At 60.1% G+C, this 51,424-nt stretch carries 40 protein-coding genes, 4 tRNA genes and 1 pseudogene; 4 read left to right on the top strand and 41 right to left on the bottom strand.

All coding sequences use genetic code 11. The features are described from left to right. The 14 genes from DWX39_RS11240 to DWX39_RS06925 form a co-directional block, all read right to left on the bottom strand. Window positions 1–143: dTDP-4-dehydrorhamnose 3,5-epimerase family protein (locus DWX39_RS11240; protein WP_233512209.1), on the bottom strand; the 143-nt coding region annotated here is incomplete at its 3' end. 15 nt (window positions 144–158) lie between these two features. After that, a complete protein-coding gene (gene rfbB, locus DWX39_RS06985) occupies window positions 159–1,178 on the bottom strand; it encodes a dTDP-glucose 4,6-dehydratase (protein WP_117758995.1) in 1,020 nt (339 codons plus the stop codon). A 12-nt stretch (window positions 1,179–1,190) separates the two neighbouring features. Continuing rightward, a complete protein-coding gene (gene rfbA / locus DWX39_RS06980) occupies window positions 1,191–2,090 on the bottom strand; it encodes a glucose-1-phosphate thymidylyltransferase RfbA (protein WP_117758993.1) in 900 nt (299 codons plus the stop codon). Window positions 2,091–2,117: 27 nt separating this feature from the next. Continuing rightward, window positions 2,118–3,533, bottom strand: coding sequence for a hypothetical protein (locus DWX39_RS06975; protein WP_117629452.1), 1,416 nt, complete (start codon window positions 3,531–3,533; stop codon window positions 2,118–2,120). A gap of 33 nt (window positions 3,534–3,566) precedes the next feature. Continuing rightward, window positions 3,567–4,799 carry an O-antigen ligase gene (locus DWX39_RS06970; protein ID WP_117629451.1) on the bottom strand — a complete coding sequence of 411 codons (1,233 nt, stop codon included), beginning with the start codon at window positions 4,797–4,799 and terminating at the stop codon, window positions 3,567–3,569. 9 nt (window positions 4,800–4,808) lie between these two features. Then, window positions 4,809–5,753 carry a glycosyltransferase gene (locus DWX39_RS06965; RefSeq protein WP_158561636.1) on the bottom strand — a complete coding sequence of 315 codons (945 nt, stop codon included), beginning with the start codon at window positions 5,751–5,753 and terminating at the stop codon, window positions 4,809–4,811. A 16-nt stretch (window positions 5,754–5,769) separates the two neighbouring features. Next, window positions 5,770–6,987, bottom strand: a complete 1,218-nt coding sequence (locus DWX39_RS06960) for a glycosyltransferase family 4 protein (RefSeq protein WP_117629449.1) — start codon at window positions 6,985–6,987, stop codon at window positions 5,770–5,772. Continuing rightward, window positions 6,980–8,185 carry a Coenzyme F420 hydrogenase/dehydrogenase, beta subunit C-terminal domain gene (locus DWX39_RS06955; protein ID WP_117629448.1) on the bottom strand — a complete coding sequence of 402 codons (1,206 nt, stop codon included), beginning with the start codon at window positions 8,183–8,185 and terminating at the stop codon, window positions 6,980–6,982. The genes DWX39_RS06960 and DWX39_RS06955 overlap by 8 nt, the downstream gene beginning before the upstream one ends. Window positions 8,186–8,197: 12 nt before the next feature. Next, complete coding sequence (locus DWX39_RS06950) at window positions 8,198–9,316, bottom strand: polysaccharide pyruvyl transferase family protein (protein ID WP_117629447.1); 1,119 nt, start codon at window positions 9,314–9,316, stop codon at window positions 8,198–8,200. After that, complete coding sequence (locus DWX39_RS06945; protein WP_199411460.1) at window positions 9,316–10,425, bottom strand: glycosyltransferase family 1 protein; 1,110 nt, start codon at window positions 10,423–10,425, stop codon at window positions 9,316–9,318. Before DWX39_RS06945 ends, DWX39_RS06950 begins: the two co-directional genes overlap by 1 nt. After that, complete coding sequence (locus DWX39_RS06940) at window positions 10,426–11,178, bottom strand: sugar transferase (protein ID WP_233508901.1); 753 nt, start codon at window positions 11,176–11,178, stop codon at window positions 10,426–10,428. It lies immediately after the preceding gene. Between the two features lie 85 nt (window positions 11,179–11,263). Continuing rightward, entirely contained in the window at window positions 11,264–11,854 is a 591-nt protein-coding gene (locus tag DWX39_RS06935; protein ID WP_117758989.1) for a hypothetical protein, read from the bottom strand. 326 nt (window positions 11,855–12,180) lie between these two features. Continuing rightward, on the bottom strand, window positions 12,181–13,944 hold the full coding sequence (thrS, locus tag DWX39_RS06930; protein ID WP_117758988.1) for a threonine--tRNA ligase: 1,764 nt from the start codon (window positions 13,942–13,944) through the stop codon (window positions 12,181–12,183). A gap of 218 nt (window positions 13,945–14,162) precedes the next feature. Beyond that, entirely contained in the window at window positions 14,163–14,594 is a 432-nt protein-coding gene (locus tag DWX39_RS06925) for a zinc ribbon domain-containing protein (RefSeq protein WP_055251579.1), read from the bottom strand. A gap of 486 nt (window positions 14,595–15,080) precedes the next feature. Between DWX39_RS06925 and DWX39_RS06920 the strand changes: the two genes are divergently transcribed. From DWX39_RS06920 to DWX39_RS06905, 4 genes are all read left to right on the top strand, one after another. After that, a complete protein-coding gene (locus DWX39_RS06920; RefSeq protein ID WP_199411459.1) occupies window positions 15,081–16,544 on the top strand; it encodes an NAD(P)/FAD-dependent oxidoreductase in 1,464 nt (487 codons plus the stop codon). Window position 16,545: 1 nt separating this feature from the next. After that, entirely contained in the window at window positions 16,546–17,898 is a 1,353-nt protein-coding gene (locus DWX39_RS06915) for an NAD(P)/FAD-dependent oxidoreductase (RefSeq protein WP_117758987.1), read from the top strand. 4 nt (window positions 17,899–17,902) lie between these two features. Continuing rightward, window positions 17,903–18,301, top strand: coding sequence for a DUF1667 domain-containing protein (locus tag DWX39_RS06910; protein ID WP_117758986.1), 399 nt, complete (start codon window positions 17,903–17,905; stop codon window positions 18,299–18,301). 467 nt (window positions 18,302–18,768) lie between these two features. Beyond that, window positions 18,769–19,857 carry a Xaa-Pro peptidase family protein gene (locus DWX39_RS06905; protein ID WP_117758985.1) on the top strand — a complete coding sequence of 363 codons (1,089 nt, stop codon included), beginning with the start codon at window positions 18,769–18,771 and terminating at the stop codon, window positions 19,855–19,857. A gap of 343 nt (window positions 19,858–20,200) precedes the next feature. On the opposite strand, the gene DWX39_RS06900 is transcribed toward DWX39_RS06905, so the two are convergent. The 27 genes and pseudogenes from DWX39_RS06900 to modA form a co-directional block, all read right to left on the bottom strand. Then, the gene (locus tag DWX39_RS06900; RefSeq protein ID WP_117758984.1) at window positions 20,201–21,544 is read right to left on the bottom strand and encodes a folylpolyglutamate synthase/dihydrofolate synthase family protein; all 1,344 of its coding nucleotides are present in this window, start codon (window positions 21,542–21,544) and stop codon (window positions 20,201–20,203) included. 246 nt (window positions 21,545–21,790) lie between these two features. After that, on the bottom strand, window positions 21,791–24,487 hold the full coding sequence (locus DWX39_RS06895) for a valine--tRNA ligase (RefSeq protein ID WP_117758983.1): 2,697 nt from the start codon (window positions 24,485–24,487) through the stop codon (window positions 21,791–21,793). Between the two features lie 286 nt (window positions 24,488–24,773). Continuing rightward, window positions 24,774–26,180, bottom strand: a complete 1,407-nt coding sequence (gene clpX, locus DWX39_RS06890) for an ATP-dependent Clp protease ATP-binding subunit ClpX (RefSeq protein ID WP_117758982.1) — start codon at window positions 26,178–26,180, stop codon at window positions 24,774–24,776. Between the two features lies 1 nt (window position 26,181). Further along, a complete protein-coding gene (locus tag DWX39_RS06885; RefSeq protein WP_022095182.1) occupies window positions 26,182–26,802 on the bottom strand; it encodes an ATP-dependent Clp protease proteolytic subunit in 621 nt (206 codons plus the stop codon). Between the two features lie 163 nt (window positions 26,803–26,965). Next, window positions 26,966–28,267 (bottom strand): trigger factor, encoded by a 1,302-nt coding sequence (tig, locus tag DWX39_RS06880; protein ID WP_233508902.1) that lies wholly within the window; start codon window positions 28,265–28,267, stop codon window positions 26,966–26,968. Window positions 28,268–28,355: 88 nt separating this feature from the next. After that, window positions 28,356–28,439, bottom strand: a tRNA-Leu gene (locus DWX39_RS06875). Between the two features lie 140 nt (window positions 28,440–28,579). After that, a complete protein-coding gene (locus DWX39_RS06870) occupies window positions 28,580–30,790 on the bottom strand; it encodes a xanthine dehydrogenase family protein molybdopterin-binding subunit (protein ID WP_369832166.1) in 2,211 nt (736 codons plus the stop codon). 177 nt (window positions 30,791–30,967) lie between these two features. Beyond that, window positions 30,968–31,336, bottom strand: a pseudogene (locus tag DWX39_RS11365) ((2Fe-2S)-binding protein); the annotation flags it as partial. Window positions 31,337–31,410: 74 nt separating this feature from the next. After that, window positions 31,411–32,313, bottom strand: coding sequence for a xanthine dehydrogenase family protein subunit M (locus tag DWX39_RS06865; protein ID WP_199411458.1), 903 nt, complete (start codon window positions 32,311–32,313; stop codon window positions 31,411–31,413). Between the two features lie 153 nt (window positions 32,314–32,466). Continuing rightward, window positions 32,467–33,822: an NADP-specific glutamate dehydrogenase gene (gene gdhA, locus DWX39_RS06860; RefSeq protein ID WP_117758978.1), complete on the bottom strand. Its 1,356-nt coding sequence runs from the start codon at window positions 33,820–33,822 to the stop codon at window positions 32,467–32,469. A gap of 262 nt (window positions 33,823–34,084) precedes the next feature. Beyond that, window positions 34,085–34,181 (bottom strand) — tRNA-Sec (locus tag DWX39_RS11025). Between the two features lie 62 nt (window positions 34,182–34,243). Beyond that, a complete protein-coding gene (gene selB / locus DWX39_RS06855; protein ID WP_117758977.1) occupies window positions 34,244–36,208 on the bottom strand; it encodes a selenocysteine-specific translation elongation factor in 1,965 nt (654 codons plus the stop codon). Beyond that, window positions 36,205–37,662: an L-seryl-tRNA(Sec) selenium transferase gene (gene selA / locus DWX39_RS06850; protein WP_158558628.1), complete on the bottom strand. Its 1,458-nt coding sequence runs from the start codon at window positions 37,660–37,662 to the stop codon at window positions 36,205–36,207. The genes selB and selA overlap by 4 nt, the downstream gene beginning before the upstream one ends. A gap of 184 nt (window positions 37,663–37,846) precedes the next feature. Beyond that, window positions 37,847–38,683, bottom strand: coding sequence for a formate/nitrite transporter family protein (locus DWX39_RS06845; RefSeq protein WP_117758999.1), 837 nt, complete (start codon window positions 38,681–38,683; stop codon window positions 37,847–37,849). Between the two features lie 323 nt (window positions 38,684–39,006). After that, window positions 39,007–39,080: transfer RNA gene (locus tag DWX39_RS06840), tRNA-Gly, on the bottom strand. A 6-nt stretch (window positions 39,081–39,086) separates the two neighbouring features. After that, window positions 39,087–39,163 (bottom strand) — tRNA-Pro (locus DWX39_RS06835). 91 nt (window positions 39,164–39,254) lie between these two features. Next, entirely contained in the window at window positions 39,255–40,613 is a 1,359-nt protein-coding gene (gene brnQ / locus DWX39_RS06830) for a branched-chain amino acid transport system II carrier protein (protein WP_117758975.1), read from the bottom strand. Between the two features lie 67 nt (window positions 40,614–40,680). After that, window positions 40,681–41,820 (bottom strand): aminotransferase class V-fold PLP-dependent enzyme, encoded by a 1,140-nt coding sequence (locus tag DWX39_RS06825; protein WP_117758974.1) that lies wholly within the window; start codon window positions 41,818–41,820, stop codon window positions 40,681–40,683. Beyond that, the gene (locus tag DWX39_RS06820; protein WP_117758973.1) at window positions 41,817–42,068 is read right to left on the bottom strand and encodes a DUF3343 domain-containing protein; all 252 of its coding nucleotides are present in this window, start codon (window positions 42,066–42,068) and stop codon (window positions 41,817–41,819) included. Before DWX39_RS06820 ends, DWX39_RS06825 begins: the two co-directional genes overlap by 4 nt. A 19-nt stretch (window positions 42,069–42,087) precedes the next feature. Further along, on the bottom strand, window positions 42,088–42,714 hold the full coding sequence (yedF, locus tag DWX39_RS06815; protein ID WP_117758972.1) for a sulfurtransferase-like selenium metabolism protein YedF: 627 nt from the start codon (window positions 42,712–42,714) through the stop codon (window positions 42,088–42,090). Between the two features lie 59 nt (window positions 42,715–42,773). Next, the gene (gene selD / locus DWX39_RS06810; RefSeq protein WP_117758971.1) at window positions 42,774–43,823 is read right to left on the bottom strand and encodes a selenide, water dikinase SelD; all 1,050 of its coding nucleotides are present in this window, start codon (window positions 43,821–43,823) and stop codon (window positions 42,774–42,776) included. 70 nt (window positions 43,824–43,893) lie between these two features. Beyond that, the gene (locus DWX39_RS06805) at window positions 43,894–44,658 is read right to left on the bottom strand and encodes an acyl-CoA dehydratase activase (RefSeq protein WP_117758970.1); all 765 of its coding nucleotides are present in this window, start codon (window positions 44,656–44,658) and stop codon (window positions 43,894–43,896) included. A gap of 159 nt (window positions 44,659–44,817) precedes the next feature. Further along, window positions 44,818–45,981: a double-cubane-cluster-containing anaerobic reductase gene (locus DWX39_RS06800; RefSeq protein ID WP_117758969.1), complete on the bottom strand. Its 1,164-nt coding sequence runs from the start codon at window positions 45,979–45,981 to the stop codon at window positions 44,818–44,820. Window positions 45,982–46,131: 150 nt separating this feature from the next. Further along, complete coding sequence (locus DWX39_RS06795) at window positions 46,132–47,415, bottom strand: double-cubane-cluster-containing anaerobic reductase (RefSeq protein WP_117646493.1); 1,284 nt, start codon at window positions 47,413–47,415, stop codon at window positions 46,132–46,134. 445 nt (window positions 47,416–47,860) lie between these two features. After that, entirely contained in the window at window positions 47,861–48,931 is a 1,071-nt protein-coding gene (locus DWX39_RS06790; RefSeq protein ID WP_117758968.1) for a sulfate/molybdate ABC transporter ATP-binding protein, read from the bottom strand. Between the two features lie 3 nt (window positions 48,932–48,934). After that, window positions 48,935–50,377 (bottom strand): molybdate ABC transporter permease subunit, encoded by a 1,443-nt coding sequence (modB, locus tag DWX39_RS06785; RefSeq protein ID WP_233508904.1) that lies wholly within the window; start codon window positions 50,375–50,377, stop codon window positions 48,935–48,937. A 68-nt stretch (window positions 50,378–50,445) separates the two neighbouring features. Continuing rightward, on the bottom strand, window positions 50,446–51,318 hold the full coding sequence (gene modA, locus DWX39_RS06780) for a molybdate ABC transporter substrate-binding protein (protein ID WP_117758966.1): 873 nt from the start codon (window positions 51,316–51,318) through the stop codon (window positions 50,446–50,448). Window positions 51,319–51,424: the final 106 nt, after the last annotated feature.

Here is a 51,424-nt window from a genome sequence, read left to right as displayed (position 1 = left end):
CCCAGGGCGCACATCTTGGCGCGCTGCCAGTTCTCCTTGAACCAGCCGCGCGAGTCGCCGTGGACGGCGAGGTCGACGACCTTGAGGCCCCCGATGCCGGTCTCGGCGACGGAGAGGTCCTTCTCGAATGCGATGTCTGCCATGTCTCTCTCCCCTCCTTACTGGCCCTGCGCGCGGTAGCGGGCCTCGGTGGCCTCCTTGGCCGGGCGCCACCAGGACTCGTTGGCGACGTACCAGTCGATGGTCCGCTTCAGGCCCCCGGCGAAGTCGGTGTGCGCCGGCCTCCAGCCCAGCTCGCGCTGCAGCTTGGTGGAGTCGATGGCGTAGCGGCGGTCGTGGCCGGGGCGGTCGGCGACCCAGTCGAAGTCCCCGGGGTCGCGCCCCATCGCCTCGAGGATCATGCGGAGCACGGTGATGTTGTCCCTCTCCCCATTGGCGCCGATGAGGTAGGTCTCCCCCATGCGGCCCTTGGTGAGGATGTCCCAGACGGCCGAGGAGGGGTCCTCGGTGTGGATCCAGTCGCGGACGTTCTCGCCCTTCCCGTAGAGCTTGGGGCGGACACCGTCGATGATGTTGGCGATCTGGCGCGGGATGAACTTCTCCACGTGCTGGTAGGGGCCGTAGTTGTTGGAGCAGTTGGAGATCGTGGTGCGAAGGCCGTAGGTGCGGGTCCAGGCGCGCACGAGCATGTCGGAGGACGCCTTGGTGCTCGAGTACGGGCTGCTCGGGTGATACGGCGTCTCCTCGGTGAACTTGGCGGGGTCGTCGAGCGCCAGGTCGCCGTAGACCTCGTCGGTGGAGACGTGGTGGTAGCGGACGCCGTATTTGCGGACGGCCTCCAGAAGGCGGAAGGTGCCCTCGACGTTCGTGCGCAGGAAGGGCTCGGGGTCGGCGATGGAGTTGTCGTTGTGGCTCTCGGCGGCGTAGTGCACGATGGCGTCGTGGCCCGGTACCAGCCTGTCCAGCAGCTCCGCGTCGCAGATGTCGCCCACGACGAGCTCCACGCGGTCGGAGGGCAGCCCGGCGATGTTCTCGGGGTTGCCGGCGTAGGTCAGCTTGTCCAGGACGGTGACGTGAACGTCGGGGTGGCTGTCCACCACGTAGTGCACGAAGTTGCTGCCGATGAAGCCGCAGCCGCCCGTGACGATGATGTTCTTGGGTTCGAAGATCTCGGACATGAGGGGTTCCTCCTAGTACTCGCGCGGGCTGTTGACGATCTCGCCGGCGGCGACCTTCTTCAGGTGCCGCCCGTAGACCGACTTGCCGTAGGCCTTCGCTGCCTCCTCGAGCTCGGCGGTCGTGATCCAGCCGTTCTCCCAGGCGATCTCCTCGGGGACCGAGACCGGCAGGTCCTGTGAGTGCTCCACGGCGCGAACGAACTCCGCGGCCTCGTGCAGGCTCTCCATGGTGCCGGTGTCCAGCCACGCGTAGCCGCGGCCGAGGGTGACCACGGACAGCGCCCCCTCCTCCAGGTACATCTGGTTGAGCGTGGTGATCTCCAGCTCTCCGCGGGCCGACGGCTCCACCTCGTGCGCCTTGGCGGCCACGTCGCCCGGGTAGAAGTACAGGCCGGTGACGGCGTAGGAGCTCTTGGGGCGCTCGGGCTTCTCCTCGATGGAGACGGCCCTCCCCTCGCGGTCGAACTCCACGACGCCGAAGCGCTCGGGGTCGTCCACGTGGTAGCCGAAGACCGTGGCCCTCCCCGACTCGGCGTTCTGGACGGCGCGCGTCAGGTGGCGCGACAGGCCGTTGCCGTTGAAGATGTTGTCGCCCAGCACCAGCGCGCACGGCTCGCCGGCGATGAACTCCTCGCCGATGGTGAAGGCCTGCGCCAGGCCGTCGGGGCTGGGCTGCTCGGCGTATGAGAGGTTCACGCCGTAGCGCGAGCCGTCCCCGAGCAGGCGCTCGAAGTTGGGCAGGTCCGTCGGCGTGGAGATGACCAGGATGTCCCGGATGCCCGCCAGCATGAGGGTGGACAGCGGGTAGTAGATCATGGGCTTGTCGTAGACCGGCAGCAGCTGCTTGGAGGTCACGAGTGTGAGCGGGTACAGGCGGGTACCGGACCCGCCAGCGAGGATGATACCTTTCATATTAAAATCCAATCCATTTTGATGTGACTATCGCTGCTTCTTCAGTTTGGTCAAACACGAAGCAACGCTTTTCAGCGCAGAATGATTGAGCAAGAGATAGCCAACGTAGACTAATGCATACAGAATCGCCGCAGTCCCACAAGATAAAAGCTCAGTGAACAAGACGAAAGCGACTGTAAGCAGGATCTCCTGAAACGGCCTCGTTGAACCCGGGGCGCTAAGCTGTTCGTTCAGATAGAGCTCGGACCACAACGACCTGCCAATAATGCAGATAACGGCGCCACACAGGACGGCGTCGAGCGAGTTAAGGACAAGAACACCGAATATCGAAAAAACAGCACTACAAATAACAGTGACGATATTCAACTTCAGGAGCAGCTGCTCTTTACGAAGAACCTTGAAGTAGGTCGTACAGCAAAGGCTCATCTTAGTGTTGAAGACGCATATCGGGAGTAAGAGCGCAAAGTATTTGAGGCTTACGGCATATTGAGGAAGCCATATCCCCAAAAACCAAACCATAGGGAAATAGAGTAAATAGATCGCAGGGAAAATAAGCTCGATAGAATTCCTTATGCCGATGTAAAAACGAACCCTCTCATCTTCAGAGCCTGTCCTAAGGGCAGGAAATAAAACCATACTCGCCTGTGAGACGAAGGTGATGAAGAAATTCACCAGAGAGAGGGAGAACGAAATTTTTGCAAAGGCGACGATACCCCAAAAATGATCGATAAGAAACCTAGATACCCCGAGGATCAGTGTGTCGGCGATGTTCGCAATCATCAGCTTCACGCCGACGAAGATACTGCGGATACCGTCCTTAAGCGAATTACCAAAAGACACTGATTTGGCGCGTAGGATATCCCTGCCCATCCAAGAGCAATATATGAGCGCAATAATTTTCGAAACGAGATACGCGTAGACATAGGGATGGTAGTCCGAAACCTTAAATCCAATTAAAACAAGGAGCGGTGCCAGAAACACCAGCCTGTCTAACATTGTAGAAAACGAAAAAAGCTTAGTTTCGTTCATGGCCTGAAAGACAAAGCCTAAATAACTTGTCAGGTTATAGACGACGGTGTAAAGCGCAAAAGACGCGATAACAAATACACGATTTGCGTCATCGACAAGAGGCAGCGAAACAAAAGTGATGCCGAGGCAAATCACTGCCTGGAAACAAGCACCGAAGATATACTGGGATTTGATTGAGCTCTTATCGATTTCATCACGAGAGAGACCCCCGTTAATCAGGTAGACACCATCATTCAGGCCAAGGTGAAAAAAGCCGGAATAGGTCGTATAAAACATGAACAGTTGCCAGTATCCATAATCAGCAACGCCAACGATTTTCGGCACGAGCAGCGACATGACGACACTGACCGATAGAGAAATAAACTGTGCAGCAAACGCAATCATAGTGTTGCGTGCAATAGACGAATAATTCATTCAACCTCGTTTGTTTAAACTAGCAACCTTGATTTATTCAGAAATCAAAATAGGGCCCGACTCGCACAAATCTGAATACCGAGCACTCGTTCTACCCAGAACGAGTCCACAGGAAACAAACAAGATGACCGTTGGCACCCACCAACCAAGCTCGCAATAAAACATGAGCTCCGCGCAGCATATACAGGAAACGGAAAATAGTACTTGATCGAGTTCGCAACCCGACCTGAACGAACCGATGCCAGCGGAAATTAGCAAAAATACAAAACTACAAATTCCAAGAAAACCATATTCATACAGCATTGCAAGGAAACCATTATCCACCGTTGAAAAACCGCTAATTTCAACCGTCGTGCCCAGCATAGTCATGCGACTACTGCCATAACCATTTCCAGTAAGCCAAAACAGCGGCCTGCTTAAAAAGCTATGAATAATATAGGCAATGGCTCCGGAACGCTGGCTATATGAAACATCAGTTTCAAGCTCACCAAATCGAGAAGCCACAAAGTTAAACAGTCCAAACTTGTAGAGAATGAAAACGAGTAGCAATACAGCTGGAACTAAAAGCGCAATTAAATTCCATTTAGAATACTCGGGGTTCTTTAGGCGAAAGATCAGGTAAACCGATGCTAAAGCAATGAGAATAATCCACGCGCTACGACTCTTTGTCAGAAGCAGAGCGACCAAAAGAACTACAGAGCATAAGAGACGTTTCATCCTGCACGTCTCCAATTTATAGTTAATTACCACAGCAATAACTATCATTTGGCCAAATACGATTGCATGACCGAAAAAACTACGCAGTCGATACATGGATGGATTATCAATCGTTACAGTTTGTAGAAAAGAAAAGGAACCATTTGTAACTAGTCGTTGACCTAAAGCAATTTCAAGGACAAAGCTAAATAGGCAAGCGAACACCATAACGTTGCGAAGCATAAGCAATGCAGACTCAACCCAGTCATCGTTCTTTGCTTTACCGTAAATATAACCAAGAAGAATGCAAAAGAAATACGAGCAGACCGTAAGGAGGGATTCATTAATACTTCGGGACGTAAACGCAATGGCAGAAAAGAAAACCATCGCGCCCATAACGACAATGGGAATGGCGTTATTTAAAAACACTTTGTAGAGACGCCCAGAAAGAACTTCTTTGAAAACAAGCAATCCTAGAACAGAAAAAAACAGTCCTTTAACGGGAGAAATGACACTTAAGATTGCGGCAAAAATCAAAATAGTGAATTCATTAGTAAATAGCTCAAGCATTCTAAACACCTACTTACTGTCACAGGGACTGATTAAGGCCTTAAAATCACCAAGCAGGGAACGATTTGACAGTTCATACTTACGATATTTTAGAATGGTGCCTAAATCACTTAGTTTTAGGCCGCCTACGAGCAAGTGCAGACGGGCATTTAAAACAGAACCGTAATGCTCTATATGCGCAGAAGATATACGATAATCGCTAGGATTACTACTGCAGTATTCTTCTAAAACCTCAGAAAATCTCAAGCACATCATTATCTCAGCAACACGAGATTTCTTGTCAATATGTCGCATCTCAGTTGCATTAGAGTCATGCCTGCGGAACCGAATCAAGGGCTGATTTAGAAGTCTGAGGGTCCCCTTCAGTAATGAGAAGCGCCATAACATACCATCATGCGCAAAATCATCCTGCCAATATGGCATGATTTCCCTTATAAAACTCGATTTAACGGCATAGGAACATCCGGGGCGCCGTACCGACATAAACTTGCTATCGAAAACCGGAGTCTCCAAATCGTCCAGAGGTTTGGAATCATCGACGGCACCATAGACTGTTACTTTTTTACCGCCGCTCTCATAAAACGGCTCGACGGCGCAGCTGAGAACCTCAATCGAGGGGTCCTTCTCGAGGATTGAGGACATCACAGCTATTTTATCGGGTTCCCAGATATCATCCTGGTCGCACGGAAAGACGATTCCATCGTCTATAGATGCAAGGTCGAGAAGCCGCTTAAAGCTCTTGCGCCAGCCGAAATTAGAGCGGTTCTTGTTGATGGTCCAATTATCGAGTCCGTGTTCCTCGATATATTTGACAATGAGATCGAACGACCCGTCTGTCGAGCAATCATCCGCGATTAGTACTCGGTCCGGAGACACGGTCTGAAGTCGCAAGCTGTCTAGCTGCTCAGTAAGATATCGTGTGCCGTTATAGACTGACATCACAACCGTAACCATTAAAACCTTCATCCAATTAATGCTCAGCTATTAGCTGATCGTAAATACTTATAAGACGTTCAACATATGCGGTCTTTTCAAGGCAGCTGAAGTCCGCCTTCTCAACCGCTTTCCTATAACGAGAACAAACATCAGGGTCAAGCATATTGACCATTGCGTCAGATAGCGACTCGGAACTGCCCGCGCTGAAAATTTCGCCGAGGCCTTTCGACCTCACAAAGGAGGCCGCATCGCCGACATCCGAAACGATACACGGCAGGCCGGCAGCAATCATTGCTTCATAGGCGACGAGCCCAAACGTCTCTCGACAAACCGAAGGTATAACGATCGCACGTGAGCGTCCCATAACGGAAAGCACTTCATCATGGGACAGCGCGCCCATGAATTTGATATCCGGATAGCTGTCCGACAGCCTCTTCAGTTCGGTACCGTCACCGATGACGATAGCGTCCACACCGGCCCTACTGGCGGCTTCGCAAAATAAATCGCAGCCCTTTTCAGGACTCAGGCGACCAACGAATAGGTAAGCCTCGCAATCTGCATCAAACCCATGCTGGAATTTGTCCGCATCGACGTAATTTAAACAGTCGAATCGCTCGGCATCCCAGGTTAGATAGGGCTCAATCAACCGACGACTGGAATCTGAAACGAAGGCGACGGCCGGGCGCAGCGCTCTCAAAACATAGCCCTGCACGGAAAAGCGAACGGATCGATACAGTTTTTGGATATATGAGCGCTTGTCACAGTTGTGCAGCAGGCACTTCGGAGAACCGGGGGCAATTCCGCAGTTGCAATGATTCACATAATCGTAGAGTCCACCGTTGGAACAAACGAGGAAGTACTCATGGGCTGTGATCAGGCACTTGAACTCCCGTCGCCCTATGGCCGTGAATATCGAGGGAGAAAGGGAGTGCGTCCAAGAGTGAACGTGGACGACCGTCGTCTTCGGATCGAGCTGCTTCAGTAGATCATCCAGCGCCGTTTCCGAGCGCCTGTTCCAGATACCCTGGACAGCGCCGGAGATGCCCCCGTTCAGGACGTCGTTCTGCCCGCAATTGACACAAACAACACCCGATTCGATTAAGGAGGGATCGGGGTCACCCAACGCCGAAAAGAAATAGCTGTTGACACCTATCCTCGCCAGAGCAGCTGCTGTTTCGATTGCGATTTTTGAAGCTCCGCCCCCGATATGGGGACGGTCGCAAATCGTTATCACTGTGGTGAAGTTACTCATGCACGGTCCTAGGTTTGATAGATCGGACAAACCGCTTTACACGCAGGCGCATCGACGGGGGGAGCAGCATTTTCAGACGGTCGAAAAGGGTCGCATTCGGCGCCAGGACGGAATCAAAGACTTGTAATCCTGTAGCCTCGAAATGCTCGATAACGGCATCGCGCCTCTCCTCAAGATCCGAGCGCTTATTAGGATCTTCATGCAGCAGCACATCATCCGGAGCAAGGCCGTTGTTAGAGTAGGCGACGCAATCGCTTATTTCATCGATCAATTTTGCCCCGCGCTCGGTCTTCACGATAACGGCCGAAACACCCTTCTCGGGATGTCCGCAGTCTTGGACAGACTCAGAACGCCAGGAATCACCGAGGATGATGTCGGCAGGACTGTCGCTCCCTCTGAAAGGACAGCCGTAGCAAGACGATCTGCTGATCAGGCCTTTGATGTAGGAACCATAAAAGGGATCGAATGCAGCGGGCCTCTTAATAATCCTGCCGTCGGATAACTCGATTTTTATGTTATGGCCCCATCCGAATTTCGATTTATCTCTAAAAGTCAGTGCGGTGACATCGGACTTCTCCCGAAGCTCGAGCCAGTCAACATAGGAACGAAACATGGAAGAGCTTGGTACACCGTGGCAAACAACGCTGACGGTTGTCAGCCCATCCATCGGTTTACCCAAATAGAGACGCAGCGCGGAAACCTGACAAGGAGTACCGCTGAAGAGGACTCGCTTGCCGGATTTGAGATCGCTGAGCACTTCGGGATACGATTCGCTAGCATCGCTCTGGACATATTTGGACTTTTGCAGGAGCGCGATTTCGGCAAGCTCGGATATACCGATATGCCTGACGTGATCGACGCCATCCCAGGCGGCGCCGTAAACGCGCCCGCCGTCCGATAGTATACGTTTCGCAAGAAGGGAGAAGACGCCGCCGGACGAACTTTGCGCGAGCTCGTCCGGGTCATCGCTCTGCAAGACAGAGGCGCGAATGGCCTCCGAGTCCGCGTCGACTTGGTTTTCCGCCGGACAGGTACGCAGGCAAAGACCGCAGGAGGTGCATCTCGCTGCGTCCACCACGGGATATTCGAAACCGTCGGGCGAGGTACGCATAGTAATAGCGGAAAAAGGGCATTTGGCCGCGCAAGCTCCGCAACCAAAGCAGGCCCGGTGAGAAACTGTGTCGATGTTCTTGCTCAAGCTAACTTCCCCCTATTGCTCAAGAGCATCCAAGAGCCATTTTTTCGAAAACGTGATGAGCGACTCCACGTCGGACAGTCGCTTCTCATAGCCCTCGATTTCCGTAGCGTTCATGTGACTGTCATAGCCATCTAGCAGACGATCCTCGGTATTCGAGAGCCTCGAGAGGCTCTCGACTCGAGAGTTTTGAGAGCGCTTGTCGGTCTCCTCAAATCTCTTGAAGCAGTAATAGTCTTTGCGGAAAATTTGAGAAAACAGCGTACCGTGCAGCGAATCGGTTAACACGAACCGCGCGCTCGCCAGATAAGCGAGCCATTCATCGGGACCAAGCCCGTAACGCGGATTGAGCTGCTCGTCGACAGCATTTTTACCTGAACCGACAAGCGTCACGACCTCGCAGCCGAGCTCTTTTGAAATCGAATCGACAGCTTTCCTGTAAAACGGCCTATTCCCAAGGAAATAGCAGACGATTTTCCCGGGCTCAGGACATTTACCGTTGATGAGCGGGGCCCAGTCCTCTTTCGACAGGAGCAGGACAGGGTCCACAACCTGTGAAGGGCGCTCGAGACCGAGGGATTCGACAAAATCCGCGCCCGCATCTTCACGAACAGACACAGAGCTGAACGTTTTAATCAGATCAGTAATGATCTTTTTCTTCCTCTGCGTGGTGCTCGTGACACCGAAGCTGGGTGCATACGCGATTCTCTTATCGCTGTCGCTTAGAAAAGAGAGATAGAAATTCCTATTCAAAAGATAAGGGGACCAGATTTGATCAGATCCGCAGACGTATGCATCGTATTTTCCCCGTAAATCGACCAGTCCGTCTGTATCGACAATCCGATCAGTGGTCTCGATGTTCTGGCTCAAAAAGCGATTGAATACGTCAGCCGTCGAGGATCCGAAGTCATCATGTTCCTTCTTGCGATTGAATAGCTCACGTGCTTTGCCAGCAAATAAATCGAAGGAGTTCCGGTTGATCGCCCAGTTCAGTAGCTTTTCTTTAACGCAGGGAAGATAGTCGGCGTCGACAACGTCATGCCCTTCTGCCTTCAAAAACTGCTGTAGGGCATAAGCCTGAAGCAACGTACCGAAATTTTGATTATGGAGCCACGTTAAAATACAAATATTCATTAATTCACCGTTTCAAATAACTTCAGGTAGTACTCTTCGAGCTTGGGCGCTGCCCTAAAGATGTCATAAGATTCAAGCCCCAGAGATGCTTGGGGATCGGAACGATTAACGACATCCGTGCGTGTGGTAAGGACAGCATTGGACCAGCCCTCAATGCCCGCACTCAACGGAACGAAGCTGCACCGACCGGATAGCGCGACCTCGTTGGGGACCCTCTCAGAGCAGATGCACGGGAGACCGGAGACCTGGGCCTCAATCGCGACCATTCCGAGGCCCTCGTACAGACTAGGGAGAACGAATAAATCAAGCGCCTGATAGACGTCCTGTACATTGGAAATCTGACCGAGAAAACGCACCGCAGACGCAATTCCCAGCGAGCGCGCCTTTTCCTCCGCCTGCGGTCTCAACTTTCCATCGCCGCAGATAACAAGGATGGAATCAGGATTCTGAGCATAAACCGCCTTGAAAACATCAAGCAAAAACAGCTGATTCTTCTGGGGGATGAACCTACCGATATTCCCCAATACCAGCGTATCGTCCTGCGCTCCAAGCCCAGCACGTTGCTCATCCCTAATCGATCGATTGAAAGAAAAACTGCTCAAATCGATAGCATTATTAAAGACAGTAAAATGGGATGAGCCGAACAGCCATTTACCTGCATACTCAGTACAGGCCGCCAAATCAGTTGGATACCTTGTCGAAAACAGTTTCAAAAAGCCTTTAAGGGCATTTTTTGCAAACTCGCCTTTGCCGCTCGTCGAGTGGCTGTGGGCGATACGCACGGGTACCCCTGCCTTCTTCGCGGCGCGAAGCGGAAAGACGGAAAGCGCGTTGATATGGCTGTGCACTATCTTCCAGCCCTCTTGCGTAAAGAGGCTTTGAAGCTCTCGCTGATATTCAATCGCATGCTGGTAGGGCGGAATCTCAAAGATTCGACCACCAAGCGATTCGATCTCTTCACGTGGCACGAGCGTCGAATCTGAATCGACAAGAAAATCGAACTGGACTTTACTTCGGTCAATATGGCGATAATAGTTCATGACAACGGCTTCGACGCCGCCGCCAACCATCTTGCCAACAACCTGAGCCACCCTAACCGGTTCAGTCATTTAGCAAGCACCTCCACCGGTAAAGACCTCAACGACCGTGAGGAGAACAATCTTCAGGTCCGTGATTAGGCCGCGCTTGGCGATGTACTCCAAATCACGGCGGACCATGCCGTCGAAGTCGGTGTCGTTGCGGTCTGTGACTTGCCACCATCCGGTGATGCCGGGCTTCACGGCCAGGCGCTGCAGGTCATACTCGGTGTACTGCTCCACCTCGCGCGGCAGCGGCGGGCGCGGGCCCACGACGGACATCTGGCCCAGGAATACGTTGAGGAACTGCGGGAACTCGTCGATGGAGTGCTTGCGGATGAACTTCCCGATCTTGGTGACGCGGGGGTCCTCCTTCATCTTGAACATCGCGCCGGCGATCTCGTTCTGCCCCTTGAGCTCGGCGAGGCGTTCGTCGGCGTCCCTGTACATGGAGCGGAACTTCCACATGCGGAAGGTGGACAGGCTGCCATCGGGGCGGGTCTGACCCACTCGGATCTGGCTGTAGAACGGGTTGCCCTCGCTCTCCAGGCGGATGGCCGCGGCAAGCACAAGGCTGGGTACGGCGATGACGGCCAGCACGCAGCCGCTGAACACGATGTCGAACGCGCGCTTGACGGCGCGGTAGGCCAGGCGCGAGTTGTCCCAGTCCATGATGGATTGCACAGCCTTATATCGACCGGTGCATTCACGCTGGTCCATGGCCTGAGCAATCAGCGCTGCCCCCGCGGGCGCATTGCTCTCTGTCACTTCTTTATTAGCAGCCACAATAAAACTTACGTCCCTGTCCCCAGGAACCCCCCCCCCATCCACGAATTCAAAAAACGAATGAATTGCCGGTGCAACGTCTCCCTTACGTTTTGATGGGAACGTCGAGCGGAAGCACTTCCCTAAAGCTGGAATCGCCTTCGCCTACGTCCACCAAGCACCAGCGTTTACGACGGTCGATCTTGTGCACACGGGCCTCTTGCCCCACCAAGGGCCCCTGTTCTATGTGCAGCACACCGTCTTCTATGCGCGCCACGCTGTTGCGCACCACGTCGTCGTCGTCGAGCACGCTGCGGTACCAGTCCTGTGCATCGTCCGGCATGGGCGCATAGGCCCGCTCCCTGCTGCCAGCAATGCGGCAGCCAAAACTCAACTGGGCCAAAGCCCTATCGAGCGCAGCGGCATCGTGCGTGGCGACGAAGAAGTATTCCTTGTACATGGGTTTGGTTTGGAGCGACCATGCGCCGTCCCGCTTAAACCAGAACTCCTTTTGCATCACAAAAGCGTTCTGCATCAGCTCGTGTGGGATAATACGGCGCACCTTTTCGCAGGTCTCGCGCTCTTTGCCGTTGGGGGTGTGGACCAGATACCAGCGGACGCGGCCGTGCTGGCTGTTGGTGGTGGCGCCGTTAAATGCGCCCGGCAGCTTCTCTTGGCGCCGTGCCGTCTGTTCCATGTTCTCGCCCCCTCTTTTGGATTTGCGATGCACGCAAATGCAAGGGCGTTTAGAACAGGCTTCTCGCTCGCAGCTATGCGCAGTCGCAAAAGTACAGGTTTTTGTATCTTTCGACGTTGCTCATTATACGAGCAAACTGCTCACGTTTTCCCAGATTACACAAATTGCAGCGCGAACGGACACATCTCCATACGCCTCTACAAAAACCTGTACCTTTTTGCACAACAAAAAAAGCCGCCCTAACCAGCGGCTTTTCTTCTATAGATAACAAAAAAGGCGACCGCCCGCGAGGACGATCGCCTTTGTTAATTCTTGTATGGTTTGTGCTAGGCGCGAGTCTTGATCTCCTCAGTCACCTTCGCAACGAACTCGTCAACGCTCATCGGGACGGTCTCGTTGGAGCGATCGCGGACGGAAATGTTGCCGGCCTCGACCTCCTTCTCGCCCAGGATAAGCATGTAGGGCACGCGGTCGATGCTGCGGGCCTCGCGGATCTTGTAGCCGATCTTCTCGTCGCGGTCGTCGCAGACCACGCGAATGCCGGCCTCCTCCAGCTTGGCGCACACCTCGTGGGCGTAGTCGCGGCTCTTCTCAGAGACGGGAAGCGCCTTGACCTGCACGGGAGCCAGCCAGGTGGGGAACTTGCCCGCAAAGTGCTCAATCAGAATACCGATGAAGCGCTCGATGGAGCCAAAGCACACGCGATGCAGCATGATGGGGCGCTTCTTGGTGCCGTCGGCGTCCACGTACTCCAGATCAAAGTTGAGCGGCATCTGGAAGTCGAGCTGGACGGTACCGCACTGCCAGGTGCGGCCGAGCGAGTCCTCCAGATGGAAGTCGATCTTGGGGCCGTAGAAGGCGCCGTCGCCCTCGTTGACCTCGTAGTCCATGCCCAGCTTCTCCAGAGCGGTGCGCAGGCCCTCCTCGGCGCGAGCCCAGTCCTCGTCAGAACCCATGGAGTCCTCGGGGCGGGTGGAAAGCTCAACGTGATACTTAAAGCCAAACTTTTGGTACACGGAGTCGATGAGGTTAACCACGCCCACGATCTCGTCGGTCAGCTGGTCGGGACGCACAAACAGGTGGGCGTCGTCCTGGTTAAAGCAGCGCACGCGGAACAGGCCGTGCAGGGCGCCACGCAGCTCGTGGCGGTGCACCAGGCCAATCTCGCCGGCGCGGATGGGCAGCTCGCGATAGGAGTGCGGCTTGGAGGCGTACACCAGCACGCCGCCCGGGCAGTTCATGGGCTTAATGCAGTACTCCTCGTCGTCGATGACGGTGGAGTACATGTTGTCCTTGTAGTGGTCCCAGTGGCCCGAGGTCTTCCACAGCTGCTTGTTCATGATGAGCGGCGTGGAGATCTCCACGTAGCCGGCCTTGTGGTGAATCTCGCGCCAGTAGTCCAGCAGCGTGTTCTTAAGGATCATGCCGTTGGGCAGGAAGAACGGGAAGCCGGGGGCCTCGTCGCGCATCATAAAGAGGTCCATCTCGCGGCCGATCTTGCGGTGGTCGCGCTTCTTGGCCTCCTCCAACATGTGCATGTGCTCGTCGAGCTCTTCCTTGGTGGCAAAGGCGACGCCGTTGATGCGGGTGAGCATCTTGTTGTCCTTGTCGCCCTTCCAGTAGGCGCCCGAGACGCCGGTGAGCTTAAAGGCCTTCAGCGCCTTGGTGTAGCAGATGTGGGGGCCGACGCACATGTCGATGTAGTCGCCCTGCTGGTAGAAGGTGATGCGGGCGTCGTCGTCCAGGTCGCCGATGTGCTCGACCTTATACTTCTCGCCGCGCTCCTCCATAAGGGCGATGGCCTCGGCGCGGGGCTTCTCGTACACGGAGAACTTGAGGTTCTCCTTGACGATCTTTTTCATCTCGGCCTCGATCGCGGGGAAGTCGTCCTCGCTGATCTTGACGCCCTCGGGCAGGTCGACGTCGTAGTAGAAGCCGTTGTCGGTCGCGGGGCCGTAGGCAAAGTCGGCCTGGGGGTACAAGCGCTTGATGGCCTGCGCCATGATGTGCGCGGCGGAGTGGCGGATGACGTGCGTGACCTCGTCCTGCGGGAGCTCGGCCACCGAACCGTCATTGTAGAGTGCCTTCATGGGTATGTTTTCTCCTCTCGGATGCCTGATGCAAGTGCGTGCGATGCGCTCGGCGTTTTTGACTTGCATCATTATAGGCAGGTTGCCTTGGTATACAAGCGCCCGCCGCACCTTAATGGCACGGCGGGCGATTTTCTACGCATGCTTCATCGCGTGGGGGCGGGGTGCGCGTGTTTGCGGCGTGCCCGTGGCTTACGGCCGGCCCGGCGATGGATGCGTTACTGGATGCGAGTTCGGCAGTAGGGGCAGACCTTCCAGTGCGCGTCGAGCGGACGATGGCAGCTGGGGCATACGTTGCGGACCTGGGTGTCGCACACCGGGCAGACGACGAAGTCCTTCTCGATGGGCGCGCCGCACTGCGGGCAGGTGCCGTACTGGGCAAGCTGGCGCTCGCGCAGGGCCATGTCCAGCTCCTGCTCCTCGCGGTCGGACGCGTAGGAGTGCGGGCGCAGGACCAGGTAGGCAATGAGGCCCACAAACGGGATGAGGGCGATGATGCCCCATGCCACGTAGGCGCTGGCGCCGCGGCGGCGAGCGTCGATGAACACATAGACGACCGACAGCACATACAGGGCGATGATAAAGCCAACGAAGGCATAGACGACGCCCATAAGCTGCGGCGACATGAGCTCGGAGATGTACTTGGACATTACGGGTACCTTTCGGAATATTAACAGTCCGGTCAAGTTTACCACGGGGTTTGTTTATATGGGACCACGGCTAGGGGCGGGGCTGGCGCGGACACAAACATCTCAATCTGTAACAGGTGGAGGCGAAATCCGGGTCTAGATGTTACAGATCGAGACACAGGGGTCCCTCCCCGACTTCAATCTCGATCTGTAACATCTTAGGCCCCAAAACCCCTCTTACTGTTACAGATCGAGACATTCAAAATCCGCCGGAAGGTTTGTCTTGATCTGTAACATCTAGAACCCAGATCGTCAGCTAACTGTTACAGGTCGAGACGAACGGTTGCCGTAGCTGTCGGCAGACGAGGCCAACATCCGTGCCGGGTCTCCCCTCGCCTGCCGCTGGCGGGTGTTGCGGGGCTGTTCGCCGCATTGCCGCTGCACTGGGGGGTCTGCAGGCCGTAGGATAGTCCTATTGACAGCCTGTCAACTTGTCTGGGAGGCACTGTGACAGAAACGTTTGATATCGCGGTTATGGGCGCGGGCATCACCGGGTGTGCCATTGCGCGGCAACTCGCGCGCTATGACCTGACCATTTGCGTGGTCGAGGCGGCCAACGACATCGCGCTGGGCGCCACGAAGGCCAACGGCGGCCTGGTACACGCCGGCTACGATCCGGCGCCGGGCACCGTAAAGGCGCAGGTCAACGCCCGCGGCTGCGAGCTATATGGCACGTGGGCCCAGGAGCTTGGATTTTTGTTCCGCCGCACCGGGTCGATGGTGCTGGGGTTTAACGACGAAGACCGCGCACACCTAGAGAAGCTGCGCCAGAATGGCCTGGCCAACGGCGTGCCCGAGTTGTCGATTATCGGCACCGAGCGCATCCACGAGCTGGAACCGCGTGCGAGCGCCAAGGCGACGTGCGCGCTGTGGTGCCCCTCGACTGGATTTGTCGATCCCTTTGAGGTCGCCATTGCCGCGCTGGAGAACGCCGTGGCCAACGGGGTGACGTTTATTCGGTCGGCTCCGGTGGAAGCAATTGAGGTTGCTGACGGCGAGACTACCGACGGGGCTGCGCGCTTTACGCTGGTGACGCCTGTCGGCGATGTGCGCTGCCGCTACCTAATCAACGCCGCGGGCAACGGTGCCGCGAACATCTCGCATATGGCCGGCGCCGAGGAGTTCCAGATGGTCTGGCGCCAGGGAAACATTGTGGTGCTGGACAAGGAGCCGCGCGCGCTCATGCCGCTCTACCCCGTGCCCACGCCGGTGTCCAAGGGCGTTATCGTCACGGGCACCGTGCACGGCAACACCGTGATCACCGCGACCGCTGCCGTGCGCGAGCCGGGCGACACGCAGACCTATGCGGGCGACGTCAGCGCGCTGCTGAGCGGCGCGCGCAAGCTGGTGCCCGACCTGGACACGCGCCGCGTGGTACGCGCGTTTGCCGGCGGGCGTCCGGTCATTCAGGGGACCAACGACTTCTTTATTGGTCAGTCTGCCGTGGTGCCAGGGCTGTTTCAGGCGGCGGGCATTCAGTCGCCAGGCGTGGCGAGCGCGCCGGCCATTGCCGAGCGCATGGAGCAAGTGATGCGCGAGGCGGGCGTTGCTTTGCGCGGACGGGCCGATTGGGATCCGATTCGACACGCGCCGGACGACTTCGACCGAGCGCCGCTTGCACGCAAGGAGGAGCTCATTGAGTCCGACCCTGCATGGGGGCAGATCGTCTGCCGCTGCGAGACAGTGCCCGAGGCCGAAATCGTGGCCGCGATTCGATGCCGCCCGGGTGCGGTTTCGGTCGAGGGCGTCAAGCGGCGCTGCCGTGCGGGCATGGGTCGGTGCCAGAGTGGCTTTTGCCAGAGCCGCGTAGTGGCGATCCTAGCGCGCGAGCTGGGCTGCGACCCCAGCGAGGTGCTGTTGGAGGACGCTGGCTCATGGCTCGTTGAGGGACCTTTGAAGGGGGTGCGCTAGGATGGCGACGTTTGATATGCGCGACGAACGCGCGGAGACCGGAACTGCAGCGTCAGTGTCGACGCAGGCCTTCGACGTGGTCGTCATCGGAGGCGGCCCCGCCGGTATGGCAGCCGCGCTTGCCGCGCACAAGGCCGACGCGCGCGTGGCCATCGTGGAGCGCGAGCAGCATCTGGGTGGCATCCTGCGACAGTGCATTCACCCGGGCTTTGGACTGTCGCACTATAAGCAGGAACTCACCGGTCCCGAGTACGCGCAGCGCTTTATCGACCAGGTGCGCGCGACCAACATTGCGCTGTTCTTGGACAGCATGGTGATAGGGGTTGATTCGGGCGAGTCCGCTGAAGACGCCGCGGTCCACACCGTCACGCTCATGAGCCCCACCGGTATGCTGCAGCTCATCGGGCGTGCGGTCGTCCTTGCCATGGGTTGCCGCGAGCGCACCCGCAGCGAGATCAAGATTCCCGGCAGCCGACCTGCCGGCGTGTTTACGGCTGGTCTGGCGCAGCGATACATCAATATCGAGAACCTCAAACCCGGCTCGCGCGCCGTCATTTTGGGCTCGGGCGACATTGGGCTCATCATGGCGCGCCGCTGCACGCTCGAGGGGATTTCGGTCGAGGGTGTGTACGAGCTCATGCCGTACGCCAACGGGCTGCGCCGCAATGTTAAGAACTGCCTGGACGACTTTGGCATTCCGCTGCACCTGTCCACCACCGTCACGCGCGTGATCGGACACGACCGCGTAGAAGCCGTCGAGGTGAGTCGGGTCGACGAGCACCTGGCACCCATTCCGGGGACTGAGCGTGTTGTTCCGTGCGACACGCTACTGCTTTCGGTGGGCCTGATTCCCGAAAACGAGCTTTCGGTTGCCGCGGGCGTGGAGCTGGACCCACGTACGCGCGGCGCCGTGGTGAACCAGAGCCTGCAGACGGGCGTACCGGGCATCTTTGCCTGCGGCAACGTGCTGCACGTGCACGACCTGGCAGACAATGTGACGACCGAGTCCGAGAGGGCTGGCGCAGCTGCAGCGGCGTACGCGCTGGGGACCGCCGCGGGCGTCGTTCCGGACTGCGAGCTCGCCGTCTCCCCTGCCGGCATTGCGGGATACGCGCTGCCGGGACGCATTACGGCCGTGGCGCTCACCAAGCTCAACTTCCGCGTGCGCCGGCCGGTCGATACCGCTCGAGTACGCATCTTGGCCAACGGAGAAGAAGTGTTTGCGGGCAAAGTCCGCCCGTTTAAACCGAGCGTCATGGAAAGCTTCCCGCTGCCGGCAAAGGTGATTCAGCATGCGCTCGACTTGGGTGTTAGCGAGATTGTCCTGTCCGTCGACCCCGCTGAGGAGGCGTAGAGTCATGAGCACAAACGCGATTGAAACGCTGCAGTTCAACTGCACCACCTGCCCATCCGAGTGCCTCCTGACCGTGGAGGTCGAGCGCAGCGCAGACGGCGCCGTGGCAGAGGTGCGCTCCGTAACCGGCAACAGCTGCCCGCGCGGTGATAAGTTTGCACATCAGGAGCTCACCTGCCCCATGCGCGTGCTTACCACGACCGTGGCCGTATCCGGCGGCGACGAGGCGCTGCTGCCCGTGCGCACGGCCGAAGCCATCCCGCTGGCACTCCATGCCCAGGCGATGGACCTCATCCGGGGCCTAAAGGTCAAAGCCCCCATCCGCATGAGCGATGTAGTCCTCCCCAACCTCCTAGATACCGGTACCGACCTCATCGCCAGCATGGACATCGACCCCGCCTAAGCCGCTCATTTAGGACGGGGCTCTTTTAGCTACCCCGCCATCCACCCCGTCCCTCCTCAATTGCGGTGAAATAGTTCCTGATTTCCGCCAAAACCCCGGTATCCAGGAACTATTCCACCGCAACTATCATTGGAATCGGTATTTAGCCTGTGCCTACTTTAGTGCCATTTCAAAACTATGCCGGATTACGGGGCTGATTCGGAGACTCCCATCCATACCGGCATTTTACGATTTTTGATAAGCCGTCTACCTGCGGTTTTAATTTCGCAATTTTTCCCATGGTCAAGTAATACAGGTCCAGCCCCGTAATCCGCCATAGTTTTGAAAGCAGCTAATTCGGGACGACCCTCTTATGACTACTTTTACCTATCATTCCGCATGTTTGACACAGCTAAAATAGCCCCGTCCCAAATTGACTACCCTGGCGTTGGGGATACCATGGTGACACCCTAGCGAAAGGATGTTTCATGGCACATGTCGATGACCAGCGTGTGGCGCGCGTGCTCGATGCGCTCGAGGCTCAGCACCCCGGCGCGCAGCTGCTCGTAAACGACCCGTGGTCGATCTATTACCTGACCGGCTTTTATGCCGATATGTTCGAGCGTTTTTGCGGCGTGCTGCTCGCGCGCGATGCCGAGCCGGTGATCTTAGTCAACGCCCTGCATCAGCTGCCCGAGTACGACAATGCCCGCGTGGCCTACCACAACGACACCGACGTCGTGACCGACGCCATCGCTCGCGAGGTCAATCCATCCAAGCCCCTCGGCATCGATACCGTAATGTGCTCCGGCTTTTTGCTGCCCCTTATGGATCGTTACGCCGCAAGCGAGTTCTTCCTGGGCGACTTTGCCGTCACCGCAGCACGCACCCACAAGGATGCCACCGAGCAGGAGCTCATGCGCGTGTCCTCCGCCGCCAACGACGCCGTGATGGCCGATGCCATCAAACTCGTCCACGAAGGCGTGACGGAGCGCGAAATCGCCGACCAGATGCTCGGCCTGTACCGCAATCACGGCTGCGAGGGCTTTAGCTTTCCGCCCATCGTGAGCTTTGGCGCCAACGCCGGCGACCCGCACCACGAGCCCGACGACACCGTACTCAAGCGCGGCGACGTGGTGCTGTTCGACATTGGTGGACGTCGCCGCAACTACTGCTCGGACATGACGCGCACGTTCTTTTGGGGCGAGCCGGACGAGGAGACCGCGCGCATCTACGACATCGTGCGCCGCGCCAACGAGGCCGCCGAGGCGCTCATCGCGCCGGGCGTGCGTATGTGCGACCTGGACCGTGCCGCACGCGACGTGATTGAGGATGCGGGCTACGGCAAGTACTTTACGCACCGCCTGGGCCACTCGATCGGCCTGCAGGACCACGAGCCGGGCGACGTTTCCCTTGTCAACGAGCAGGTCGTAGAGCCGGGCATGACGTTCTCTATCGAGCCGGGCATCTACCTCCCCGGCCGCACCGGCGTCCGCATCGAAGACCTTGCCTTGGTTACCGAATCCGGCGTCGAGATTCTCAACGCCTACCCCCACGATCCAGTCCGCCTAGACTAGCCCCTTCCCAATAGCCCCTCAATAAGTTGCGGTGGAATAGTTCCCAGATGGGCCCACGTAGGCAAAATCCAGGAACTATTTCACCGCAACTGCCAAGGGGCCAAGTCGATCAATTTGAAAGCCTAGAGCTGCGCCACGAAAGCGGGCCATCTACTACGTTTAACCCGCATGGGTCGACCATGCGGGTCTTTTTTGAAAATCTGCAAGCCTTCTACCTGCGGTTTTAATTTCACAAGTCTCGGCGTGGTCGGGGGTATCCGGTCAAACGTAGTAGATAGGCCCATTTCGTGGCAAGCATGTCAATTCGGGGCCCCGTCCCAAATTGGCTACCCGGCAAATGGGGCTAGCGCAGCAGCCCCGCTACTTCGCCGGCTAGAGTGATTGTGCCGGCGGCTACGAAGGGCTCGCCTGCGGCCTCGAAAGCTGCAAGGGCCTCGGATACACTGGGGTATACGCCCGCGAGCTTGTCGGCATCCACCAGGGCAGCGAGCTCCTCTGCCGGCAGGGCGCGATCAGAATCGGTCTGCGTTACGACTACACGCGGGAAGGCCGGGATCAGCACGTCAACGATACCCGCCACGTCCTTGTCGGCCAGCGCGGCACACAGCAGCGTGGGGCGATTCTCTACACACGGGTCGATCTCATCCAGTGCGCTCACAAAGTTCTCGCAGCTCTGAGGGTTATGGCAGGCATCAATCAGCTTGAGCGGATCGGTTCCCAGCACATCAAAGCGACCCGGCGTGGGGCAGCCCATAAGCGAAGCGTCGAGCTTTTCATGGTCGAGCTCGCGGCCAAGATAGCCCTCACACAGCATAATCGCGCACGCGGCATTCTGCGGCTGATAGGCCGGCTTGACCATGCTCGACGTATAAATCGCGCGCGGCGTGGTGCAGCTAAACTCAACCGTATCGCCCACATGCGCCGGCACCTTGGTCGTGGCGTGGCTCACCACGAGCGGCACGACGCCGCACTCGCGGCAACGGGCATCCATCACGCGCTGAACGCTCGACTCGTGCGTGCCCTCGCCTAAAACAACCAGGCGTCCGGGCTTAATGACCGCAGCCTTCTCCCCCGCAATGGCCTCGAGCGTGTCACCCAGGATGCGCGTGTGGTCGAGCCCGATGCCCGTAATGGCAACGGCGACGGGATCGGTCGCACTCGTGGCGTCCCAACGGCCGCCCATGCCAACCTCGAGCACAGCAACATCTACCGCGGCCTCGGCAAACACCACCAGTGCGGCAGCCGTCAGCAGGTCAAACGGCGTGATGGTATAGGCGCGCTCCCCCGCCGCCACACGACGGGCATTCACGCGATGCCCCGCCTCGACGGCGGCAGAAACGCCACGGGCAAAGGCCTCGTCGCTCACAACGCGCCCATCGACCTCCATGCGCTCGGGATAGCGCACAAGCTGTGGCGACGTATACAGCGCGGTCTTTAACCCCTCACCACGAAGGATGGCAGCCGAAAAACGCGTGGTCGAAGTCTTGCCATTGGTACCGGCAACCTGAATGCAATCGAAATGCTCGTCCGGACGTCCCAACTCATCGAGCATATCGACAACCGTCTCAAGCAAAGGACCAGCATCCCCAGAAATCCGCCCCGTGTCGGCAGCAAGCCCCACAGCCTCATTAAACGAAAGCAAATCAAACTCAAAAGGAACGGTATACAAGCCAGAACGCTTAGGCATTTTTAGAACCGCCATTCATAGATAAATAAAACAGTATAGGTTGAGGATAGTCAGCGAAAACGCCTCTGATGAGCCAAGGTGCCGTGAAACAAGGGCGCATAGGGCTTATGCCCATGCGCCCGAAGTTGAACGGCAGATTGGCCATCAGAGGCGTTTGCAGCGTCGAGTCAGCCGCCGTTCGTTAGAACGGCGGAATAGGTGTCCGCAGTAGCGAGCAAAGCCCCAAACCGCGTCCCCCAGTACCGCTTACGAGAAGTCAGCAACCTGAGCAGTCAGCGCCGCAAGGATCTCCTTGAGCTCAGCTGCACGGTCCCTCTTCTTCTGGACCACCGCGGGCGCGGCCTTAGCCACAAAGCCCTCGTTGGCCAGCGTCTTCTCGCAGCCGGCGAGCTCCTTCTGGGCCGCGGCAATCTCCTTCTCCAGGCGCGCCTTCTCGGCCGAAAGGTCAACCTTGCCCTCGAGCACCACAAAGACCTCGACGCCGCTGTCGACCACGGCAATGCTCGCGGCCGGCTTCTCAACGTCAGTGCCCATGACCAGCGAGGCGGTGTTCGCCAGCGGCTCAATCGTGGAGCGCAGGCTCTCGAGCTTCTCGATGTCCTCGGCACCGGCGCGCACGACCACGTCGAGCTCGGCCTTGGGGCTCAAGCGGTAGCGCGAACGCGTGGCGCGAGCAGCGGAAACGACAGTGCGGCACAGCTCAAACGCGCGCTCAGCATCCTCGTCGACGTACTTGGCGTAGTCGACGGGCTCGGGCCACTTGGCGATCATAAGCGCCTCGGCGCGGTCCACGTTGCCCTCGGCGTCCAGGTCGAGCACGCTCGCCGGCATGTTGTCCCAGATCTCCTCGGTGACAAACGGCATGAGCGGATGCATCAGGCGAATGGAGGTGTCGAGCACAAAGATCAGGTTGCGCTGAGCCTGCAGACGGCCCTCGCCCTTCAGGCGGGCCTTGGTGACCTCGACGTACCAGTCGCAGACCTCGTTCCAGAAGAACTGCTGCACGCCGCGGGCCATGTCGCCAAAGGTGTACTGCTCGATACCCTCGGTGACCATCTTCACGGCCTTGGCCAGGCGGCTGAACATCCAAGCGTCGGCCGGCGTCTCCACGACGGGCTCGCCGGGCGTGTAGCCCTCCATGTTCATGAGCAGGAAGCGGCTGGCGTTCCAGATCTTGGTCACAAACGACTTGGCCTGGTCGGTACGCGGGCTGTCGATAAGCTTCTTGGTCTTCTTATCGATGTTCGCGTCAAACTTGACGTCCTGGTTGTTGGTGCAGAGCGTCAGCAGGTTATAGCGCATCGCGTCGGCGCCGTACATGCCGATGAGGTCCATGGGGTCAACGCCGTTACCCTTGGACTTGGACATGCGGCTGCCGTCCTTGGCAAGGATCGTCGGGTAGATGACGACGTCCTTAAACGGCACCTCGTCCAGGAAGTACAGCGAGCTCATGACCATGCGGGCGACCCACAGCGCGATGATGTCGCGTGCGGTGACGAGCGCCGTCGTGGGGTGATGGCCCTCGAGCAGCTCCGGCTTTTGCGGCCAGCCCTGCGTGGCGAAGGTCCACAGCTGCGAGCTGAACCAGGTGTCCAGCACGTTCTCGTCCTGATGGACGTGATGGCCGCCGCACTTGGGGCACACGTCGGTGTCCTCGGTGAGGGCGTCCTCCCAGCCGCAGTCCTCGCAGTAGAACACGGGGATGCGGTGGCCCCACCACAGCTGGCGGCTGATGCACCAGTCCTTGAGGTTCTCCATCCAGGTGGTGTAGGTCTGCGTCCAGCGCGCGGGGTGGAAGGTGACCTTGCCGGAGTTGACGGCGTCGAGTGCCGGCCCCTTGAGCTTGTCGACGGCCACAAACCACTGCTCGGACAGCCACGGCTCCAGAGCGGAGTCGCAACGGTAGCAGTGCATGACGGAGTGGTCGAGTTCCTCGACATGATCGAGCAGGTCGTGCTCTTCGAACCACTTGATGACGGCTTCGCGGCACTCGTCGCGGTTCATGCCGGTGAACTCGCCGTAGCCCTCGACGACCACCGCGTGCTCGTCGAAGATGTTGATCTGCGGCAGGTCGTGGGCCTGACCCATGGCGTAGTCGTTGGGGTCGTGGGCCGGGGTGACCTTGACAAAGCCGGAGCCAAAGTTGGCGTCGACGTGCCAATCCTCAAAGATGGGGATCTCGCGGTCGACGATGGGGAGCTTGACGGTCTTGCCCACAAAGGCGGCCTTCTCGGGGTCCTTCGGGGAGACGGCAACGCCCGTGTCGCCGAGCATGGTCTCGGGACGCGTGGTGGCGACGACGATGTAGTCCTGGCCGTCGACCGGCTCGGTCAGCGGGTAGCGCAGGTGCCACAGATGGCCCTTCTCGTCCTTGTACTCGGCCTCGTCGTCCGAGATAGCGGTGGTGCAGTTGGGACACCAGTTGACGATGCGCTTGCCGCGGTAGATCAGGCCGTCGTGGTACCAGTCGCAGAACACCTTGCGCACGGCCTGGGCGTAGTCCTCGTCCATGGTAAAGCGCTCGTTATCAAAGTCGACGGAGCAGCCCATGCGCTTGATCTGCTCGACGATGATGCCGCCGTACTCGTGGGTCCAGTCCCAGCAGGCGTCGACAAACTTGTCGCGGCCAATCTCCAGGCGGCTGATGCCCTCGCTCTTGAGCTTCTTGTCGACCTTGGTCTGCGTGGCAATACCGGCGTGGTCGGTGCCCAGCACCCAGCGCGTGGACTTGCCGCGCATGCGGGCCATACGGATGATGGCGTCCTGGATGGAGTCGTCGGTGGCGTGACCCATGTGGAGCTTGCCGGTCACGTTGGGAGGCGGAATGGTGACGGTGCAGTCGCCCACGCCCTCGCGGCGCTTGTAGTAGCCGCCGTCGAGCCACTTCTGTAGGATCGCCGGCTCGTTGGTCGACGGATCGTAATTCTTGGGCATCTCTTCCATATATCTCTCCCTGTCCCGCCGGGGAGGAATGTAGGCCCGATTTTCGCTCGGTCAAGTCCTGGCTCGCACGAAGAACACATTAAGTGTTCTTCGGCTCGTGCGGAATCTACGAAAATCGGGCCTACATTCCTCCCCTTAGGTATCGATTACTTCAGTCTGATATGACTTCGCTGAGGCTTAAACAAACACACAGAATAACACAGGTAGTTGGGGTTATTGCGTATATATAAAATAGCCTCCGACCGCGGATGGTCGGAGGCTATTTGCAAGCACGTTTTTGTCAGGTTTACCCGTAGATGCGTCGGGGCTGTTCTTCGCCCTTTACGGCAGCTTCGGTTACGATGACCTTGGCGACGCCCTCCTCGCTGGGGAGGTCGAACATCGTCTGCTGCAGCACGTCTTCGCAGATGGCGCGCAGGCCGCGGGCGCCGGTCTTGCGGGCAAGCGCCATGCGGGCGATCTCGTGCAGGGCCGCGTCCTCAAACTCAAGATCGACGTCCTCGAGCTGGAACATCTTACGGTACTGGCGCACCACGGCATTCTTTGGCTCGGTCAGGATCGACACCAGGTCGTCCTCGTCGAGCGCCTGCGTCTGGGTAACGACGGGCGTACGTCCCACGAACTCGGGGATCATGCCGAATGCATTGAGGTCCTGCGGGAGTACCTGGCGCAGCAGGTCGTTCTCGTCGACCGAGGTGGGGCCGGCGATCTCGGAGTTAAAGCCCACGCCCTTGTTGCCCACGCGATCGGCGATGATCTTATCCAGACCCACAAAGGCACCGCCGCAGATAAACAGGATGTTGGTCGTGTCGATCTGCAGCAGCTCCTGCTGGGGATGCTTGCGGCCGCCGGTGGGCGGAACGCTGGCCACCGTGCCCTCAAGAATCTTAAGCAGCGCCTGCTGAACACCCTCGCCCGAAACATCGCGGGTAATGGAGAGGTTCTCAGCCTTGCGGGCAATCTTGTCGATCTCGTCAACGTAGATGATGCCAACCTGTGCGCGCTCAATGTCGCCATCGGCAGCATTAATGAGCTTGAGTAGGATGTTCTCCACGTCCTCGCCCACATAGCCGGCCTCGGTGAGCGCGGTGGCATCGGCGATAGCAAACGGCACCTCAAGAATGCGCGCGAGCGTCTGGGCCAGCAGGGTCTTGCCGGTACCGGTGGGACCGAGCAGCAGGATGTTGGACTTGGCGAGCTCTACCTCGTCCATATCGTCATCGAACTGCGAGCCCATGTCGTCATCAAAGGCAGACACCGCAGCGCCGCCCTCAATCACGCGGCGATAGTGGTTGTACACGGCCACCGACATGGCGCGCTTGGCGTCCTCCTGACCCATAACATAGGCCGAAAGCTCGTCATAGATCTCGTGCGGCGTCGGCACGTGCGTGATGACCTGGCGATCGTCCTCGAGCTCAAAACCCTCGGTCTCGGGGTCCGCGGCGGGCTGGGATGCAGCCTGGCCGTGGTCGTTAAGGAAGCCCGGCAGCTTGCCGTTGCGGGCAGCGTCCATAAAGTCCGAAGCCAGCGACTCCTCAAGGATCTCGGAACAGGCGGCGACGCACTCGTCACAGATAAAGATGTTGGTCGGGCCCTTTACGAGGCGACGGACCTGGCCCTGCTCTTTTCCGCAGAAGGAGCAGCGGATGGGATTGCCGTTCTCGTCAAAGTTGTCCTGCATGTTTCCTGCCATCCTAGGCATCCTTCGCGGCAAGATCGCGCGAGGTGACGATACGGTCGATCAGACCGTAGTCGAGGGCCTCGGCAGCCGTGAGGTAGTTGTCGCGCTCGGTATCGGCCTGGACCTTCTCGATGGGCTGGCCCGAGGCGTCGGACAGGATCTGGTTGAGCTCGCGACGGGTCTTCTTGATCTCCTCGGCAACGATCTCAATCTCGGTCTGCTGACCCTGGGCACCGCCGCTGGGCTGGTGAATCATGACCTTGGAGTGCGGCAGGCAGAAGCGCTTGCCCTTGGCGCCGGCTGAAAGCAGCACGGCAGCCATAGACGCGGCCATACCGACGCAGATGGTGGAGACCTGCGGCTTGATGAAGTTCATGGTGTCAAGAATCGCCAGGCCAGAGTAAACCTCGCCACCGGGCGAATTGATGTAGAGCGAGATATCCTTCTCGGCATCCTGGCTCTCAAGATGCAGCAGCTGGGCAACGACCAGGTTGGCGCTGACGGAGTTGATCTCCTCGCCCAAGAAGATGATGCGATCGTTGAGCAGGCGCGAATAGATATCGTAGCTGCGCTCGCCGCGCGGCGTCTGCTCGATAACGTATGGCACGAGGGCGGAATCGAACTTAGCGATCATACGCATCTCCATTTCTCTCTTGCGGACCAAATTGGTTCTAGATAAACGTACGGTGCCCGCATGCTATGCATTGGCTGGCACCGTACGAAGCAACCGGATAACCGGCTATTAACTTTACCCCATCACGGGCACATACATGCGCTCGCGGGCAAGGTGGCGAGAATTACTCGGCGTCCTTGGCGGTCTCGTCGACCTCGGTCACCTTGGCGTTCTCGACCAGGTGGTCGACGACCTTGGAGCGACGGATGGACTCGCGGACGGCAGGCATGCGGCCATCGGCGATGAACTCGGCCTTGGAAGCCTCGACGTCCTTGACGCCGGCCTTCTCGAACTCGGCGTTGATGTCGTCCTCGGAGACCTCAATCTTGAGCTCACGGGCGAGGGCGTCCAGAGCCAGGGACTCACGGGCAACGTCGTCGGCCTGCTTATGCAGGTCGCCGATGAACTGCTCCATGGTCAGACCGGAAGCGGGCAGCCAGGTGTCGAGCGTCATGCCGCGGGCAGCGAGGTTGGACAGGAAGTTCTGGCCAAGCTCCTCAAAGACGGACTGCTCGTAGTCGGCGTCCATCTCGTCGAGCTGCAGACGCTCGGCGAGAGCGGAGACGCAACGGTTCTCCTTCTCGGCCGGCAGGCGGGAAGCCTTGTCCTGCTCAATCTCAATCTTGATGGCGTCGCGCATGGCGTCGATGCTGTCGAAGCCAAAGTCGGACTTGACGAGCTCGTCGGTGAGCTCGGGGGTGTTGCGGACCTTGATACCCTTGACGGTGACCTCGACGGTGTGGGTCTCGGCCTCCTCGCCCTCCTCGGCCTCGTCGGTCCAGGTGACGGTCTTGACGTCGTCGACGTTAGCGCCGATCAGGGCCTCGTTGAACTCCTTGGGGTTGCTGTCGCTACCGGCGATGAGCATGCGGCCCTCGGCAGCGAAGTTGTCGGCGTTCTCGACGGCCTTGAGGTCGACGGTAACGTAGTCCTCGGCCTCGACGGCACGGCCCTCGACGTCCTCGAAGGTAGCACGGTAGTTGAGGAGCATCTCGACCTGGTTGTTAATCTCGGACTCGGTGACCTCCGCAGGGGGCATCTCGATCTCGACAGCGTCGAAGGAGGAGAGCTCGGCAGCAGGACGCAGGGAGAACTCGACGGTGTAGGTGTAGTCCTCGTGATCCTTGGCGAGGTCAAGCTCCTTGTAGTCACCGTTCTTGGTGGGGACGATGTCCAGCTCGTTGAGGACGGCGGGCTCGTTGGCGGCGATCAGGTCGTTGGTGGCCTGAGCGAGGGTAGCCTCGGCGCCAAGAGCAGAGTCGATAACCGGACGGGGAGCCTTACCGGCGCGGAAGCCCGGGAAGCGGTACTTCTTGGCGGTGTCCTTGTAAGCCTTCTTGATCGCGGCGTCGACGTCGGCGGCCGGGATGGTGACCGTAGCGGTGAGCTTGGCGTCCTTGACGTCAGAAGCGGTGATGTTCAACACGTTCCTCCTCATACTGCCCAGCTTATCTGAGGTGCTGGTACCTTTATGCAACAAAGAGTCGCGACGGCCAGGGCCGACGCAGATGCGTTGGTGCGGGCGAAAGGACTCGAACCTTCACGGGAATCCCACCAGAACCTAAATCTGGCGCGTCTACCAATTCCGCCACGCCCGCATGAACGCACAGACTAGGAATGATAGCAGATACGAGCGACAAGCGCACGCACACGTTTTACAGGCTCACGACCTCACCACGAGTGCAAAAGGCGGGTCGAGTTGCCCCGCCCCGCCAATTACGACTTGTTTGCCGACCCGCTACTCCCCCAGCAGGGCCTTCTCGGGCGTGATGGGCAGTGAGCGGACCTGGTGGCCGGTGGCGTGCGCCACGGCCGAGGCCACGGCGGCGAGCGGCGTGTTGATGACGACCTCGCCGATCGACTTGGCGCCAAACGGGCCCGTCGGCTCGTAGCTCGGCTCAAAGGCCACGCGAATGCTGCCGATATCCAGGCGCGTAGGCAGCTTGTAGCTCATAAAGTTGCCGGTGCGCAGGCGACCGCGGTCGTCATGCTCGACGATCTCGTAGAGCGCGTGACCGATGCCCTGGGCAATGCCGCCCTCGGCCTGGACGCGCGCGAGCGCCTCGTTGATCACGGTGCCGCAATCGACGGCAGCGGCGTAATCCACCACGGTCACCTTGCCGGTGGCCTTGTCAACCTCGACCTCGGCAATGCCGGCCATAAACGGCGGGGGCGAAACGGGCAGGCAGGCAGAGGCGTGCGAGGTCAGCGCGTCGCCGCCCGCGATGTTCTTGACGCACAGGTTGGCAAAGTCGCGCAGCGTGAGGTAGCGGTTCTGCTCGCGCGCGGCGCGCTCGTCGGACAGACGCACGTACTGGCCGTCGAAGACCACGTCGGCGGCGTCAACGTCCCACATCTGAGCGGCCTTGGCGCAAATCTTCTCGCGCAGCTCGGTCGCGGCGTTCTTGGCGGCAAGGCCCGTCACGTAGGTACCAGAGCTCGCGTACGAGCCGGCGTCGAACGGCGACACGTCGGTGTCCACGCCGCGCACCACGATCAGCGAGCTCTCCACGCCCAGCTCCTCGGCGGCAATCTGCGCCAGGATCGTGTCGACACCCATGCCGTTATCGGTGGCGCCGGTCGAAAGCGTAATGAAGCCGTCCTCTTCCAGGCGCATGTCGATGCCGGCGATGTCAACGTTGGAGATGCCCGAGCCCTGCATGGTGAGCGCACAGCCCAGAGCACGCACGCGATCGCCCAGGTCAATGGCCAGCGGCTTGTCGCGCCAGCCGATCATGTCCATCGCGCGCAGCAGGCAGCGGTCGAGCGCGCAGGCGTTGAGCTTCTCGTTGTAGTACTGCGGCATGATCTCGCCCTCGCGCACGATGTTCTTAAGGCGCAGGTCGGCGGGGTCCATGTGCAGCATGTCGGCGAGCTCGTTGACGGCGCTCTCCACGGCAAACTGGCCCTGGGTGGCACCGTAGCCGCGATACGCGCCGCCGCGGTTGGTGTTGGTGTAGACGGCGTCCCAGCTAAAGCGGCTCGCCTTCACATGGTTGTAGATAGGCAGGCTCTTGTGGCCCGAGAGGCCGATCGTCGTGGTGGCGTGCTCGCCATACGCACCGGCGTTGGACAGCGTGTGCAGATCGATGGCCGTGATGGTGCCGTCGTTCATGGCGCCCAACTTGACGGTCATCTGCATCTGGTGGCGCGAGTTGCCCGCTGTGATGGTCTCCTCACGGGTGTAGCAGCAGTAGCTCGGACGGCCGGTCTGCTGCGTCACAAACGCAACGAAGATCTCGCAGCAGCCCGTCTGCTTGGAGCCAAAGCCACCGCCGATGCGCGGCTTAATGACCTGCACCTGCGACTGCGGAATATCGAGCGACTGAGCGACCATGCGGCGCACGTGGAAGGGCACCTGCGTAGAGGTGGTCACCGAGATGCGCCCAAACGCGTCGGTCGTCGCGAAGGCGCGGAAGGTCTCCATGGGCGCGGTCTGCGTGGCCTGGCTGGTGTAGGTGCGCTCAAAGACGATATCGCTCTGGGCGAAGGCCTCGTCAAGGTCGCCAAAATCGCTGGTACCGCTGCACACCAGGTTGCGCGGGACATCGCCGCCCTGCGGGAACATAAAGGTCACGTCGCCCTCGGGGTGGACCACGATGTCGTTATCGAGTGCCTTGGTAAAGTCGAGCAGCGGCTCGAGCACCTCGTAGTCGACCTTGATGAGCTTGAGTGCCTTATCGGCGGCCTCCTCGGTTTCGGCGGCAACGATCGCCACCTCCTCGTTTTGGTAGCGCACGAGGTTCTCGAGGATCAGACGGTCGTAGGGACTCGGCTGCGGATAGCTCTGACCGGCGATGGTAAAGCGGCGCTTGGGCACGTCCTCGTAAGTGTAAACGCCCACGACGCCGGGCACCTTCAGGGCGCGCGACGTATCGATGGAGCGGATCTTGGCGCGGGCATAGGGGCTGCGCTTGAGTTTGACGATCAGGGCGCCGGCGGGCACCATATCGCCCGTGTAGACGGGACGGCCCTCGAGCAGCGCCTTCGAGTCCTTCTTGGGCTGCTTATGGGTGATCTGCTTGTACGAGACACCGTCGCAGCTGGTGTCGTTGACCGGCAGCTCGGGCATCTCAAAGCCCACCTGCACGCCGGACTCGTTGAGGAAGCGGACAATGGCGCGCAGCTGGCTCTCGTAGCCGCTGCAACGGCAGAGGTTGCCGGCGAGCTGGCGCGACAGCTCCTCGCGCGTGGCGACGAGGCTCGGGTCCTCCTTGGCGGCGCGGGCAAGCGCCAGCACGTTCATGATGAGGCCGGGAGCGCAAAAACCGCACTGCTCGGCACCTTCGGCAGCCATGGCGCGGGCAAGCGCCTCGGACTCAGCCTTGAGACCCTCGAGCGTGGTGATGGTATGGCCCTCGACGCGCGCGGCGGGAACCGAGCAGCTCAGCACCGGGTAGCCGTCGAGCCACACCGTGCACAGGCCGCAGTTGGTGGTCTCGCAGGCGCAGCGCACCGACGCGCAACCCTGCTCACGCAAAAGCGAAAAGAGCATGGTATCGGGGGCAATCTGAACCTTGACCTTGCGGCCGTTGAGCGTAAAGGAAAGATCGATGAATTTGGCAGCCATTAGCGCACCTCGCTAGAATCGACGCCGGGCACGCGGCGGCAGGAATACTCGTCCGTGGCAAACTTAGGGACCTGCACGGTCTCGAGCTCGCGGGCAAGCGCGGCCGAAAGCTCGATGCCGGCGGCGCGGCGCACGGCCTGGACGGCGAGCGGGGCAGAGATGCGACGGCGGTAGTCGGCCGAGCCCCACAGGTTGGTTCCGTAGCTCAGGGCACGCACGGATGCAGCAAGGGCGCGAAGCTCGTCCTCGGAAGGCCGCTCGTTGGTAAGGCCGCACGCCACGCCCTGCAGCAGGGTCGCGCGCAGCGGGCGGGCGCCCACGGTGACGTGCCAAGTGTTGTTCCACCAGGCGGCGGTGACGTTCAACGAGGGGAAGTCGGTCGCGGCCTTGCGCACGGCCTCGTAGCTCGCACGGTACTCGTGTTTAACGACCACGATGTGCTCGATCACGTCGCGCACGTAGCCCATCCGCACGAACTCCGCGAGCGGCACGCGGCCGGCGCCCGTCAGCTCAACATACGAATCGAGCGCCAGGAACGCCGAGAGAACGTCCGAGAAGCCAAAGCGGCCGTAGATGCTGCCGCCCACCGTGGCGGTATTGCGCAGCTGCACGCCCACGATGTCGTGGACGGCGAACTCAAAGACATTGTTGACAAGCGCGTTGAGCCCGGCATGACGCTCGAGCTGGCGCAGGGTGCACATGGCACCGATGCGAAACTCGGTCTCGGTCTCCTCGATCTGATCGAGTCCGCAGGCCGAAAGGTCAATCGCCGTCGCCACGCGACGCGAACCCAGACGCATCCAAATGCCACCGCCCACAATCTTGTTGTTGCGGTTTTTCTGCAAGAGCTCATAGGCTTCGGCCGCGTTTCCAACACGGACGTAGGTACCGAACTTGAGCACGTTCTCCCCCATCTCTTTACTTGTCCAGTACCTCTAAGTGTACCAAACGAGGGCGCACGACCCTCACCACCATAGAAAAAGGCTCCCGGCAGGAATTGCCGGGAGCCTTAAGCGCATCAGCTGGTGCTGTGCGGAGTTATGTCGAGCAAAGGATTAGCAGACGCCCTGGGCAAGCATAGCGTCGGCAACCTTCAAGAAGCCGGCGATGTTGGCGCCCATGACAAAGTTGCCCTCCTGGCCATACTCCTTGGCGGTATCGTCCACGTTGTGGAACATGCCGCGCATGAGCTGCTCGAGCTTGCCGTCGACCTCCTCGAAGGTCCAGGACAGGTGCTCGGCGTTCTGGCTCATCTCCAGGCCGGACACGAGCACGCCGCCGGCGTTGGCAGCCTTACCGGGCATAAAGGCGACGCCGTTCTCCTGGAAGTAGGTCGTGGCCTCGATGGTCGTGGGCATGTTCGCGCCCTCGCCGACCACTTTGCAGCCGTTGGCGACGAGCGCCTGGGCGTCCTCGAGCAGCAGCGTGTTCTCGCGAGCGCAGGGCAGCGCGATATCGCAGGGCAGCTGCCACATGCCGCGGCCGTCGCCCTCGTGCCACACGGCGTTGGGCTTCTCATCAACGTACATGGCGAGCGTGACGCCCTTGTCGTGGCCAGAGCGCTTCTTGTTGTAGACGTGCTCGAGCACGGAGTAGTCGATGCCGTCGGGATCCTCGACCCAGCCGTGGGTATCGGAGCAGGCAAGCACCTTGCCGCCGAGCTGGGAAACCTTCTGGACGGCGTAGATGGCGACGTTGCCCGAACCGTGAACGACGACGTTCTTGCCCTCGAAGGAGTCGCCGCGGCTCTTGAGGTACTCGTCCACAAAGTAGACCAGGCCGTAGCCGGTGGCCTCAGTACGGGCGAGCGAGCCGCCAAAGGAGAGGCCCTTGCCGGTAAGGACGCCGGTCCACTCGTTGGTCAGGCGCTTGTACTGACCGAACAGGTAGGCAACCTCGCGGCCGCCAACGCCCAGGTCGCCGGCGGGAACGTCGGTGTTGGGGCCGATGTGACGATAGAGCTCGGTCATGAAGGACTGGCAGAAGTGCATGATCTCGTTGTTGGACTTGCCCTTGGGGTCAAAGTCGGAACCGCCCTTGCCGCCGCCCATGGGAAGGGTGGTCAGGCTGTTCTTGAGGATCTGCTCCAGGCCCAGGAACTTGAGCATGCCCAGGGTGACCGTCGGGTTAAAGCGCAGGCCGCCCTTGTAGGGTCCAATGGCAGAGTTGAACTCGACGCGGTAACCGCGGTTGACCTGGACCTTGCCCTGGTCGTCGACCCAGGGAACACGGAACATGACGATGCGCTCGGGCTCGACAAGGCGCTCCAGTAGGGCGGCCTCCTCGTACTCGGGGTGGGCGTCGAGCGCCGGCTGGATGGTGCCGAGGATCTCGGTCGCGGCCTGGATGAACTCAGGCTGCTCGGGATAGCGGGCCTTGAGCTCGTCGAGAACTTTCTGCGTGTAGCTCATGCTTCCTCCAATTGATGGAAAAGAAAGGTGTCGTTCGCGGCGCCCCATGCGCCGCGAGCTTTATCGAGTATGGATAATATCGCACTGTTGCAGCAAAGTTTCGCATAAGCCGACGAGCAGATGTTTCGTTTTGATTACGATGCAGGTAGAAGCGTTTTTGAGCACCCGACGTACAAATCGCGTGTTTCGAAGCTGTTTCGTCCACATGGTCCATACCACCACAAAGAGGACAGGCACCTTTGTGGTGGTTGGCAGGATGCGTTGGCGGGAACGTATGTGAATCGAACACATCCAAGACGTTTTGCACGCCTCACAACGGTTTTGAGGACCGCGGGGCCCACCGGAGCCCATCCGTTCCCAAACGTGGCGGTATTTTACCAAACCCAACAGACCACAACCGAAAAGAGCGATGCGGAAACCGCTAACGCAGCGATCTCAGACCGCCGGACTCCTTGTCGAGTACTGTAAAGCGCACGGCATCCAGGTGCTCCAAGATGCTAATGGTTCGTTTGCGCGACACGCCCAGGGCTTCGCGCAGCACACTCGTGGTGGCGGCGCCGCCAGCAGCCTCGATAGCCGTCGCAACAACCTCACGCGCATGGGCCTCGGCAGCGGCGGACAAGGCAACGTCGCGCTCGACCTTAACGATCGAGTGGTTGAGCGAAAGCTCGCGCAGTGCACGCGTCATGGTGTCGCGATCGAGCTGCAACTGTTCGCTCACCTCGGGAAGCGTCGGCGCATTAAGACCGGCCTCATCCAGCAGGGCCACGATACGCTGGCCAGCCTCGCGCACCACGCGTATCGCCGCGGCGGCGGAATGCGGGTCGAACACCTCGGCACCGTCGACGGCGCACACGCCACGTGCACAGCCCTCGGCAATAAGTGCCATCGCGACATCGTTACCGGCGCCCGGCCAAGCCGCGTGCGCGACCGCACCGGACGTAAAGCCGATCTCCTTGGGAGCCGCCGCGTGCATGGAGGACAAGGCCGCAGCCAGCACATCCATTGCAGCATCGAGAGCCGAGGCATCTGCGTAGAGCACCGCACCGCCCGCAGCAAGCTCGCACACGGCAGCCTGGTCCACAAGCCCACGCAAAACGATCTCGACCTCGCCGGTAACAAGATCGAGCGCTGCGGCAACACCGGCAGCAGCAACAGGCAGCGTTTGCAGCGCCAGCCACGCGTGTACGCCGTCCGCGACATCTCCGGACTCAAGCGCCGCATACAACGCGCGCTCCCCCGCCGACAGGACCCGCGCGCGGCGACAGCGCGATAGCAGGACGCGTCCGCCGCCAAGCAGCGAAATCGGCGAATACGACAGAATGACGGCATGATCGCCGGCGCGCAACGGCAGCGGCCGTTCCAGGCGCACCTGCACCACACGCGTCTCGCCGACCGCAATAGGCGGCTCGTCGTCTAAAAGCATAATGCGGCCGAGCACCTCAGCCGTGCCCGCCATAACGTGCACGCGTGTACCCGAAGCAAGAACGCCGGCTCGCACGCCATCGCGCCCCACATATGTCAGTTGCATCAAAAAGCGCAGCGTCTGGCCCACGCGACCCTCGACGCCGAGCATCTCGCCGCGCTTGAGGCCCGCCACGCCATCGCCCACCAGGTTCAGGGCGACGCGCTGGCCGGGAACCGCGCACTGGGTATCCCCGTGAACCTGCACCCCGCGCACGCGACAGCGCGTTTGCGACGGCAGCGCAACGAGCTCATCGCTAACCGAAACGGGACCGTCGTGCAGCGTACCCGTCACGACGGTTCCGGTGCCGCGGATGCTAAAGCAACGGTCGATGGGAAGACGGGGCGCGGCGCCCGAGCCAGCGGTCGCCTCCAGATGCTCCGACCAGCACGAACAAACCGTGTTATCGAGCGTCGTAAGCAGCTCGTCCAGGCCCTCGCCCGTCTTGGAGGACACCGGCACTATAGAGGCACCCGCAAACACGGTCCCGTCCAGAAACGCCTCGACATCGAGCTCCGCCAGCGCGGCAATCTCGTGGTCGGCCAAATCGCGCATCGTGAGTGCGACGACCATGCGCGTCACACCCAACAGCTCCAGAACCCGAACGTGCTCGCGGGTCTGCGGCATCACGCCCTCAACGGCCGAAACCGCCAGCAACGCAACGTCCACGCCGGTGGCGCCCTGCACCATGGCGCGCAGATAGTGCGCATGCCCGGGTACGTCGACCAAGCCGACAAGCTTGCCGCTGGGAAGCTCGAGCTCGCCAAAGCCGAGCTCAGTGGTCATGCCTCGGCGCCGTTCGACCTCCAGACGGTCGGGATTTTTGCCGGTCAGCGCCTCGATAAGGGCCGACTTTCCGTGGTCGACGTGTCCTGCCGTTCCGACGATAACGGGACATTCGACAAGCTCGCGCGCGGTCATCGACGCAAACCTGCCCGCACGGCATCCGCCAACGCAGACGCACACAGGTCAAGGTCGGTGTCGCGCAAAAGCGTGCGAACGTCAAAAAGCACCTGGTCGTGCCGCACGCGCGTCACAACCGGCGTATCGGGCTCCTGTACCATAGCGCGCTTTAGGCCATCGGCGGATAGACGCCCATCGACGGGACAGACGGCAACGCAAAAAGTTGGGAGCTCGACGGTCGGCAGCGAACCGCCGCCCGGAGCAGACACGCCCTCGACAACCTGCAGCTCCACCGCCTCCTCACACTGAGACTCGCGAAGCTTGCGCAGCATGCGGTCATGCAGGCGCTTGGCCTGACGCTCGAGCGGAGCCGGCGCGCCGGAAAGCATGTTGAGCACCGGGATCTCCCGATGCGCTGTATCGGATCCGGTCACATACAGGCGCAAAGTGGCCTCGAGCGCCGCGAGCGTGAGCTTGCCGGGGCGAAGCGCGCGCATAAGCGGATGCGAGGCACAGGCGGCGATTACCTGGGCGCTACCGAGAATAATGCCCGCTTGCGAGGCGCCGAGCAGCTTGTCGCCCGAGCACGAGACGACGTCAACGCCGGCGCAAAGCGAGGCGGACGTGGGCTTCTCCCCAGCATCGACGAGCACCTCATCTGTAAGCAAAGCGCCCGAGCCCTGGTCCTCGTACAGTAACAGCCCGTGCTCATGCGCCAGCGCAGAAAGCTCCGCCGCGGAAACCTCCTCGTGGAAACCCTCGATACGGTAGTTAGAAGGATGAACTTTCAAGATCATCGCCGTATTGGGCGTAATGGCGCTTCGGTAATCATCCAGATGCGTGCGGTTGGTGGAGCCCACCTCGACAAGCTTGGCACCCGAAGCCGCCATGATATCGGGAATGCGGAAGCTGCCGCCCACCTCGACAAGCTCGCCACGGCTCACGATGACCTCTTTGCCGCTTGCATGCGCGGCAAGCACCAGCAGCACCGCCGCGGCGTTGTTGTTGACAACCAGGGCGTCCTGCGCCCCCGTGAGCGTGCGCAGCAGACGCGCGGCATGCTCTTTGCGGCCCCCACGGGCACAGGTCGCGACGTCATACTCAAGCGTGCTGTAGCCGCGGGCGACATCGGCCACCGCCTGCACCGCTGCGGGAGCAAGCGGAGCACGGCCCAGATTGGTGTGAATCACAACGCCCGACGCGTTGACGGCAGGGCGCAGGGTCGGCAGCGACAGTCGGTGGCACCGCTGCTCGATGGCCAAGGCGAGCTCGCGCTTATTCCTAGCGGGGACGCCAGAGCGAATCGCCTCGCGCTCGGCATCGAGCTCGGCATCAATCGCCTCGCGCACAATCATGTCGCCCGCATCGCCGGCAGCCTTCATGACCGGCCACTCGGCCAGCAGCTCGTGAACGGCGGGAATGGAGCGCAGGCGGTCGCGCACCTCGGCAGGCATGGATTCGCAGTCGCTCATGGAAAGCCTTTCGACATGTTCAATAAAAAGCGGGTCCCCTTTGTCGTCAGCAGCAAAATGCGGCAACGCACATGCAAAAAGGGACAGGTCCATTATGGCAGCTCGTGACAAGACGGCGCAGCGCCTCGCTCAAAACCTGCCAAAATAAACCTGTCCCTTTTTGGTCGGTTATGGGTTGGGTCCTTTAGGACTCTTTGTTGGCGTAGATAAACCAGTAGCCCAGCGCCACGATCAGGGCGCCACCCACGATATTGCCCAGCGTGGCGACCGTAAGGTTGAGCGCCAACCCGGCAGCGTTGAGGGCATCGGCGCCAGCGACATCGGCTCCATAGCCGCAGGAGTGCATCAAAATACCCATGGGCAAAAAGTACATGTTGGCGACGCAGTGCTCAAAACCGCAGGCCACAAAGGCAGCGATGGGCAGCAAAATGCCCACGACCTTGTCGACCACGGTCTTGCCGGCAGTGCCGATCCATACGGCCAGGCAGACAAAGATGTTGCACAAAATGCCGCGGAAGAAGATGGTAACGGCGTCGATCGCAACCTTACCGGCGGCGACGCTCACCATGGTATTGGCAACGGCCTCGCCGTTGAGCTTATAAATAGCTGCCATGTAAATCAAAAAGACAACGAACAGGGCGCCGGCAAAGTTGCCGATCCACACAACAGCCCAAGCCTTGAACATCTGGACGAGCGTAATCTTTTTGCTCTTAAGCGCGCATACCATAAGCGAGTTACCGGTAAACAGCTCCGCGCCGCAAATGAGCACGAGCACCAGTCCCAGGCAAAAAGCAAGACCGCCCACGAAGCGCTGGGCGCCCCAGCCAAGCGTGGGATCGCTCAGAAAGACCGTGAAGAACAGGCCGCCGAAGGCGATAAACGCTCCGGCGAACATGGCGAGCAAAAAGGCCTTCGAGACCGGCAGGTTGGCCTTGGTAACGCCGGCGGCCTCGGACTTAGCCTCGATCGCGGCGGGCGCCAGGCAGTCGGGGGTGGGGTATTCTGCCTTACTCTGTGCCATGGCAATCACTACTTTCTTACGATGTGGGACAAACGCTCTTGGTTCATTTGCCCCGCGAGGTCGGACGGTATAAAAATAAACGCGAGCCAAATTAGCATATTGGCCTGCGATTATATAGCTTGGAGCGGGCGACGGGAAGTCCAAGGATTTGCTTCGCAAATCCTTGTTTCGCTGCGGGCCTTCGGCCCTTGCGTGCTGCGCTGGAAAATGCTCACGCATTTTCTCAGCTCCGCACCCTGACGGGTTCGATTCCCGTCGCCCGGCGCGTAAACGAAAACAGCTCTGATTCCCAAAGGAAACCAAAGCCGTTAAAACAATTCTTATGGAGCGGGCGACGGGAATCGAACCCGCGTCATCAGCTTGGAAGGCTGGGGTTCTACCATTGAACTACGCCCGCAAGATATGGTCGGGACGACAGGATTTGAACCTGCGACATCCTGCTCCCAAAGCAGGCGCGCTACCAAACTGCGCCACGTCCCGAAGGTGTTGAGCAGCTAAGGCATAAACCTTGCGTGTCCCAAAGCGAAGGAAATTATAGGGGAGACTCCCCGCCTGTGCAAGCGGCGATATTCTAGCTCCTCGAATGTGCGACAAACCGGCTGTGGAGCAGGCCTATCACAAACGCCACCACGGCGACCGGCGCCCACGCGGCACCGATATCCGCCAGCGGCAGCGCATCGAACGGTAGCCACGCGCCAGCAAAGAACGCGTCGCGGACCGAGGTGATCACGCTCTGCACCGCGACGACGCCGCCGACCCAGACCCATACCTGCGGATGCGCGTCGCAAAAACCGTGCACCAGGCCCATAAGCACCAGCACAATGGCGACGGGATACAAGGCGTTAAGCATGGGCACCGAGAACATAAGGATCACGTCGAGGCCCACGTTGGAGAGCACGCACGAAAACGCTGCGAACACAAACGCGAGAATTGCAAAGGGGCGGCGCATGGCCTCCTCGGAAGCCTCCGCTCCCCCTTCGACCACATACGTCTCGCAGAAATAGCGCGCGCAGCAGCTAATGAGGCCGATGCACACGTTCATGCAGGCGAGGAAGAAAATCGCAAAGACCACAACCGTGCCGGCAAGGCCAAAGTGCATGGAGGCCGAGCGAGCAAGGATGGCAGCGCCGTTAGTGGCGTCGGGCATCACGGTGCCGAGCTGCATACCGGCAAGGCCCAAGCCGCAATAGATGATGGCCATGAGCACGCCGGCGATAACACCGGAACGCGAGATCTCGAAGGCCACGCGCTTGTCATCGGTAACACCCAGCTCGTGGATGGTCTCGGCGATGATGATGCCGAAGGCAAGTGACGCGAGCAGGTCCATGGTCTGATAGCCAGTCAGAAAGCCCTGCACGGCAGCACCGGCATCGTAAGGGGCCTGCGGCGCGGCAGCCGGTCCCAGCGGCGAGATCACGGCAGCACCCACGACCAGCACGATGAGCGCAATGAGCGCAGGGCCCGTAATGCGGCCGAGCACACGCGTGATGACACCCGGGCGCAGCGTGAGCGCAAACGCGACGACGAAGAACCCGATGGCAAACACCAGACGTGCCGTGCCGAGCGAAACGCCCTCGGGTAGCAGCGGCACCAGCATCTCGAACGCCGTAGAGCTTGTGCGCGGAATGGCCAAGCACGGACCGATGGCCAGGTAGACCGCCGCAACGAAGAATTCGCCAAACTTAGGATGCACACGCCCGGCCAGCTCTCGGGCCGTGCCAGCGAGCGCGACGGCGATAAATCCCATAACGGGCAGACCGATAGCTGCAATCAAAAAGCCGATCATGGCAACCGGCGTGGCAGAACCTGCCTGCAGCGCCAGCAGCGGCGGAATAATGAGGTTACCGGCACCAAAGAGCATCGAGAACAGCGCAATGCCGACGGTAACGACATGGTCGGAACGCAGACCGCGCGGGGCGGATGAAGCCATGGGCACACCTTTCGGGTCGAAACAAAAACGGGACGGGCAAAATACCCGTCCCGCAAGTATATACGCTTTAGCAGGCTAAATCGCGCAAAGCGTCAATCGCGATGTCGACTTCCTTATCCGTGTTGAAATACCCAAACGAGAAGCGGACGACACCCTGGCGCTCGGTCCCCAGCGCACGGTGCATGAGCGGAGCGCAATGGGCACCGGGGCGCGTCGCAATCCCCCACCCTTGCATGAGCGCGTCCGAGATCTCGGCCGAGTCGATATCACCCACGTTGAGTGAGACGATCGCCGAGCGCACGGGCTGGTCAAACGCACCGTAGAGCGCAATGCCGGGGATTTCGCGAGCACCGGCGAGGAAGCGCTCTGCAAGCGCACGCTCATGCGCCGCAATCGCCTCGACCCCGCCTTGCGCCTCGATAAAGTCGAGACCGGCAGAAAGGCCCGCTATGCCGTGACCGTTGAGCGTGCCCGCCTCGAGCCGCGTGGGCCACTCAAGTGGCTGCAGTGGGTCAAAGCTGTGCACGCCCGTGCCGCCCATGGCCCACGGAGACACGTCAATGCCCTCCGCCACGGCCAGGCCGCCGGTGCCTTGGGGCCCCATGAGCCCCTTGTGGCCGGTAAAGCACACAATGTCGAGCCCCATGGCATGCATATCGATACGCGCCGTGCCGGCAGACTGAGAGGCATCGACGATCACCAGCGCACCGGCCGCATGGGCCATGGCCGCCACGCGCGCAATGTCGACCGCGTTGCCGGTCACATTTGAGGCGTGCGTCACCACCACGGCACGCGTACCGGGCGTGACTAGCCGCTCGAGCTCGTCGTAGTCGAGCGCGCCGTTCACGTCGCAACCCGCATGATCAACCGTCACACCCTGCTCTGCCGCCAAGCGATTGAGCGGACGTAGCACGGAGTTGTGCTCGAGCACCGTCGTGACCACACGGTCGCCGGGGCGCACCACGCCATTGATGACGGTGTTGAGCGCCGCGGTGGAGTTGGGCGTAAAGCACACATGGTCCGCCCTCGGGCAGCCCAAAAGGCGCGCGAGCTTGGTACGGCAAGCGTGAATCGTACGAGCGGCATCGAGGGCACCCGACGTGGCACCGCGCCCGGCATTGCCGAGCGAGCACATCGCCTGCGTCACGGCATCGATGACCGTCAGCGGCTTGTGCATGGTCGTCGCCGCGTTATCCAGGTAGATCATCGCACGACCTCCCACATATCAATCACGGTATAGCCCTCGGTGGGAACGCCCGCCGCGGCGAGTTCGCCGCGCAGCAGCTCCTCATCGGCAGGCAACGCCTTCCACGCCAGACCGCAACCGGCAGCGACCTCCCCGGGCACGGGAATCGTTCGTCCGGGAAGACCGCACTCGATGCACAGAGATTCGCAGCCCATGGCGGCCGCCGTGGTGGGAAACGTGATGACAAGCGCCGGGCGCTTCTCCCTCATGGCAACTCCAACCAATACGTTATGGGCGCACGACGCGCACGGCCTGCTCCATCTTCTCCACGATCACGTACATGTTGGTGACCTCGCCCACGGCAAGCTGGTCCTTGATGCCAAAGTGGTCCAGGCAGGTACCGCAGGTGAGAATCTCGACACCCTGTTCCGCCAGGCCCTTCAGATCATCGAGCACCGGCGACCCCTCAACGGTGAGCTTGGCGCCGCCGTTGTAGAACAACATGGTCGCAGGCAGCTCCTCCTGCTGCGTCACGGCAAAGATAAACGCCTTCATGAGCTTGTGGCCCAGCTCGTCGTCGCCACGACCCATGCAATCGGTGTAGACGGAAATGACGAGTTTGCCCTTGCCGGCGCTGGCGTCGCAGAAAGCGGCACCGTCCTGCTCGGGGTCCGCAACGGCCACGGCACCGGCGGTCGCGACAGTCACGTGCCACTCAGCGTCCGAAATCTTCTCGACCGAGGCCGTGCAGCCCTTCTCCTGTGCCATCTTGGAGATGTTCTTCACGGCCGTCTCGTTATCGACCGAAGTCACGACGGCGCCCTCGCCATCAAGCTGTTTGAGTGCCTTAAGCGTCTTGACGACGGGCAGCGGGCAGGCATCGCCCATGGCATTGACTTCAATTTTGGTAGACATAGCTTTTTTCCTTTCGAATAAATCGTTCTAGAACGGTGCATAGTTCGATAAACGTGTCGTTAACGGGCAACGCGGACGGCAGGGCCGCCTGGCACCGGCTCGCACACGCGACCGACGACGGCGGCGATACGTCCTTCGGCATGCAGACGACGCGAAAGCTCATCCACATCGGCAGCAGGCGCCGCGATGAGCAGGCCGCCCGAGGTCTGCGGATCGTACAGCGCATCCAACATGCCCGGTTCCAGGTCATCGTCGGCCGCCACGCGGGGGCCAAAGAAGTCCTGGTTGCGGTAGGCGCCGGCTGGGATAATGCCAAGACGCGCCATGTCGAGCACCTGGTCAAAGAGCGGTACGGCCCCTGACGCAAGCTCAATCTGCACGCCCGAGCCCTCGGCCATCTCGCACGCATGCCCGATCAGGCCAAAGCCCGTGACGTCGGTACAGCCGTGAAGCTCGAGTCCCTCGGCCAGACGAATCGGCGCCTCGTTGAGGGTGCGCATCGAGTCAAACATGGCTGCGGCCTCGTCCTGCTCGATAAGCTCGCCCTTAATGGCCGTGGTGATGATGCCCGAGCCAACCGCCTTGGTCAGCAGTAACGCATCGCCCACGCGCGCACCGCTGTTGGCGAGCATACGGTCGAGCGCGACAAAGCCGCTCACGGACAGGCCGTACTTGGGCTCGTCGTCGTTGATGGTGTGGCCGCCCGCGATAGAGCAGCCGGCCTCGACGCACTTGTCGGCGCCACCCGCCAGAATCTGGCCGGCAACCTCGACGCCCAGGCAACTGGGTATGCAGAGCAGGTTCATGGCATGACTCGGCCGCCCGCCCATAGCATAGATGTCCGACAGCGAGTTGGCCGCGGCGATCTGGCCAAACAGGAACGGGTCGTCGACCATCGGCGGGAAGAAGTCGATGGACTGAACGAGGCCCAGGTTATCGCCAACGCGAAAGACGCTCGCATCGTCGGAGGTATCGAACCCCACGAGCAGGTTGTCGTTATGCACATTGGGTAAGTCGCCCAGGACCTGGGCGAGGGCTCCAGGAGCCAACTTAGCGGCTCAACCGCTCGCGGCAGTCATAGACGTGAGCTTAATCTGATCGTCAGCCATCGATACCTCCTCTCATCGGTCAATCATTTTCTCCCAGTATACGCATGAATGCGAGCCTGGGGCGGATGCATTAATTGAGCGCCTGCGCGCGAATCGCCGCGCCGATGGCACCGGCAAAGCGAGCCTGGGGCGAGGTGGTCACCGGCGACCCCAGTAGCTCGCCCAACCGCTCCACCACGAAGGCGTTCTCGCACAGGCCACCGGTCAGGTAGTACGGGGCGCCTGCGGCCTGCCCGGCCATGGTCGCCACGCGCGAGACCACGCTGTCGATCACGCCACGTGCGATGTTCTCGCGCGGCTCACCGCGACCGATCAGGCTGATAACCTCGCTTTCGGCAAACACCGTGCACATGCTGCTGATCTTGGTAGGCTCGCCGGAACGCGCCAGGTCGGCCATCTGCTGCTGGGAAATGCCTAGGCGGTCGGCCATGATCTCCAAAAAGCGCCCCGTGCCGGCGGCGCACTTGTCGTTCATGGCAAACTTGGCCACGCGGCCACTTTCAAGCTGAATGACCTTGGTGTCCTGGCCGCCCACGTCGATCACCGTGCCGTGATCGCCAAACAGGCGCACGGCACCGGTGCCGTGGCAGGTGATCTCGGTCACGACCTTGTGCGCATAGGGCACCGCGATGCGACCGTAGCCAGTCGCGATCACGCGCACGTCGTCGGCTGTCACGTCATAGCCGGCCGCTGCCAGTGCCTCGCGCAGCCGCTCGGAAGCATCGACCGAGGAGAACCCGGTTGGCTGCACGCACGTCCACGCCACCGAACCCTCCCCATCGACCACAGCAGCCTTAGCCGCCGTAGACCCGATATCGACCCCGATCCCTATCATGCCTCTCTCCTAATCAGCAAGAAAATCAAACGATCAGACACTGCTGCAACAACGGCCCTCTGGCGTCTGAGGTGCCCGAGATTCCGAGCGACAAGCCCGACGAAGCGTACTCAAGGTACGCGAGGAGGGTTGGAGCCGGAAGGTCGGGTGCCTCAGACGTCAGAGGGTTTCGATAAAGGCGGCGATGCGCGTCTCGATCTGGCCCATGTCACCGTTGCTGTAGTCGGTCTCGATCTTCATATACGGAATACCCGCACCCTCGACAGCTTCCTGCATGCGCGCACTCTCCACGTTAAAGGTGTGGCAGGCCTGTAGCACGCTCTCTACCACGCCATCGACATGATACTTCTCGCACATGGCAAGCGTGTTCCCCATGCGGCTGTCGTTGGGCGTCATGACCGAGCAGTTGATGTCCAGGTAGCGGTCGGCGATGGCGTGCAGGATATCGGGAGCCTCCGGGTCGATCATCATGGCCGCCGTGCGCTCGCCCGAGCAGTCGTCCATGCACACGACCACACCGCCGTTGGACTCGATAGTACGGCCGATCTTGTTGATCACACCGCCCACCGGACAGCCGGTGATCAGAATGCGCTTGGCATCCGCCGCAACCGGGCGCTCGCCCGCGTCGTAGGCCTCGCGCAGCTTGGCAACCTTTTGCTCCAGCTGCTGCGTATAGGCCTCGATATCAAAGCTGAACGTACCGGCGAACATGGTGCTCATCAGGTCGACGCCGCTCATGACCGCCGGCTGGTTGGCCTGCAGTGCGAACATCTCGAGCTGGGCCGCACGCAAGCGATTGCGACGACGGACAGCGGCGCGCAGGTCGTCATCGGTGATCGTGATGTCGTAGAAGTTCTCGAGCTCTTCCTTGAGCAGGCGGCACTCCTCGTACCAGCCTTCACGCTCGTAGGCGCGGTCGCGACCCTGCGGCAGGTGCAGAATGTGCGTGCGCTTGAGCTCGTTGAGTAGCTCGTACATCTTCTTCTTGCCGTCGCAGGTGGTCTCGCCGATGATCATGTCGCTAAAGTACGTAAACGGGCACTTTTGCGAGAAGGCAAAGCCGTACGTCGACTTGATGAGCGGGCAGAGATTTGCCGGCAGCACCTTCTCGGCCTCGGGAATCACCTCGTCGGACGTGCCGCACAGCGCCACGCTCGCAGCCCCCGCGGCATCGATAATCTCGAGCGGCGTGTAGCTGCACAGAAAACCGATCAGGCGATTGCCCGCCTGTTTGTAATCCTTGACGCGAATAAACGCCGCCTTGCGTTGTTCGTTAAACTCCTCAAACGTGCTGGGCAACGGCTGCTCAATATTTTCCGACATATAACTCCTAAACCTTTTAACCAACCAAGGAAGCGGCTTTCCCAGGTGCCCGAGGTTGCCGTGAAAGAGACGCGCCGCGTACTTTCGCACGCAAGCGACGGTTTGAACGGCAAGATCGGGTGCCTGGGAAAGCCGCCGGGACGGATAGCCCTAAATGGTTTCCAAGAAGGCCTCGATCCTGGTTTGCAGTTGGCCTGCATCCTCACCGGCGTAGTCGGTCGTGATGTGCATAAACGGAATGCCGGCTTCCTCGGCGGCCTTCTCCACGGCGAAGGACTCCATCTCATAGAGCGTGCAGAACTGCAGGGCCACGTCGACGATGCCGTCGGCATGCAGGTCCTTGGCCATCTGGACAATGTCCTTCATACGCTGGTCGTTGGGCGTAAAGACGGCGCAGTTGATCTTAAAGTAGCGCTCGGCGATGGCATCGAGCATCTCGTCGACCGTCTCACCGGACTCGTCGACCAGGTCCTTGTAATAGCGCGAGCCCGTGCAGGACTCCTCGCCTACCACAATGCCACCGGCTTTCTCGATGAGGTTGAACAGCTTCCAGTTGGGCACGGCCATGGGCGTACCGGTGTACAGGATGCGCTTAGTCCCCTTGGGCGCCACGCCCTCGCCGACCTCGACACGCTGCTCACACTCGGCCGCCATATCGTTAATGGCTCCGGTCAGACGTGGCGTGTCGTCCATAAAGGCGGCCTGAACGGTCAGCAGGCTGTCAAGACCGCTGATGGGCGCAGGGTCGGCAGCGCGCGTGGCAGCGAGGCGCTGCAGGGCGCGACGCTTCTCATTGACGGCGTGGATGGCGGCCTTCAGACGCTCGGGCGTAATCGTGACGCCGCACTCTTCCTCGATCTTGGCGGCGAGCTTCTTGACCTCGGCCTTCCAGGTCACGAGCGTCGACTCGTCGTGTACGTTGGGAATATCCATGACGTACATGTTCTTTTGCGTGGCAAAAAACTCGTAGGCCTTCTTCTTGCCATCGCAGGTGTTCTCGCCTACCACCAAGTCACTCGACTCAATGTAGGGGCAGACCTCGCCCAGCTTAAAGCCGGCAAAGCTCTTGATAAGCGGGCAGGTGTTGCGCGGCAGATGCTCCTCGACCTTATCGGTTGCCCAATCGGCACCCGAGCACAGGCCCACGGGAATACCGTCGCAGGCGAGCACAATCTCCTCGGGCACGTACACGCAGAACGAACCGACGATCTTGGTGGCCTCGCCGGCCTCCTTCTTGTCGAGCATCTCCTTAATACGGCCGCTGTGGATGTTGGTGGCCACAAAGTCCAGGTAGGACGTGGACTTGGGGCGATTGTTCTGCGTCAAGAACATATCGCCGTACATCTGGCCCACGGCGCCCAGCAGCATGTCGTGGTCGGCAAGATTCATGCCGAGGCTCTCCCACATCGGATGGAAATCGAATTCTTCAGCCATGGCGGTTCCCCTCTCGAACCAAAAACGGATAACAGCGGTATCGATGCACGACGGGCGGCGATTGCCCTGCCGTGCTCAAACCCGGAATTTTGGGGAACCTGCTTTGCGGTTGACTATTTAATTGTGCGTCGTCTCTCCCGGAGCCGTGAACATACCTGCTCATATGCGGCTCCGAGCGATATATAGGGCACGCGCGGCAACGCGGCGAATGTATGTCGTCTGCGGCATGTGCGCACCCTCCTTAACCAGTTGAGGTCAACTATATCAACGGTCATCGACCATGCGAACACCGTTGACAATCGTACGACAGCTGCGGGATGCGAACACCTCGCTGTCTGATAAATAATTATCAGATTGACAAGATTTTGTCATATAGAAATCGGCGAGCGGTAAAGTGGAAACAAAGCGGTCGAGGACTACCTCCTCGCCCGCATCGCCCACCGCATCAACGACAAACCAAATGGATCCTGCTGGCATCAAAATGCATGCGCAGCGTCTCGCCTGCTTGCGGCAGCTCGTCGACAGGCATGCCCACTTTGTTGACCTTCCACTGCAGACGCGTGGGCGCATCAGTACGCGGCACGTCCAACAGCACCAGGCGCTCAAAGCGTGAATCGCTCACTCGGGCCACGTGCAAATCATAGCTGTTGCGACCCCGCTCCGCGCGATTGTCAACATGGAAGTAGCTTGCGCGAATGCCCAGGTACGCCACATTATCGGGAACCTCGCGACCCACGTTAAAGGTCATGCCCCAGTCGAGGGCCTCAACTTCTTCGTCGCCGATCTTGCGCGCCCGGCTTGTGTTCTTGCAGCCCGTCAGACGCAGCGCAGCCAAGGTTTGCGGCCGGCGGACCACGTCCTCGACGGAGCCGATCTCCTCCACATGCCCGTTATGCATCACGCAAATGCGCTCGCACAGGCGGCATGCCTCGTCAATATCGTGGCTCACGTAGAGCACGGTACGGTTACAGACGTCGAACAGGTCGAGCATGTTCTGCTCAAGCGCGCTCTTGAGATACGCGTCGAGCGCGCTCATGGGCTCGTCGAACATAAAAATGCCCGGGTGTGCCGCCACCATGCGAGCAAGCGCCACACGCTGCTGCTGGCCGCCCGAGAGGCGCGCGGGATAACGGTCGGCAAAGTCGGCCAGTCCAAAGATGCCCAGGTAGCGCTCGGCAAGTTGTCTACGCGCTGCGGCGTCACCTGCACCCTCAACGCCGGCGCACACGTTATCGGCCACCGTCATATTAGGGAACAGCTGATAGTTTTGAAACATCAGGGCGCATTTTCGCTCCTGGGGCGAAAGGTTGATGCCCGCCGCAGAGTCAAAGAAGGTCACGCCGTTGACGACGATCTTGCCCTCGTCGGGTGTCTCCACGCCGGCAATGCAGCGCAACGTGCAGCTCTTGCCGCAACCCGAGGCGCCCAGGAGCGCCACACGCTCCTCGCCGGCCTCAAGCTGCATGTCGAGCATAAACCCGGGATAGCGCTTTTTGATGTCCAGAACGAGCGACATGGCTTATCGACCTCCCTGCGGCGCGGCATCATCGCGCATGAGCTCGGCCAGCGCCTCGCGATCGATACGCAAGGCATCGCCGCCCGCCGAGTCGAGCGAATCGCCCCGTCCGGCGAGATCTTTGGCCTGCTTCCGCTCCGCACGAGAAAGGCCCCGCTCGCGATACTTTTGTGAATGAGCGGTGTACATATTGATAAACAGAATGACCAGGAAACTGAACACGATTACGACGATGACCCAAAAGAGGGCTACCGACGTGTTGCCGCCCATCCACTCAAAGTAGATGGCGATGGGAATGGTCTGCGTAATACCGGCGTAGTTGCCCGCAAAGAACAGGGTGCAGCCAAACTCGCCCATGGCACGCGCGAAGGCAAGCACCGCGCCGGCTGCAATCGAGGGCCAGCCAAGCGGCATCATGAGCTTAGTAAAGATGCGACGCTCGGACCATCCCAGCGTGCGCGCGGCATCGAGCATCTGCGTGTCAAGGCTCTCGAAGGCTCCGAGCGCCGTACGGTAGACCAGGGGAAACGACACCACCACGGCAGATATCACCGCCGCGGGCCAGGTAAAGACGATCGAGATGCCGTGCGCGATGAGCCACTGGCCGACCCCGGTCGAGCGGCCAAACAGCATGAGGAGCAGAAAGCCGCAGACCGTGGGCGGCAGCACCATAGGAATCGTAAAGACCGAATCGAGCAGGCCCTTGATGCGACTCGAGGTACCCATAGTCTTCCACGCGGCGAACAGGCCCAGTGCAAAGGCAATCACCAGGGCAAGGCCACTCGTTTTAATGGACACCCAAAGCGGGCGATAGTCGATGTCGCCCAAAAAGGAGGCCAGAGAGGTCAAGGGACCCTGCTCATCCCGCAACACGACAGACGATGCTTCTACCATTTGAGCGCTATCAAGCCAACGCGCGCCGCCCTTGGCATCACCCGAGGCCGATGCAATCACCACATAGCGGTCCCCATCCGCACCACGCACATCAAAGCCATAGGTATACCCGCCGGCATTAAACGTTGTTTCCGCCGTGACATACCAAGGAAGATCCACGTCCCCAAGCTGCGCACCTCCCATGCAGTTTGCGCTGTCGAGCTCACAGACGAGGGCCTTGAGACCCGATACGCACTCGTTATCCTGCGGATCCAATTCATACTTCTCGACCGCCCTGGGCGATATCCACACCACAACGCGATCGGCAGCAGGCGCCACCACAAGGTCCACGTCCTCATCAACGGGAAACCGGTAGCCCTCAGGCTGGCCCTCCATGGCACGAGCGGTCCCCTTGGCCAACCGCTCAAAACCCTCGATCCCATAGGAAAGCCCATGAGCGGTCGCAGCAACCTGGGCCCCGTCCTCAGCGACCCCAGCAAACGCAAATCCCGGCACCCAGCAAAGCGCGAAGGTCAAAGCACAGGCGACAAGCATGCGGAATCTATTAAGCACGAAAAGCTCCAAGCGAATACAAGGACGGAGTGAAACACAAAACAATGGAATTATCGCGCCAAGCCGCACTACTCGGAAAGCTCAAAGCCGTACTTAGCCCAAATCTTCTGAGCCTTCTTGTTGGACAGGCAAAAGTCGATAAACGCCTTGGCCTCGTCGGCGTGCTCGGAGCCATCGGCGACAGCGCCCGGATACACGATGGGCTTATGCGAGTCCTCGGGACACACAAAGGCCTCCTCGATGCCGTCATAGCGGAAGATATCGGAGCTGTAGACAAAACCGGCCACGCAGTCGCCCGTAGAGACGTAAGACGCAGCGGTGCCGACCTTGTCGGCCAGGGCCACCTTGTCGGCAAGCTCGGGTGCATACTCGCCGTCGTCGCCCTCGGTGCCGGTGTAGAGACCCACAGAAGCTAAGGCCTGGTTGGCGTACTTGCCGGCGGGGACGGTCTTGGCGTCGCCGATGGCGATCTTGCCGTCCAGATTCGCGACGTTGGCGATGACCTCGATCTTGGTGTCGGAACCCTCAGCACGAATGATCACAAGGTCGTTGACGAACATATCCTCACGGGTGTCGGCATCGACGAGCTCGGCGGCCTCGGCGTCGTCCATGGTGCCTTTGGAGGCGGTGATGAGCACGTCGACCGTGGCGCCGGCGCGCATCTGCTCGACAAGGTCGCCAGACGCCTTAAACTGCGTGTCTGCAAACGTGGTGCCGGTCTGGTCGGTGTAGAGCTCTTGGACCTCGGGCAGAGCCTTCTCGAGCGAGTTGGCGGCAAAGACCTGCAGCTCGACAGCTTTCTTGGAAGATGCCTTAGCAGAACCGGCATCGGAGCCAGTTGGCTCAGACGTCTTGTTGCCAGAGCAGCCGGCAAGGCCAAGGCCGGCAGCGGCGACAGCAGAGAGCCAGACGAATCCGCGGCGAGAAACCATATCGAACATGTTCAACCCTTTCGGACCTTATGCCCGGGTACCCCACCGCGGGCTTTATTCTGTAATTAGATTATACTTCGGTGCGAATAACCTTGATTATCGACTTTATCCGAAC

It is taken from the genome of Collinsella sp. AF19-1LB (assembly GCF_003459655.1).
Taxonomy (GTDB): Bacteria; Actinomycetota; Coriobacteriia; order Coriobacteriales; family Coriobacteriaceae; genus Collinsella.
This window is presented reverse-complemented; position numbering and strand designations above follow the sequence as displayed.

Coding starts and splice junctions, on each gene's coding strand:
- rfbB (WP_117758995.1), bottom strand. CDS start 1,178: ATGTCCGAGATCTTCGAACCCAAGAACATCATCGTCACGGGCGGCTGC.
- rfbA (WP_117758993.1), bottom strand. CDS start 2,090: ATGAAAGGTATCATCCTCGCTGGCGGGTCCGGTACCCGCCTGTACCCG.
- DWX39_RS06975 (WP_117629452.1), bottom strand. CDS start 3,533: ATGAATTATTCGTCTATTGCACGCAACACTATGATTGCGTTTGCTGCA.
- DWX39_RS06970 (WP_117629451.1), bottom strand. CDS start 4,799: ATGCTTGAGCTATTTACTAATGAATTCACTATTTTGATTTTTGCCGCA.
- DWX39_RS06965 (WP_158561636.1), bottom strand. CDS start 5,753: ATGGTTACGGTTGTGATGTCAGTCTATAACGGCACACGATATCTTACT.
- DWX39_RS06960 (WP_117629449.1), bottom strand. CDS start 6,987: ATGAGTAACTTCACCACAGTGATAACGATTTGCGACCGTCCCCATATC.
- DWX39_RS06950 (WP_117629447.1), bottom strand. CDS start 9,316: ATGAATATTTGTATTTTAACGTGGCTCCATAATCAAAATTTCGGTACG.
- DWX39_RS06945 (WP_199411460.1), bottom strand. CDS start 10,425: ATGACTGAACCGGTTAGGGTGGCTCAGGTTGTTGGCAAGATGGTTGGC.
- DWX39_RS06935 (WP_117758989.1), bottom strand. CDS start 11,854: ATGGAACAGACGGCACGGCGCCAAGAGAAGCTGCCGGGCGCATTTAAC.
- thrS (WP_117758988.1), bottom strand. CDS start 13,944: ATGAAGGCACTCTACAATGACGGTTCGGTGGCCGAGCTCCCGCAGGAC.
- DWX39_RS06925 (WP_055251579.1), bottom strand. CDS start 14,594: ATGTCCAAGTACATCTCCGAGCTCATGTCGCCGCAGCTTATGGGCGTC.
- DWX39_RS06915 (WP_117758987.1), top strand. CDS start 16,546: ATGGCGACGTTTGATATGCGCGACGAACGCGCGGAGACCGGAACTGCA.
- DWX39_RS06910 (WP_117758986.1), top strand. CDS start 17,903: ATGAGCACAAACGCGATTGAAACGCTGCAGTTCAACTGCACCACCTGC.
- DWX39_RS06905 (WP_117758985.1), top strand. CDS start 18,769: ATGGCACATGTCGATGACCAGCGTGTGGCGCGCGTGCTCGATGCGCTC.
- DWX39_RS06900 (WP_117758984.1), bottom strand. CDS start 21,544: ATGCCTAAGCGTTCTGGCTTGTATACCGTTCCTTTTGAGTTTGATTTG.
- DWX39_RS06895 (WP_117758983.1), bottom strand. CDS start 24,487: ATGGAAGAGATGCCCAAGAATTACGATCCGTCGACCAACGAGCCGGCG.
- clpX (WP_117758982.1), bottom strand. CDS start 26,180: ATGGCAGGAAACATGCAGGACAACTTTGACGAGAACGGCAATCCCATC.
- DWX39_RS06885 (WP_022095182.1), bottom strand. CDS start 26,802: ATGATCGCTAAGTTCGATTCCGCCCTCGTGCCATACGTTATCGAGCAG.
- DWX39_RS06870 (WP_369832166.1), bottom strand. CDS start 30,790: ATGGTGCCCGCCGGCGCCCTGATCGTCAAACTCAAGCGCAGCCCCTAT.
- gdhA (WP_117758978.1), bottom strand. CDS start 33,822: ATGAGCTACACGCAGAAAGTTCTCGACGAGCTCAAGGCCCGCTATCCC.
- selB (WP_117758977.1), bottom strand. CDS start 36,208: ATGACCGCGCGCGAGCTTGTCGAATGTCCCGTTATCGTCGGAACGGCA.
- selA (WP_158558628.1), bottom strand. CDS start 37,662: ATGAGCGACTGCGAATCCATGCCTGCCGAGGTGCGCGACCGCCTGCGC.
- DWX39_RS06845 (WP_117758999.1), bottom strand. CDS start 38,683: ATGGCACAGAGTAAGGCAGAATACCCCACCCCCGACTGCCTGGCGCCC.
- brnQ (WP_117758975.1), bottom strand. CDS start 40,613: ATGGCTTCATCCGCCCCGCGCGGTCTGCGTTCCGACCATGTCGTTACC.
- DWX39_RS06825 (WP_117758974.1), bottom strand. CDS start 41,820: ATGATCTACCTGGATAACGCGGCGACGACCATGCACAAGCCGCTGACG.
- DWX39_RS06820 (WP_117758973.1), bottom strand. CDS start 42,068: ATGAGGGAGAAGCGCCCGGCGCTTGTCATCACGTTTCCCACCACGGCG.
- yedF (WP_117758972.1), bottom strand. CDS start 42,714: ATGTCTACCAAAATTGAAGTCAATGCCATGGGCGATGCCTGCCCGCTG.
- DWX39_RS06805 (WP_117758970.1), bottom strand. CDS start 44,658: ATGATAGGGATCGGGGTCGATATCGGGTCTACGGCGGCTAAGGCTGCT.
- DWX39_RS06800 (WP_117758969.1), bottom strand. CDS start 45,981: ATGTCGGAAAATATTGAGCAGCCGTTGCCCAGCACGTTTGAGGAGTTT.
- DWX39_RS06795 (WP_117646493.1), bottom strand. CDS start 47,415: ATGGCTGAAGAATTCGATTTCCATCCGATGTGGGAGAGCCTCGGCATG.
- DWX39_RS06790 (WP_117758968.1), bottom strand. CDS start 48,931: ATGTCGCTCGTTCTGGACATCAAAAAGCGCTATCCCGGGTTTATGCTC.
- modA (WP_117758966.1), bottom strand. CDS start 51,318: ATGTTCGATATGGTTTCTCGCCGCGGATTCGTCTGGCTCTCTGCTGTC.